51 protein-coding genes, 1 rRNA gene and 1 riboswitch (1 of these 53 running past the window's edge) are annotated in these 57,380 nt (G+C 62.7%); of the genes, 9 read left to right on the top strand and 43 right to left on the bottom strand.

Translation table 11 applies throughout. From position 1 onward, the window contains the following. The 4 genes from QZW03_RS07505 to QZW03_RS07490 form a co-directional block, all read right to left on the bottom strand. Positions 1-6,010, bottom strand: partial view of an excinuclease ABC subunit UvrA gene (locus tag QZW03_RS07505; RefSeq protein WP_296509361.1) — the 5' portion only. 527 nt of this gene lie to the left of the window's left edge; only the first 6,010 of its 6,537 coding nucleotides appear in the window; its start codon is at positions 6,008-6,010; its stop codon lies beyond the left edge, outside the window. A 68-nt stretch (positions 6,011-6,078) separates the two neighbouring features. Then, positions 6,079-6,579, bottom strand: coding sequence for a hypothetical protein (locus QZW03_RS07500; RefSeq protein WP_296509360.1), 501 nt, complete (start codon positions 6,577-6,579; stop codon positions 6,079-6,081). 82 nt (positions 6,580-6,661) lie between these two features. Beyond that, a complete protein-coding gene (locus QZW03_RS07495) occupies positions 6,662-6,850 on the bottom strand; it encodes a hypothetical protein (protein ID WP_296509359.1) in 189 nt (62 codons plus the stop codon). Positions 6,851-6,945: 95 nt separating this feature from the next. Continuing rightward, positions 6,946-8,682 (bottom strand): MFS transporter, encoded by a 1,737-nt coding sequence (locus QZW03_RS07490; RefSeq protein ID WP_296509574.1) that lies wholly within the window; start codon positions 8,680-8,682, stop codon positions 6,946-6,948. A gap of 367 nt (positions 8,683-9,049) precedes the next feature. On the opposite strand from QZW03_RS07490, the gene QZW03_RS07485 reads away from it, so the two are divergent. Beyond that, a complete protein-coding gene (locus tag QZW03_RS07485) occupies positions 9,050-10,312 on the top strand; it encodes a putative Na+/H+ antiporter (protein WP_296509358.1) in 1,263 nt (420 codons plus the stop codon). A gap of 16 nt (positions 10,313-10,328) precedes the next feature. Here the strand turns inward: QZW03_RS07485 and QZW03_RS07480 are convergent, their stop codons facing one another. From QZW03_RS07480 to QZW03_RS07470, 3 genes are read right to left on the bottom strand one after another with little or no spacing between them, the layout of a single operon-like run. Next, positions 10,329-10,970 carry a 2-hydroxychromene-2-carboxylate isomerase gene (locus QZW03_RS07480; RefSeq protein ID WP_296509357.1) on the bottom strand — a complete coding sequence of 214 codons (642 nt, stop codon included), beginning with the start codon at positions 10,968-10,970 and terminating at the stop codon, positions 10,329-10,331. Positions 10,971-10,976: 6 nt separating this feature from the next. Then, complete coding sequence (locus tag QZW03_RS07475) at positions 10,977-11,729, bottom strand: YbaK/EbsC family protein (protein WP_296509356.1); 753 nt, start codon at positions 11,727-11,729, stop codon at positions 10,977-10,979. A gap of 24 nt (positions 11,730-11,753) precedes the next feature. After that, positions 11,754-12,662 (bottom strand): hydroxymethylglutaryl-CoA lyase, encoded by a 909-nt coding sequence (locus tag QZW03_RS07470; RefSeq protein WP_296509355.1) that lies wholly within the window; start codon positions 12,660-12,662, stop codon positions 11,754-11,756. A 99-nt stretch (positions 12,663-12,761) separates the two neighbouring features. Here QZW03_RS07470 and QZW03_RS07465 point away from each other — a divergent pair, with 99 nt between their 5' ends. Genes QZW03_RS07465 through QZW03_RS07445 form a run of 5 tightly spaced genes read left to right on the top strand, consistent with a single transcriptional unit; the run spans position 12,762 to position 17,244 of the window. Further along, positions 12,762-13,469 carry an ABC transporter ATP-binding protein gene (locus QZW03_RS07465; RefSeq protein ID WP_296509354.1) on the top strand — a complete coding sequence of 236 codons (708 nt, stop codon included), beginning with the start codon at positions 12,762-12,764 and terminating at the stop codon, positions 13,467-13,469. A gap of 3 nt (positions 13,470-13,472) precedes the next feature. After that, entirely contained in the window at positions 13,473-14,066 is a 594-nt protein-coding gene (locus QZW03_RS07460; RefSeq protein WP_296509353.1) for an energy-coupling factor transporter transmembrane protein EcfT, read from the top strand. Between the two features lie 30 nt (positions 14,067-14,096). Further along, the gene (locus QZW03_RS07455) at positions 14,097-14,663 is read left to right on the top strand and encodes a biotin transporter BioY (protein WP_296509352.1); all 567 of its coding nucleotides are present in this window, start codon (positions 14,097-14,099) and stop codon (positions 14,661-14,663) included. Continuing rightward, the gene (locus QZW03_RS07450) at positions 14,663-16,093 is read left to right on the top strand and encodes an AMP-binding protein (protein ID WP_296509351.1); all 1,431 of its coding nucleotides are present in this window, start codon (positions 14,663-14,665) and stop codon (positions 16,091-16,093) included. Before QZW03_RS07455 ends, QZW03_RS07450 begins: the two co-directional genes overlap by 1 nt. Continuing rightward, complete coding sequence (locus QZW03_RS07445; protein ID WP_296509350.1) at positions 16,072-17,244, top strand: thiolase family protein; 1,173 nt, start codon at positions 16,072-16,074, stop codon at positions 17,242-17,244. The genes QZW03_RS07450 and QZW03_RS07445 overlap by 22 nt, the downstream gene beginning before the upstream one ends. Before the next feature lie 37 nt (positions 17,245-17,281). On the opposite strand, the gene QZW03_RS07440 is transcribed toward QZW03_RS07445, so the two are convergent. From QZW03_RS07440 to QZW03_RS07420, 5 genes are read right to left on the bottom strand one after another with little or no spacing between them, the layout of a single operon-like run. Then, the gene (locus QZW03_RS07440; protein WP_296509349.1) at positions 17,282-17,959 is read right to left on the bottom strand and encodes a nitroreductase; all 678 of its coding nucleotides are present in this window, start codon (positions 17,957-17,959) and stop codon (positions 17,282-17,284) included. A 5-nt stretch (positions 17,960-17,964) separates the two neighbouring features. Next, on the bottom strand, positions 17,965-18,897 hold the full coding sequence (locus tag QZW03_RS07435; RefSeq protein ID WP_296509348.1) for a glyoxylate/hydroxypyruvate reductase A: 933 nt from the start codon (positions 18,895-18,897) through the stop codon (positions 17,965-17,967). 44 nt (positions 18,898-18,941) lie between these two features. Then, the gene (locus QZW03_RS07430) at positions 18,942-20,981 is read right to left on the bottom strand and encodes an acetyl/propionyl/methylcrotonyl-CoA carboxylase subunit alpha (RefSeq protein ID WP_296509347.1); all 2,040 of its coding nucleotides are present in this window, start codon (positions 20,979-20,981) and stop codon (positions 18,942-18,944) included. A 36-nt stretch (positions 20,982-21,017) separates the two neighbouring features. Beyond that, on the bottom strand, positions 21,018-22,199 hold the full coding sequence (locus QZW03_RS07425) for a hypothetical protein (protein ID WP_296509346.1): 1,182 nt from the start codon (positions 22,197-22,199) through the stop codon (positions 21,018-21,020). Between the two features lie 18 nt (positions 22,200-22,217). Beyond that, entirely contained in the window at positions 22,218-23,840 is a 1,623-nt protein-coding gene (locus tag QZW03_RS07420) for a carboxyl transferase domain-containing protein (RefSeq protein ID WP_296509345.1), read from the bottom strand. 122 nt (positions 23,841-23,962) lie between these two features. Between QZW03_RS07420 and QZW03_RS07415 the strand changes: the two genes are divergently transcribed. Next, a complete protein-coding gene (locus tag QZW03_RS07415) occupies positions 23,963-25,126 on the top strand; it encodes an AraC family transcriptional regulator (protein WP_296509344.1) in 1,164 nt (387 codons plus the stop codon). On the opposite strand, the gene QZW03_RS07410 is transcribed toward QZW03_RS07415, so the two are convergent. The 8 genes from QZW03_RS07410 to QZW03_RS07375 all read right to left on the bottom strand — a co-directional run bounded on the left by QZW03_RS07410 (position 25,112) and on the right by QZW03_RS07375 (position 31,777). Beyond that, positions 25,112-25,765, bottom strand: a complete 654-nt coding sequence (locus tag QZW03_RS07410) for an HAD family phosphatase (RefSeq protein WP_296509343.1) — start codon at positions 25,763-25,765, stop codon at positions 25,112-25,114. The two genes, QZW03_RS07415 and QZW03_RS07410, sit on opposite strands and share 15 nt — an antisense overlap. After that, complete coding sequence (locus tag QZW03_RS07405; protein WP_296509342.1) at positions 25,762-26,169, bottom strand: YchJ family metal-binding protein; 408 nt, start codon at positions 26,167-26,169, stop codon at positions 25,762-25,764. Before QZW03_RS07405 ends, QZW03_RS07410 begins: the two co-directional genes overlap by 4 nt. Positions 26,170-26,217: 48 nt before the next feature. Further along, positions 26,218-26,640, bottom strand: coding sequence for a rhodanese-like domain-containing protein (locus QZW03_RS07400; RefSeq protein ID WP_296509341.1), 423 nt, complete (start codon positions 26,638-26,640; stop codon positions 26,218-26,220). 17 nt (positions 26,641-26,657) lie between these two features. Further along, positions 26,658-27,575, bottom strand: a complete 918-nt coding sequence (locus QZW03_RS07395) for an MBL fold metallo-hydrolase (RefSeq protein WP_296509340.1) — start codon at positions 27,573-27,575, stop codon at positions 26,658-26,660. 5 nt (positions 27,576-27,580) lie between these two features. Continuing rightward, complete coding sequence (locus tag QZW03_RS07390; protein ID WP_296509339.1) at positions 27,581-28,711, bottom strand: acyl-CoA dehydrogenase family protein; 1,131 nt, start codon at positions 28,709-28,711, stop codon at positions 27,581-27,583. A 32-nt stretch (positions 28,712-28,743) separates the two neighbouring features. Then, on the bottom strand, positions 28,744-29,430 hold the full coding sequence (locus QZW03_RS07385) for an SDR family oxidoreductase (protein WP_296509338.1): 687 nt from the start codon (positions 29,428-29,430) through the stop codon (positions 28,744-28,746). 21 nt (positions 29,431-29,451) lie between these two features. Continuing rightward, complete coding sequence (locus QZW03_RS07380) at positions 29,452-30,528, bottom strand: DUF695 domain-containing protein (RefSeq protein WP_296509337.1); 1,077 nt, start codon at positions 30,526-30,528, stop codon at positions 29,452-29,454. Positions 30,529-30,595: 67 nt separating this feature from the next. Continuing rightward, positions 30,596-31,777, bottom strand: coding sequence for an acetyl-CoA C-acyltransferase (locus QZW03_RS07375; protein ID WP_296509336.1), 1,182 nt, complete (start codon positions 31,775-31,777; stop codon positions 30,596-30,598). A gap of 140 nt (positions 31,778-31,917) precedes the next feature. Between QZW03_RS07375 and QZW03_RS07370 the strand changes: the two genes are divergently transcribed. After that, positions 31,918-33,402, top strand: a complete 1,485-nt coding sequence (locus tag QZW03_RS07370; RefSeq protein ID WP_296509335.1) for a Do family serine endopeptidase — start codon at positions 31,918-31,920, stop codon at positions 33,400-33,402. Here QZW03_RS07370 and thiD read toward each other — a convergent pair. The 22 genes from thiD to QZW03_RS07260 form a co-directional block, all read right to left on the bottom strand. Next, positions 33,386-34,867 (bottom strand): bifunctional hydroxymethylpyrimidine kinase/phosphomethylpyrimidine kinase, encoded by a 1,482-nt coding sequence (gene thiD, locus QZW03_RS07365; protein ID WP_296509334.1) that lies wholly within the window; start codon positions 34,865-34,867, stop codon positions 33,386-33,388. The two genes, QZW03_RS07370 and thiD, sit on opposite strands and share 17 nt — an antisense overlap. A gap of 76 nt (positions 34,868-34,943) precedes the next feature. After that, positions 34,944-35,708, bottom strand: a complete 765-nt coding sequence (locus tag QZW03_RS07360; protein ID WP_296509573.1) for a thiazole synthase — start codon at positions 35,706-35,708, stop codon at positions 34,944-34,946. Positions 35,709-35,936: 228 nt separating this feature from the next. Continuing rightward, complete coding sequence (gene thiS / locus QZW03_RS07355; RefSeq protein WP_296509333.1) at positions 35,937-36,176, bottom strand: sulfur carrier protein ThiS; 240 nt, start codon at positions 36,174-36,176, stop codon at positions 35,937-35,939. Next, entirely contained in the window at positions 36,173-37,219 is a 1,047-nt protein-coding gene (locus tag QZW03_RS07350) for an FAD-dependent oxidoreductase (RefSeq protein WP_296509332.1), read from the bottom strand. The genes thiS and QZW03_RS07350 overlap by 4 nt, the downstream gene beginning before the upstream one ends. 2 nt (positions 37,220-37,221) lie before the next feature. Beyond that, positions 37,222-39,135: a phosphomethylpyrimidine synthase ThiC gene (gene thiC / locus QZW03_RS07345; RefSeq protein ID WP_296509331.1), complete on the bottom strand. Its 1,914-nt coding sequence runs from the start codon at positions 39,133-39,135 to the stop codon at positions 37,222-37,224. Positions 39,136-39,228: 93 nt separating this feature from the next. Further along, positions 39,229-39,329, bottom strand: a riboswitch (TPP riboswitch). Between the two features lie 571 nt (positions 39,330-39,900). Continuing rightward, on the bottom strand, positions 39,901-40,245 hold the full coding sequence (locus tag QZW03_RS07340; protein WP_296509330.1) for a DUF86 domain-containing protein: 345 nt from the start codon (positions 40,243-40,245) through the stop codon (positions 39,901-39,903). Then, complete coding sequence (locus QZW03_RS07335) at positions 40,235-40,543, bottom strand: nucleotidyltransferase domain-containing protein (RefSeq protein WP_296509329.1); 309 nt, start codon at positions 40,541-40,543, stop codon at positions 40,235-40,237. Before QZW03_RS07335 ends, QZW03_RS07340 begins: the two co-directional genes overlap by 11 nt. 29 nt (positions 40,544-40,572) lie before the next feature. Beyond that, positions 40,573-40,887, bottom strand: coding sequence for a CcdB family protein (locus tag QZW03_RS07330; RefSeq protein ID WP_296509328.1), 315 nt, complete (start codon positions 40,885-40,887; stop codon positions 40,573-40,575). Next, a complete protein-coding gene (locus QZW03_RS07325; RefSeq protein ID WP_296509327.1) occupies positions 40,887-41,156 on the bottom strand; it encodes a type II toxin-antitoxin system Phd/YefM family antitoxin in 270 nt (89 codons plus the stop codon). The genes QZW03_RS07330 and QZW03_RS07325 overlap by 1 nt, the downstream gene beginning before the upstream one ends. A 55-nt stretch (positions 41,157-41,211) precedes the next feature. Then, a complete protein-coding gene (gene aceK / locus QZW03_RS07320; protein WP_296509326.1) occupies positions 41,212-43,038 on the bottom strand; it encodes a bifunctional isocitrate dehydrogenase kinase/phosphatase in 1,827 nt (608 codons plus the stop codon). Between the two features lie 70 nt (positions 43,039-43,108). Beyond that, positions 43,109-43,774, bottom strand: coding sequence for a carbonate dehydratase (can, locus tag QZW03_RS07315; protein WP_296509325.1), 666 nt, complete (start codon positions 43,772-43,774; stop codon positions 43,109-43,111). 8 nt (positions 43,775-43,782) lie between these two features. Beyond that, entirely contained in the window at positions 43,783-45,786 is a 2,004-nt protein-coding gene (locus QZW03_RS07310) for a sulfatase-like hydrolase/transferase (protein WP_296509324.1), read from the bottom strand. A gap of 5 nt (positions 45,787-45,791) precedes the next feature. Then, on the bottom strand, positions 45,792-46,973 hold the full coding sequence (locus QZW03_RS07305; protein WP_296509323.1) for an isovaleryl-CoA dehydrogenase: 1,182 nt from the start codon (positions 46,971-46,973) through the stop codon (positions 45,792-45,794). Between the two features lie 78 nt (positions 46,974-47,051). Further along, positions 47,052-47,516, bottom strand: a complete 465-nt coding sequence (locus QZW03_RS07300) for a MerR family DNA-binding transcriptional regulator (RefSeq protein WP_296509322.1) — start codon at positions 47,514-47,516, stop codon at positions 47,052-47,054. Between the two features lie 120 nt (positions 47,517-47,636). Next, a complete protein-coding gene (locus QZW03_RS07295; RefSeq protein ID WP_296509321.1) occupies positions 47,637-48,608 on the bottom strand; it encodes a SprT family zinc-dependent metalloprotease in 972 nt (323 codons plus the stop codon). Positions 48,609-48,622: 14 nt separating this feature from the next. After that, on the bottom strand, positions 48,623-49,366 hold the full coding sequence (locus tag QZW03_RS07290) for a lysophospholipid acyltransferase family protein (protein ID WP_296509572.1): 744 nt from the start codon (positions 49,364-49,366) through the stop codon (positions 48,623-48,625). A 53-nt stretch (positions 49,367-49,419) separates the two neighbouring features. Then, on the bottom strand, positions 49,420-49,968 hold the full coding sequence (gmhB, locus tag QZW03_RS07285) for a D-glycero-beta-D-manno-heptose 1,7-bisphosphate 7-phosphatase (RefSeq protein WP_296509320.1): 549 nt from the start codon (positions 49,966-49,968) through the stop codon (positions 49,420-49,422). A gap of 16 nt (positions 49,969-49,984) precedes the next feature. Beyond that, positions 49,985-52,105 carry a glycine--tRNA ligase subunit beta gene (gene glyS / locus QZW03_RS07280; protein ID WP_296509319.1) on the bottom strand — a complete coding sequence of 707 codons (2,121 nt, stop codon included), beginning with the start codon at positions 52,103-52,105 and terminating at the stop codon, positions 49,985-49,987. Positions 52,106-52,124: 19 nt separating this feature from the next. Then, positions 52,125-53,030, bottom strand: a complete 906-nt coding sequence (gene glyQ, locus QZW03_RS07275) for a glycine--tRNA ligase subunit alpha (RefSeq protein WP_296509318.1) — start codon at positions 53,028-53,030, stop codon at positions 52,125-52,127. A gap of 93 nt (positions 53,031-53,123) precedes the next feature. Next, positions 53,124-54,602, bottom strand: coding sequence for an apolipoprotein N-acyltransferase (gene lnt / locus QZW03_RS07270; RefSeq protein WP_296509317.1), 1,479 nt, complete (start codon positions 54,600-54,602; stop codon positions 53,124-53,126). An 89-nt stretch (positions 54,603-54,691) separates the two neighbouring features. Next, a complete protein-coding gene (locus tag QZW03_RS07265) occupies positions 54,692-55,567 on the bottom strand; it encodes a transporter associated domain-containing protein (protein ID WP_296509316.1) in 876 nt (291 codons plus the stop codon). Positions 55,568-55,652: 85 nt separating this feature from the next. Beyond that, entirely contained in the window at positions 55,653-56,357 is a 705-nt protein-coding gene (locus tag QZW03_RS07260) for a GNAT family N-acetyltransferase (RefSeq protein WP_296509315.1), read from the bottom strand. 99 nt (positions 56,358-56,456) lie between these two features. On the opposite strand from QZW03_RS07260, the gene QZW03_RS07255 reads away from it, so the two are divergent. Further along, entirely contained in the window at positions 56,457-57,167 is a 711-nt protein-coding gene (locus tag QZW03_RS07255) for a hypothetical protein (RefSeq protein WP_296509314.1), read from the top strand. A gap of 97 nt (positions 57,168-57,264) precedes the next feature. On the opposite strand, the gene rrf is transcribed toward QZW03_RS07255, so the two are convergent. After that, positions 57,265-57,377 (bottom strand): 5S ribosomal RNA (rrf, locus tag QZW03_RS07250). Between the last annotated feature and the right edge of the window lie 3 nt (positions 57,378-57,380).

Here is a 57,380-nt window from a genome sequence, read left to right as displayed (position 1 = left end):
CCAATGTTTCGGGGTTGAAGCGCGCACCCTTGCAGGTTTCGCACACCACTTTCACATCGGGCAAGAAGCTCATGCCGATGGTGCGCATGCCCTGCCCTTCACAGCTGGGGCAGCGGCCCTCGCCGGTGTTGAAGCTGAAGCGGTTGGACGCGTAGCCCCGCGCCTTGGCTTCCAGCGTGTCTGCAAAGAGTTTGCGGATGGTGTCCCAAAAGCCGATGTAGGTGGCCGGGCAGGAGCGCGGTGTTTTGCCGATGGGGGTTTGGTCCACTTCGAGCACGCGGTCTATGGACTCGTAGCCTGCTACGCCCTCGCAGCCCAGCCAGTCGATTTGCTCACCAGCCTCCAGCGCATCACGCCCGGCTTTGGTGCTGCGCTTTTGCACGGCGGTTTGCACGTTGGCCAGCAACACGTCGCGCGCCAGCGTACTTTTGCCGGAGCCGCTGACGCCGGTGATGGCGACCAAGCGCTTCAAAGGCACGTGGGCGGTCACGCCTTGCAGGTTGTGCATGGTGGCGTTGTTGACTGTGAGCCAGTCGATCTTGGGCTTGTATTCGATGGCTTCTGCTGAGCTCGCCACGGGTAGTCCGGCAACGGGCTCCTCATGCATTTGCTGCGCAACTGCCAAATCGTCACCCACTGCCGGGCTACCCGCGGCTGCGACGGACATTTTTGCGGTGCGGCGATCGGCTAACGCTGCGTATTCGGCGGCTACTTTGGCTCGTTCGGCGAGCTCAGTATTGGCGGCAGCGCTGTCCAGAATGCGCGCTGCCTCCACGGCTGCCTTTTGTGCCTTCGCACTCAGTTTCTTTGCTGGCTTACCCATCACCGCGGAGGAGGCTGGTGCGTCGGGTGCCGATTTGCCAGTCGCGGAGCGAATGGATGAGGCTCCCGGCGTACCAGCCTCCTCCGCGCCCAGCGCCAAAGACTCCGCAAGCGAAACCATTCCGCGTCGCAACGCCAGAGGATGTTTCATCGCATGCAACAAATAGCGCCCGGTCTGTGACTCAGGTGCCGACTGCACATCCGCAATCGAACCCTGCGCCACCAAGCGCCCACCGCGCTTGCCCGCACTCGGCCCGATGTCGATGATGTGATCCGCATGGCGAATGGTGTCTTCGTCATGCTCCACCACCACCAGCGTGTTGCCCTTGTCGCTCAGAGTCTGCAAAGCCCCCAGCAAAATTTTGTTGTCCCGCGCGTGCAGGCCGATGGTCGGCTCGTCCAGCACATAGCACACGCCCTGCAGATTGCTACCCAGCTGCGCTGCCAAACGGATGCGCTGCGCCTCGCCACCACTGAGCGTGGGCGCCCCACGGTCCAGCGTGAGATAGCCTAAGCCCACTTCTTCCAGAAACTCCAGGCGGCTGCGGATCTCGGGCACCAGGTCGCGGGCGATGTCGCCCTCGCGGGGCGTCATGCCACCGGCCACTTGCAAGGTCTGCACCCACTGGCGCACATCGGTCACGCTCAGGCGCGCAATGTCGGTGATGCCCACTCCCGCGAACTTGACGTTGCGCGCAGTCGCATTCAAACGGGTGCCGTTGCAGGTGGTGCAGGTCGCGTCGTGCAGGTCTTCAATGTCGGCTTCGGCAAAGGTCTGCTCACGGCCCTTGTTGTCGTCGTCCTTCACCGAGTCGTCAAACACCTTGCGCTGCTCTTTGGTGAGCGCCACACCGGTGCCCACGCAATCGGGGCACCAGCCGTGTTTGCTGTTGTACGAAAACAGGCGCGGGTCCAGCTCGGCATACGAGGTGGCGCACACCGGGCAGGCGCGCTTGGTAGAAAACACCTGCAGCTTGCCGATGCCAGCAGCCGAGTCGCCCGCCGCCATGACCTCGCGCAAACTGCCAATGTCGCTCAACACATAGACCAGCCCCTTGCCGTGCGTGAATGCGTCGGCCAGGGCGGTGCGCAGTGCGGACTCATTGGCAGGCGTGACATCGAGGCTGGCCACGGGCAGCTCAATGTTGTGTTCCTTGAAGCGGTCAATGCGCGGGAAACCACTGGTGGGCAAAAAGTTGCCATCCACCCGCAGATGGGTAAAGCCGCGTGGCCGGGCCCAGTCGGCCAGCTCGGTGTAAACGCCCTTGCGCCCCTGCACCAGCGGCGCCAGCAGGCCAATGTGTTGGCCCCGGTAACTTTTGAGCAACTGGGCGGCAATGCTGTCCGCCGACTGCGGCTCAACGGCCGCACCATCTTTGTAGCAATGCTGGGTGCCCAGCTTCACATACAGCAGCCGCAAGAAATGCCACACCTCAGTGGTCGTGCCCACCGTAGACTTGCGCCCCCCGCGCGAGAGGCGCTGCTCGATGGCCACCGTGGGCGGTATGCCATACACCGCATCCACCTCGGGCCGCCCTGCGGGTTGCACGATAGAGCGGGCATAAGCGTTCAAAGACTCCAGGTAACGCCGCTGGCCTTCGTTAAACAAAATATCAAAGGCCAAGGTCGATTTACCCGACCCCGACACGCCAGTCACCACACTGAACTTACCCCGGGGAATGTCCACCGACAGCGACTTGAGGTTGTGCTCCTTCGCATTCACGATGCGAATGGAGTTCGAGGTATCGACCAACCCAGCACCGGAGGTGGATGGGCTGGCGCCCAGGGCCGATTTGCTACTCGCAGAGCGAGTTGATGAGGCCATGGGCACCAGCCCATCCGCCGCAGCGCCCACCGAATACGCAACCGGAGCCTCCGCCACCTCATGAATCACCCCCATAGCCGCCGCGTAATCCCGCAAAGCCTTTCCGGTGTGCGACGAGGAGTGGAGCATCACGTCTTCAGGCGTGCCAAACGCCACCACCTGCCCGCCCGCCTCGCCCCCCTCGGGGCCCAGATCAATCAGCCAGTCGGAAGCCCGAATCACATCCAGGTTGTGCTCAATCACCACCAGGGAATGGCCCGCGTCCAGCAGCTTGCGCAAAGCGCGCATCAGCTTGGCGATGTCTTCAAAGTGCAAGCCGGTGGTGGGCTCGTCCAACATGAACAGCGAGCCCTTGCGCGCCAGCAACTGCCGGCTCGCACTGGCGCTCTTGGCGGCCTCGGCCAGAAAGCCCGCAAGCTTGAGGCGCTGCGCCTCACCACCCGACAGCGTGGGCACGGGCTGGCCCAGCTTCACATACTCCAGCCCCACATCCACAATGGGTTGCAGCACTCGGATCACATCGCGATCCGCGCTGAACAAATCAGCCGCTTCGCTGACGGTCAGGTCCAGCACATCGGCCACATTGACGTTACGGCCCTTGCGCTCAATCGTCACTTCCAGAATTTCGGGACGGTAACGCTTGCCATCGCAGTCTGGGCAGCGCAAATACACGTCGCTCAAAAACTGCATTTCCACATGCTCAAAGCCCGAGCCACCGCAGGTCGGGCAGCGCCCGTCACCGCTGTTGAAGCTGAACTTGCTGGCGGTGTAGCTGCGCTCCTTGGACAAGGCAGCGCCCGCGAACAACTCACGGATTGCATCCCATGCGCCCACATAGCTCACCGGGTTGGAGCGGGCGGTTTTGCCGATGGGCGACTGGTCCACAAACACCATGTCGCTAAGTTGCTCCGCACCCAGCAGGTGCGTGTGAGCGCCGGGGGTTTCGGTGGCTTTGCCAAAGTGGCGCAAGAGCGCAGGAGCCAGCACGTCCTGAATCAGCGTGGACTTGCCGGAGCCCGAGACACCGGTTACACACACCAGGCGCTGCAGCGGAATCTCGACCGACACGTTTTGCAGGTTGTGCTCGGTCACACCCTCCAGAACCAGGCGCGGGTGGTTGGCGGTGACCATGCGCTTAAAGCCCATGCCCACTTGCTTGCGGCCGCCCAGGTATGCGCCGGTCAAAGTATCGGCACTCTTGAGGGCATCGGTCGTGCCGTCAAACACAATGCTGCCGCCCTTCTCGCCCGGGCCGGGACCCATGTCGATCATGCGGTCGGCGGCCAGCATTACCGCGGGGTCGTGCTCCACCACCACCAGCGTGTTCCCTGCATCGCGCAGGCGCTGCATGGCCACGATGATGCGGTTCATGTCCCGCGGGTGCAGCCCGATGCTGGGCTCGTCCAGCACAAACAGGGTGTTCACCAGCGAGGTACCCAGCGCCGTGGTGAGGTTGATGCGCTGCACCTCGCCACCACTGAGCGTGCGGCTCTGGCGGTCTAGTGTGAGGTAGCCAATGCCCACGTCGCACAGGTACTTGAGGCGGGTGCCCACTTCTTCGAACAAGAGCTTGAGGGTCTTGAATTCGGCTTCAGACGCAGTGGGTGCGTTGGCAGTTTTCTCCGATGGGGCCGAAGGCAGGGGTACGCCGGGTGCCTCATGCATTTGCTGCGCAACTGCAAAATCGGCCCCCTGCACACCCCTGCCTGCGGCTGGGATGCTCGGCGCGATATCTTCCGGACGCGAAGCGGAGTCCGGGGTGCCGGAAGAGGCCGATTTGCTACTCGCGAAGCGAGTTGATGAGGCCTCTGCCGGCACCCCGGACTCCGCCCCCGCCAATATGCCCAAATCAGACTGCAAGGCATCAAAAAACCGCTTAAGCCGATCCAAAGGCATGAGCATAAAGTCGTGCAGCGACAGGCCCGGCAATGCCTCCAACTGCTCCCGCGACCACTTCACGCCGGTGGGCATGAAGCGCTTGGCCGGGTCCAGCGCCATGTCGGCCTGGGCTTTGGTGCCAATACGCCAGAGCAAACTCTCGGTCTTCAGGCGCGAGCCATTGCAACTCGGGCAGGTGGTGTAGCTGCGGTACTTGGACAAGAGCACGCGAATGTGCATCTTGTACGCCTTGGTCTCCAGGTACTCAAAGAAACGGTCCACGCCGAACCAATGCTGGTTCCACTTGCCATTCCAGTTGGGCGAACCCTTGAGCACCCAGTGCTTTTGCTCTTGCGTCAGCTTGTACCAGGGCGTGTCACGCGGAATGCCGCTGGCCTCGGCGTGGCGCATCAGGTCGTCCTGGCATTCCTGCCAGGCGGGTGTCTGCATGGGCTTGACCGCACCGGCGCGCAGCGTGAGCTTGTCGTTGGGAATCACCAGCCCGTAGTCCACGCCCACCACCCGACCGAAACCCCTGCAAGCGTCGCAGGCGCCCACGGCCGAGTTGAAGCTGAACATCGACGCGATCGGGTCGGTGTACCGAATGTCACTCTGCGGGCAATGCAGCCCGGTGGAAAAGCGCCAGATCTCCGGCGCAGCATTTGCTATCGTTTCAGGAGCTACTGGCGCAACATCTACCTGTGCCAGAGGCTCTTTTGACACATAAACATTCAAACGACCGCCCCCGCGCTTGAGGGCAGTCTCAATCGCTTCCAGCACCCGGGCTTTTTCAACCCCGTCGATGCGGAAGCGGTCCGCCACTACGTCCAGGACCTTCACCGTCTTCGATGCGGGGAGCGCCGCCTTTTTGCTGATTTTGGCAGCGCCAGTTTTGGTGGGCTCTGCGGCCACAGGCCGGGCCACCTCGCGCTCTGCCTGCACCCGGGTAAAGCCGCTGGCGCTCAGCCACTGGGTAACCTCGTCGGGTGTGGCGTTGCCGGGCAGCTCCACGGGAAAGGTAAGCACCAAGCGCGGGTTGCCCTCCAGCGCAGCGCGCTGCAGCAGACTGCTGTAGATCGTCTCGGGGGTGTCGTGCTGCACAGGCAGCGCGGTGTCGCGGTCAAACAAGCTGCCGGCGCGGGAGAACAAGAGCTTGAGGTGGTCGTTAAGCTCCGTCATCGTGCCCACGGTGGAGCGGCTGGAGCGCACCGGGTTGGTCTGGTCGATGGCGATGGCGGGCGGCACACCTTCCACCTTGTCGACCGCGGGCTTGTCCATACGGTCTAAAAACTGGCGCGCGTAGGCGCTGAAGGTTTCTACATAACGGCGCTGGCCTTCGGCATACAGCGTGTCAAACACCAGGCTGGACTTGCCCGAACCGCTGGGCCCGGTGACCACCGTTAACTCACCCGTGCGGATGTCCAGATCAAGGTTCTTGAGGTTGTGCTGTCGCGCTCCGCGGATGCGGATGGTGCCCTGGGTCATGGTGAATGCTCTCTAGGTGGGGAGAGACATTCTAGGGACCTTTCCCCGACCCGCGGGGGGCTGTGGCTTTAGCCTTTCAGGGCCCGTTCGAGGTCCCGACAAGCCTTGGCACCCGCAGCATCTTGGATTTTAGGCAGCAAGGCCAGAAGGTCGTCATAACCCGCTGCAGACTCTACCGAAAGATTCAACATAAAGCCTCGCAAACCCAAGCCTGCCGTGAGTTTGGTAGCTATTGGTTTGGCGTCGCTGTAGCGCTCTTGGGGGGAACGATCACTCACCGGAGGTTGCGGACTGACCGATTGCTCGGCAATCTCTATGGCATCCGCTGAAGCAACTGGCGCTGCAGGGGCCGGTGCCAAGTCGTCTCCTACAACAGGTGCCAGAAGACCCTGCTGCACCATGTAATCGACATCGGCCCGGGTCAAGCCCATGCCAGCCGTGGCGGTTAACACTTGATCGGCAGTTTTCTGACCATCAAACAGAATGAAGGCGGAGCGTTGGCGGGCCGAAAACACGGGTGCCCGCTCTTTGAACGCTTTTTGTCCAACGTCTGTCTTTATGAATTTCATGGGGGGATTTTAGGACTGCCTCCCCGCCAAAGCGTCACCATGGAGGCACGTCGACCCCCACGTTTTCCCTAGCCCGGGGAGATTATTTGGCTTCGCTGGCTGCAGGCGCAGCAGGTGCGGCGACCGGCGCAGAGGCTGCGGCAGCAGGAGTCTCCGAATGCATGGCATCCGCCCCGTGCTTTTCACCACTCATATCAATGTCGCCACCTTTGCTCAAAATGAACAAGGCCAAGCCGGCAAACAACGCAAATCCCACAGCCATTTTCCACATACCACTTCTTTCAAAAAAAAAGCCCTCCGGAGCGGAGAGCCTGTAAATTGCCCCGGCTTGTAGACCGGGGCGTTAACTCACTTCACTCGCAAAAATCAGTCGTTGGCGTAGATGTCAACGTCTTTGGTTTCCTTGATGAACAGGCCACCGATCACCACGGTTGCACCCGCGATGATGATGGGGTACCACAAGCCGTTGTACATGTTACCGGTCTGGGCCACGATCGCGAAAGCGGTCGTAGGCAACAAACCACCGAACCAACCGTTACCGATGTGATACGGCAAGCTCATCGAGGTGTAGCGGATACGGGTCGGGAACATTTCCACCAGCATGGCAGCAATAGGGCCGTACACCATAGTCACCAACAACACCAGGTAAGCCAGGATGATGATGACTTTGACCTTGTCGAACTTGGCCATGTCAGCCTTGGCAGGGTAGCCGGCAGCCTTCAAAGCTGCACCGAGGTTGGCACCCAACAGGGCTCCACCGGCGGTCTTTTCGTTGCTCAGGTCAGCCACCGACTTCTTGGCAGCGGCAACAGCTTTCTCATCCACGGGGTTCGCAGCAGACACATCAGCCAACTTGGCTTCAGCTTTTGCCTTGGCAGCAGCAATGTCTTCCGGGCTGTACTTGACGTTCACCACAGTCTCACCGACCTTGATGACCGCAGGCGTACCGGCGGGAGCCACCACGTTTTCATAGGACACCGAAGCGCCGGCCAGACGTTGCTTGGCAATGTCGCAGCTGGATGTGAACTTCTTGGTACCTGTGGGGTTGAACTGGAACGAGCACTCAGCGGGATCGGCAGTCACAGTCACCTTGGCGGTCTGTTGTGCGGCGTACAGGTCGGGGTTAGCGGCCTTGGTCAGGGCTTCGAACACGGGGAAGTAGGTCAAAGCACCCAACAAGCAGCCAGCCAAGATGATGGGCTTGCGGCCGATCTTGTCAGACAAAGCACCGAACACAATGAAGAACGGTGTGCCGATGATCAGGGAGATCGCCACCATGATGTTGGCGGTAGGACCGTCCACCTTCAGCGCTTGTGTCAAGAAGAACAAGGCGTAGAACTGGCCTGTGTACCAGATCACGGCTTGGCCGGCGGTCAAACCGATCAGGGCCAAGATCACGATCTTCAGGTTTTTCCACTGGCCGAACGACTCGGACAGAGGTGCCTTGGAGGTCTTGCCTTCTGCCTTCATTTTGGTGAAAGCAGGAGACTCGTTCATGCTCAAGCGGATGTAGACCGAGATGCCCAACATGATCACGGACACCAGGAACGGAACACGCCAGCCCCAGTCTGCAAACGCCTCTTCACCGATGATGGTGCGGGTGCCCAGAATCACCATCAGGGACAAGAACAGGCCCAAAGTCGCCGTGGTCTGAATCCAGGCGGTGTAGGCGCCACGCTTGCCGTGGGGTGCATGCTCAGCCACATAGGTTGCTGCGCCACCGTACTCACCACCCAGTGCCAAGCCTTGCAACAAACGCAAGATGATCAGAATGACCGGAGCGGCCACACCGATAGCAGCGTAGTTTGGCAACAGGCCCACGATGAAGGTGGACAAGCCCATGATCAGGATCGTCACCAGGAAGGTGTACTTGCGGCCGATCATGTCGCCCAAACGGCCAAACACCAGCGCGCCGAATGGACGCACGATGAAGCCCGCGGCAAACGCCAACAGCGCGAAGATGAAAGCAGAGCCTTCGTCCAGACCGCTGAAGAACTGTTTGGCAATGATGGCTGCCAAAGAACCGTACAGGTAGAAGTCGTACCACTCAAAAACGGTACCGAGCGACGAAGCGAAGATAACTTTCTTCTCTTCTGCCGACATCGGACGTGGGGCTGCGTTTGCCATTGTTTGTCTCCAATCGTTATTCCAGCCCTCGACATGAAGGCTTGTGCGTATTCTTGGAGCGCCCACTGACCCTGCTCTGACACCAAACCAACGCTGGCTTGCGCCAAACTGACGCAGCACTGACAGAATAGGGTTAAACCCTGCGGGGTCTTTCCACATTGTGGCAATTCTGGATGGCGAAAGGGTATACCCGCGAGGTGATGACCGACCTCTAAAGTGCGTCTGTCAGGAAAGGTGACAGATGTTCAGCGAGCCTTCAGCCTCTGCACGGGAGTCCGTGCCTACAATTCCGTCGCCTCAAAACATAAAGAGACCCGCGAGGGCTCGACAGGAGATACACACCATGAATCCGACAACCATGCAGGCGGTGGCCGCGGGCCTGTTCGCACTGGCATTGATCCACACCTTTTCCACCAAGTTTTTTGAACATTTGGCCCATACCCGCCCGGCCCACGCCGGGGTGTGGCATTTGTTGGCGGAGGTGGAAATTGTGTTCGGTGTCTGGGCCATGATTTTCATGAGCCTGATGGGCATCATGGAGGGCTTTGCGGCTGCCATGCAGTACCTGGACACCCGCAACTTCACCGAGCCTTTGTTTGTGTTTGCCATCATGGTGGTGGCCGCCAGCAAGCCGGTGTTGCAAGTGTCGTCTGCCGCAGTGCAAGTGATGGTGCGCATGCTGCCCATGCACCGCTCTATGGCGTTTTTCTTCACGGCGCTAGGCATCGTGCCCCTACTGGGGTCTTTCATTACCGAGCCTGCAGCCATGACCCTGGCAGCGCTCCTGATGAAAGACACGGTGTTTGCCAAAGCATCGCGTCGGCTGCAATACGCAGCGCTCGGTGCCCTGTTCGTCAACATTTCTATCGGTGGCACGCTGACCCACTTTGCCGCTCCGCCCGTGCTGATGGTGGCCGCAAAATGGAACCTGGACATTGTTTACATGCTGACGCATGTGGGCTGGAAAGCCGCCATTGCCGTATTCATCAACGCCGGGGTGCTCACCTTTTTGTTCGCCAAAGAGCTGAAAGCCATGCCGTACTCCACCCACTCCCCTTACAGCGGCGTTCCGGCTTGGATGGTGAGCCTGCACCTGGCGTTTCTGGTGGCGATTGTGATTTTTGCCCACCACCCTGCGGCCTTTATCGCTGTGTTTTTGCTGTTCATGGGCGTAGTGACTGCCTATCCGGCCTACCAGCAAGAACGACTGATCTTGCGCGAGGGCTTGTTGGTCGCCTTCTTCCTCGGCGGGCTGGTGGTGTTGGGCGGCATGCAGCAGTGGTGGTTGCAGCCTCTGCTGCTCAGCATGAACGAGACCACGGTGTACTTCGGGGCCACCGCGCTGACCGCTATCACCGACAACGCGGCGCTCACCTACCTGGGCTCGCTGGTGGAAGGGCTGACACCGGAATTCAAATACGCACTGCTCACCGGCGCAGTGACCGGCGGGGGCCTGACCATCATTGCCAATGCGCCCAACCCGGCCGGCGCTTCGATCTTGAAGTCCACCTTCCATGAGGGCGCCATTTCGCCGCTGGGCCTGTTGGTGGGCGCCCTGCCCCCGACCATCGTGGCGATTCTGTGTTTCCGCCTGTTCCCGTACTGAAACAGACCCTGCGGCCCTAGCTCCGCAGGGGAATGGCCGAGGGGATGGCGCGCACGCCATCCCACTCCGCCTCGCTGAAGCCTTCGCCCCCCTCCAGGTAGGCGCGCAGCATCGGCAAAGCATCCAGCCCCCAAAAGACCCGCCCGTCGACTTCAAAACTTGGCACCCCGAACACCCGGTGGGCCACGGCCTCCTCGCTGTGCTGTTTGAGCAGGGCTTTCACGCTGTCGCCCGCAGGGTCCAGTGCGGGCGCCAAGGTCTCGGACACCTGCTGCAGGCGCGCGGGGTCCGCAGCATCGCCCCCGCCCTGCCAGACGTGTTGGAACAAGGTTTCGCACACATACCGGTTGGGCAAGCCCTCGGCCTGGGTCGCAATCGCCAGGCGCAACAGGCCCAAGGGGTTGAAGGGGTGAGTAGCCGGAAAGCTCAGCGCCAAGCCCTGCCGGCGGGCCAGCCACTGCACATGGCGGTAAATCCACTCCCGCTTGGGCGGCACCTCTGCGGGCCCCAGCACGGCATTGTGTTTGAGCAGGCCGCCCAGAAAGACCGGCTTGTAGCGCACGCTGTAGCTGAGCCCCATGAGCGCGCGCGGCAGCTCGTCAAACGCCAGGTAGGCGTAAGGAGAGATGAAGTCCAGGTAAAAAGTGATTTGCTTCATAGCGACTCAGGCAAATGCGGTCGGGTGGGTTTGCTGCAGGCGCTCGGTGATGTGGGCCCACATGCGCTTTTTGGCCGCGTCATCGCTGCGGCCCCATTCGCGGATGTCTTCAATGGTGCGAAAGCAGCCTTCGCACAGGCCGCTGCCGGTATCCATGCGGCACACATTGACACACGGGCTAGGTATATTTTCGGCCATAGCCCTCACCGATATTGCGCGAGCAGCTAGCGTTTTGATAGCACTTTCGCGCGCTAAGGCGTCCAGCACATTTTCGTCTTCCGGCACTTCCACTACATCTGCCACCGGTGCGCCGGTGAGCGCTACCAGGTCTTGCGGCTGCAACTGAAACACCCCGTGCGGGTGGCCGGCTGCCGCCCAGACCTGCTCAAAACGGAACAGCTCGCGGTCGATCAGCGTGACACCCGGCATAGCGTGTGCCACCGGGCTCACCCCGCCAATAGAGAAGCCGGTGCGCTCTTTCACAAAGCCCGCATTGGCCCGGCCCAGCGGCCCCACCAGTGCGGCTACTTTGGCTTCGTCGACCCGGCGGTCGCCGGAGGTCACCACCAACACCGCCGCGTCGTCTTCAATCCGCTTGAAGATGATGCTTTTGGCAATCTGCCCCACAGCCACCCCCAAGGCATCGGCCGCCTGCTGAGCCGTGCGCGCAGCACCGTCGAGCATCACCGGGCTATGAGGGTGGTTTTTTTCTTGCAGTGCAGCCGCTACGCGCTGCACGCCTTCAGGTAATTCAGTCAATTCAGCTCCACACATGATTTCTAGTTAGCCCAAGCGCTTAGTCAGCATCGCATTGGCCGCGCGCGAATGCGGCTTGCGGTCCAGAAAGTCGCTGATGAACTTGCCCGCATCGATCAGCTTGTCGAGGTCGATGCCGGTGTCTATGCCCATGCCGTGCAGCATGTAGACCACGTCTTCAGTGGCCACATTGCCGTTCGCCCCCTTGGCGTAGGGGCAGCCACCCAAGCCGGCCACCGAGGTATCAAAGTGCCAGATGCCCAACTCCAGCGACGCCAGGGTGTTGGCCAGCGCCATGCCATAGGTGTCGTGAAAGTGGCCGGACACCTGATCTACGGTGTAGTACTGCAAAGTGGCCTCCAGGGCGCGCTGCACCTTGACCGGGGTGCCCACCCCAATGGTGTCGGCCACGCCCACATGCTCCACGCCGATATCGCGCATCAGCCGCGCCACCAGCGCCACGCGCTCGGGCGCAATGTCGCCCTCATACGGGCAACCCACCGCGCAAGAGATCGCTCCGCGCACCGCGATACCAGCGGCCTTGGCAGCCTGCGCCACCGGACGGAAGCGCTCGATGCTCTCCTCAATGGAGCAATTGATGTTCTTCTGGCTGAATGCCTCGCTGGCCGCGCCGAACACCACAATCTCGTCGGGCCGGGTGAGTGCAGCGGCCTCATAGCCCTTCATATTGGGCGTGAGCACTGAATAGCGCACGCCCGCCTGGCGCTGCACACCGGCCATGACCTCGGCGTTGTCCCCCATTTGCGGCACCCACTTCGGGGAAACAAAGCTCGTGACTTCAATTTCTTGGAGGCCGGCAGCCTGCAGATGGTGCACCAGCTCCACTTTGATGGCGGCGGGCACCGGTTGCTTTTCGTTTTGCAGGCCGTCACGCGGGCCTACATCAATGATCTTGACGCGGGAAGGTGTGTTCATGGGCCCTATTAAACCGCGAACCGTAAGGCCCGGCTCAGGTGCATTGGTATATTCAAAGGCTTTCTCGGACCTCCCCACCAGACTCTCAAGGCAGCCCTTTTGCTAAGCATCCTCCAAGCCGGCCTGAAACGGGGCAACACCCCGGTTTTTGATGACCTGACCCTGAACCTGCACGAGCCGCGCATCGGCCTCATCGGCGACAACGGCGCGGGCAAAAGCAGCCTGTTCAGGCTGGCCTGCGGCCTGGAAGCGCCGCACACCGGAAGCGTCACGGTGCAGGGTTTGCCGGCTTTCCGCATCAACGCTCAGCGCCCCAACCTGGTGGGCATGATGTTCCAGAACCCGGACGACCAGATTGTTTTCCCCACCGTACAAGAAGAGCTGGCCTTAGGGCTGACCGCTACCGGCATGCCACGGCGCGAGGCTATCGCGCAAGCGCGTGCTTTCCTCGCCACCCGGGGTCTGGAGGCATGGGCCGAGCGCGCCATCAGCAGCCTGAGCCAAGGCCAGCGCCAGCATGTGTGCTGGCTGGCTATTTTGCTGTGCCAACCCGCCCTCATCCTGCTGGACGAGCCCTTTGCCAGCCTGGACCTGCCCAGCCAGGCTTTGCTGCACCAGGATCTGGCGCGGGTGCCGCAACCCGTGATTGTGTCGACCCACGTGCTGGAGCACCTGCAGAGCTTTGACCGGGTGATCTGGCTGGAGCAGGGTCGCGTCCGCGCTGATGGGCACCCCGCATCGGTGTGTGCGGACTACCGGGCAGATGTGGCCGCACGCATGGCTGCCCGCACTGCGGTGGTCAACTGATCTATGGGCAGCCTCTACAGCGAACACCGCACCTGGCTGCACGCCGTGCCCGCCGGCTGGAAGCTGGGGCTGTTGGTGCTACTGAGCACAGGCATTTTTTGGCTCAGTACGCCATTGGCACTGGGTGTGGCGTGTGCCGCCTCGGCGCTCCTGTTCGTGTCGCTGGGGGCTGCCATGAGCCCAGCTATACGCCTCTTAAAAGCGCTGGGCATTGCCGCGGCGCTGGTGCTCGTGTTCCATGCTGTGCTGCAGCAGCCGGTGGTGGGCCTGGTCAGTGTGCTGCGCATGGTGGCGGCTTCGCTGCTCAGCATTGCACTCACCCTCACGACCCGCAGCGGGGATCTGCAAACCGTGCTGGAGCGCTTGCTCAAGCCCTTGGCCCCCCTTGGAGTGCGGGCGGACCGCTTTGCGCTGCAACTGGCGCTGATGCTGCGCTTTATTGAACACTTTTTTGTGGCTTGGAAGCGCCTGGACGATGCCTACCGCCTGCGCACCGGCAAGGGGGGTGGCCTCAAACTGCTGGCGCCGCTCACGATCCAGATGCTGCAAACCGCCCGCCGCGTGGCCGATACACTCGACGTCCGCTTGGGCGAGTAGCCCGACATTTTTCTTGAGAGACTGAATCCTATGCAACGCAACCAATCATTTGCCCTTGTCGCCCTGTTTGCCGCCCTGATGGCCGTGCTGGGCCTGATCCCGAAAATTGACCTGCCCTTGGGCGTGCCTATCACCTTGCAGACCTTGGGCGTGATGTTGGCCGGCTGCCTGCTCGGCCCGCGCCGTGCACTCCAGGCGCTGGTGTTGTTTTTGGTGGCGGTGGCCATTGGGCTGCCGCTGCTGTCCGGCGGGCGCGGTGGCTTTGGTGTGTTTTTCACGCCCTCTGCAGGCTACTTGCTGGCCTGGCCGGTGGGCGCATTCGTGACCGGTCTGATCATGCACACCCTGCCTGCCTCTACACCCAGCAAGGTTGCCCTGAGCGCCTTTGTGGCATCTGCACTGGGTGGCTTGTTGGTGATCCATGCCAGCGGCGTGGTCGGACTGATGGGCATTGCCGGCATGAGCCTGAAGCAGGCCCTGATCGGCACCAGTGCCTTTGTGCCGGGTGACTTGATCAAGTGCGTGCTGACCGCGCTGGTGTGCCACACCGTGGCCCGCGGCCTGCCCGACTGGAAGTTCGGCAAACAAGGCGTCTGATGCCTGCGGCCCCGGAGCTGGTCCACAGCCGGCTGGCCCGTTGGGCCACCGAACGGGGTGCGCACCCGGCCATCCGCAGCGAGGCGGGTGAGCTGAGTTTTGCCGAACTGGCGCAGCAGGTTGCCGCCCATGCCGCGACCCTGCAGGCCAGCGGCGCACCGGCCACCGTACTCCAAGACGCGGAGCTGCCCTTGGCGCAACGACTGGTGAGTTTCATGGCAACGATTGCCAGCGGGCGCTGCGCCGCCGTCAGCGACTCGGCTTGGCCCCCAACCGTGCAGCAAGCCGTGCGGGACCGCCTGCCGGACACGCCCCACGACGGCCGCGACCCCAGCCCCGAGAGCCCTTTCTACACCGGCTTCACCTCCGGTAGCACGGGCCTGCCCAAGGGTTTCCGGCGGCACCACCGGTCCTGGACCGAGAGTTTCGAGGTCTGCCTGCGCACCTTTGGCGCACCTGCGGCCGGCCGCATCCTCGCGCCGGGGCGGGACTCGCATTCGCTGTTTTTGTTCGGCATGTTGCTGGGTCTTTGGACCGGTGGCGGCGTGGTGGTGCAGGAACAGTTTTCGGCCTCTGCTGCCCTGGCCATCCTGCGCTCAGGTGAGACTCCCTGCCTCGTGGCAGTGCCCAGCCAGTTGCTCTTGATGTTGGAGTGGGCACAGCATCGGAACCTGGCACCTGTAGCCGGCGTGCAGCTCATTTTGATCAGCGGTGCGCGCTGGCCGCGCGGGCACACGCCTGCTCTGCAAGCCTTGTTTCCAGAGGCCAGCATCATTGAGTTTTACGGCGCCTCCGAGACCAGTTTTATCGCTTGGACGGAGTCGCATGCCGACCTCCCCGACAACCTGGTCGGCAAGCCTTTTGACACTGTGGAGCTCGACATTCGCGGCGCCACAGCCGACAGCCCGGATGGCCTGATTTACGTGCGCAGCCCCATGCTCTTCATGGACTACGTGGCTGCCGGCACCGACCACACCGCAGCCCTTCGCGATGGCGACTGGGTGTGTGTGCGGGACCTCGGCCACCTGGACCCGCAAGGCCGGCTCCGCGTGGTCGGGCGCGAGAGTCGCATGCTGGTCACCCTAGCCAAAAAACTATTCCCCGAAGAGCTCGAAACCGTGCTCGAAGCCCACCCGGCCATTGCCCGCGCATCGGTGCACGGCCTGGCGGACGCGCAACGCGGCGTGCAGGTGGTGGCCATCGTGCAATGGGCAGAGCCGCGGGGCGACGCCCAGCACCCTGACCTGCACGCATTGCAGGCTTGGTGCCGCGCGCGCCTGGAGCCCTTCAAAATCCCCCGCCGGCTCTGGACGCCCGCGCAGTGGGCGTTCACCGCCAGCGGCAAAACCGACCACATGGCTTTGGCGCGGCTGTTGCCCTCGGGCGCCCACACCCCGGACACCTCGCCGTGCCTGACCACCGTATCCTGATCAGCGCCTGGGCGCGCAGTGCGGTGGCGCCGCATGGTGGCGCGTTTCGCAAGCTTTTGCCCCATGAGATCGGGGCGCCGGTATTGCACGGCCTGCTGCAGCGGGCCGGCCTGGCGGCGCAGCACATCGACGCCGTGATTCTGGGCAACGCCCTGGGCGCAGGGGGCAACCCGGCCCGCATGGTGGCGCTGGCAGCCGGGCTGCCGGACCGCTGCGCCGCACTCACCGTCGACACCCAATGTTGCGCCGGGCTCGACGCCATTGCCCTGGCCGCCGGCATGCTGGCCAGCGGTCAAGCCGAGGTGGTGGTGGCCGGAGGGGTAGAAGCCTGGAGCCGGGCCCCCATTCGCCAGCACCGGCCATTGCTGCCCGACGAATTGCCGGTGGCATATGAGCGCCCCGCCTTTGCTCCCGACCCCGCTAGGGACCCCGACCTGCTACAGGCCGCTGCGGACTACGCCCGCACCCACGGCATCAGCCGCAGCACGCAGGATGACTACGCCCTGCAAAGCCATGCCCGCGCCGTGGACCAAGCGCCGGCCTTGCGCACAGAAATAGTGCCCGTGGCCGGGCTCACGCAAGATGCCTACCCCCGCTTGCTGACCGCGCGCGCGGCGGCCCGCCTGCCCGTGCAGGCACAAGCGCAGCCACACACACAGAGTCCGCCCGCTGACTGCGCGGTGAGCACCTTGGCAATTTCCAGCCGGGCAGACGGAGCCGCCATGGTGCTCATGATGACGCCTGCCGCCGCAGCCCGCTACGGCCTGTCCCCCGGTGCGCAATGGCTCGCCTCGGCCTCGAAGGGCCTGGACCCGGCCATGCCCTTGCTGGCGGCCGAGTCGGCCACGCGCACCGTGCTGCAGCGCGGCAACTTGCCCAACGCGCAGGCCTGCGCCGTGGTGGAACTGCACGATGCATTTGCGGTGCAGGGCCTGGCCTATTGCAGGGCCTTGGGCCTGGAGCCGCACGCCATCAATCGCTTGGGCGGTGGCATTGCAAGAGGCCACCCTATTGGCGCATCCGGCGCCATTGCCCTAGTGCGAGTGCTGGCCGATTTGGAGCGACTTGGGCAAGCAAGAGCCCACGGGCTTGCATCAGTCGCAGGTGCTGGCGGCATCGGGGCCGCCACGCTGGTGCAGTGGCGACGCTGAGCCAGGCCGCCTGAATCGGCTCCATCCGCCGCACGCGCTAGCCGACTACCTTGAAAAAACTATCCAGCTCCACACGGGCGGTGCGGGTTGCGTTCACCGCCTGGGTGGGGTCGGCATAGCCGAGCGCCACACCGCAGACGATCTGGCTATCGGCTCCCAGCCCCAAGTGGCTGCGCACCAGCCCGGGGTAAGAGGCCAGCGCACCGATGGCACAGCTGGCGAGCTCGCGCGACTGGGCCGCTAGCAGCAAGCCGTAGAGGGCCATGCCCAGGTCCATAAAGCAGCCACTGCCCATGCCCCGCTCGATGGTCACCACCAGCGCCACGGGCGCATCAAAAAAGCGGAAGTTGCGCTCAAACTGCTGATCGCGCCCGGCGCGGTCCTCGCGGGCAATGCCGATGCTGTCGTAGAGCGCACGGGCCGCGGCCACCTGCCGGCGGCGCAAATGGCCGGGCATGGGCTCGGGGAAGTAGCTGTAGTCCTCAGCCTCGGCTTGGCCTTCGCGGTAGGCACCAGACATAGCCTGCGACAAGGACTCGCGCACCGCGCCGCGCACCTGCACAAAGCTGCCAGGCTGCAGGTTGGCGCCGCTGGGAGCCAAGCGCGCACTCACCAACAGCTCGCGCAGCAAGTCATCGGGCACCGACTGATCGGTAAAACCGCGCACTGATGTGCGGGCGCGCGCGAGGGCAGAAAAAGAATCCAACGCCACCATAGAGATCAATAGCCCCGCGCAGCGTCCACCGTGCCGGCGACCGTTTGCCCGCCTTGCAGCGCGGCAATCTTGCGGGCGATCTGGGCAATGCTCTCGGAGCGCAGGGTGCGGGCCGAGGTGTGCGGCGTGATGGTGATGTGGGGGTGCGACCAGAAGGCGTGGCCCTTGGGCAGTGGCTCCACCCGGAACACATCGAGCGTGGCACCCGCGAGGTGGCCGCTGTCGATAGCGGCCAGCAGGTCCGCATCGACCACATGGGCGCCACGGGCCACGTTGATCACATAACCACCGGGGCGGAGTTGTGCGAGGGTGCGGGCATTCAAAATGCTGTCGGTCTCTGGCGTGAGGGGCAATAAACACACCACGATGCGGCTGGCGGCCAAAAAAGCATCCAGCTGCGCAGCCCCATGAAAGCACTGCACCCCCTCCACCGTCTTGGGTGAGCGGCTCCAGCCATTCACCGGGAAATCGAACTGCGCCACGGCCTTGGCCACCCGCTCGCCCAATACCCCCAGCCCCAGCACGCCCACGGGGTAGTCGATGCGGCTGCGCGGCTTGCGGAAGGACCACTTTCCGCTGGCCATGTCGGCCTCGTAGCCATCGAACTCACGGAAGTGGCGGATCACCGCGTGGCACACGTACTCCGCCATTTGCACGGACATGCCGGCGTCGTCCAAACGGATGACGGGCACTCCGGACGGCAGGCGCAGCTTCATCATCGCGTCCACCCCGGCGCCGGTGTTGAAGATGGCCTTCAGGCCGCGTTGCTCATCCAGCAATTGCTGCGGGGGCTTCCAGACCACCGCATAGTCGGCCTGGGGGACGCCGGGCTGCCACAGCGAAACCTCAGCGCCGGGTAGGGCCGCCTGCAGGCCGGGAATCCAGCTGGCTTCGTCTTGGTCTGCCGAGCTGTAGGTAATGCGTACAGAAGTTGTCATGCCCGCATTTTCACCGCAGTGGCGGCCCGCCGCCTGCGGACGCCTCAGGCCCCTGCGACCGCGAGTCGCAAGAGCTCGCTGCCTTCGGTGACTTGGTCGCCGGGGGCAAACAGCAGCTCGACCACCGTGCCATCGGCCGGGGCTGCAATGGTGTGCTCCATCTTCATGGCTTCCATGACCGCTAGCGCCTGGCCTTTGGTGACCGCATCGCCCGCCTTCACTGCAAACGACACCACCTTGCCGGGCATGGGTGCAGTCAGGCGACCGCCTTCAGCCTGGGTGTCTCCCGCATGGGCGAGCGGATCAATTGCTATGATTTGTGTAGCGCCTTGCGCAATAAATACATGGGCTAGAGCACCATTTTTATACAAATTGACGGCACTGCGCCGGGCGCCATAGCGCACATCCAACGCGCTGCCCTGCACCGCCCAGTGCAGGGCTTGCGTCTGCCCATCCACGGTGAGCTCTAAGGTGCCGCCACGCACCGAGCGCAGCAGAGCGGTGTACGCCTGGCCCGCATAGTCCAGCGCAAAGCTGCGCACCTGTGCGCCGTGGGACTTCCAGCCGTCGCGCTGCGACCACGGGTCTTTCCAGCCACGGGCGTCGGGGCGGGCCGCAGCGTTAGCTTCGGCCTGCAGGGTGTGCGCCACCAAGGCAGCGGCTGCCAGGGGCAAGCCGACCTTGTCCTGGTGGAACAAGGCATCGGCCTCGCGAGGAATCAGCGCGGTATCCAACTGGGCCGCCGCGAACGAGGCGCTGGTGGTCACATGGCGCAAAAACTGCACATTGGTCGCGAGGCCCACGATGTGGGTTTGCGCCAATGCGGTGTCCAAGCGGGCTAGTGCCTCGGCGCGGGTAGCGCCATGCACTATCAGCTTGGCCACCATAGAGTCGTAAAACGGGCTGATAGCGTCGCCCTCGCGCACGCCCGAATCCACCCGCACGCCGCGCTCTGCGCGGGCAAAGGCCGCATGGGGCGGCAAGCCGTACACCTGCAAGCTGCCGGTGGCAGGCAGGAAATTGTTGTCGGGGTTCTCGGCGCAAATGCGAGCTTCAATGGCATGACCGTGGATCTGCAATTGGTCCTGGCGCAATGGCAGTGGCTCACCCGCCGCCACACGCAGTTGCCACTCCACCAGGTCCAGTCCAGTGATGGCCTCGGTGACCGGGTGCTCCACCTGCAGGCGGGTGTTCATCTCCATGAAATAGAACTTCATCGCCTCGGGGTGCTCATAGCCGCCGGGCTGCTCCACGATGAATTCCACCGTGCCAGCGCCCACGTAGTTCACCGCGCGGGCCGCTTCCACCGCGGCCTGGCCCATCTGCGCACGCAGCTCGGGCGTCATACCGGGTGCGGGGGCTTCTTCCAGCACCTTCTGGTGGCGGCGCTGCACCGAGCAGTCGCGCTCAAACAGGTAGACATAGTTGCCATGCGTGTCGCCAAACACCTGAATCTCGATATGGCGCGGCCGCTGCACGTACTTTTCGATCAGTACCGCATCGTCGCCAAAGCTGTTGATCGCTTCGCGCTTGCACGATGCCAGCGCGTCCGCAAAGTCTTCTGCCTTGTCCACCGCGCGCATGCCCTTACCGCCACCGCCTGCGCTGGCCTTGATGAGCACGGGGTAGCCTATTGCGTCGGCTTCGCGCTGCAAAAGCGCAGGGTCCTGGTCTGCCGCGTGGTAGCCAGGCACCAGCGGCACACCGGCCTTTTCCATCAACTGTTTGGACTCGGCTTTCAGGCCCATCGCCAAGATGGCGCTGGCGGGCGGCCCGATGAACACCAGACCCGCCGCCGCACAGGCGTTAGCGAACTCTTCGTTTTCGCTCAAAAAACCGTAGCCGGGGTGAATGGCCTGCGCGCCTGTGGCCTTGGCGGCTTCGATGATGCGCTCCCAGCGCAAGTAGCTGTCTTTGGGCGCACTGCCGCCAATGTGCACCGCCTCGTCACACGCGGCCACATGCTTGGCGTTCGCATCCGCATCGGAGTACACCGCTACGGTTTTGATAGCTAGCCGCGCAGCCGTGGCGGCGACCCGGCAGGCGATTTCGCCACGGTTGGCGATAAGGATTTTGGTGAACATAGGATTTCTTTGAAAAATGGAGCGCGCCCGGCGCCTTTACTTGCCGATCCAGACTACGTCGTTGTCCACGGCGTAGAGCTTGCAGTTAGCACCAAACCGCTGACAGTTGCCGATGGCCCGCCCCACGGCGTAGTCGCCGGTCGATGAGCCCCACCCACCGCGGTCGCTGACTGCAAATGCGCGCGGCAAGGCCAAGCCCAGGAAGCGCTGGTAGTTCGCTTGACTGGCGGCACTCACCGGCACTTTGGCCACGTCATTGATATCTGTAAACCCGCTGGCGGGAGGGCGGCTCACGATGCCCGGCTTGGTGAACCCGAGGCAGGACAAGAATTCATCCGTAACGGGTAACCAATGGTCCATGTCGGCGTTCAGGCCGTTGTGGCCATCTTCCCCGGAGGGGCCAAAAGCCACAAAGTCCGCCTTGCCGCCGCCCGCCAACCAGGCCTTGTGCCACGTCTTGGGAACATCCGGGCCCCAGAACTTGTCGTTCTGCCAGTACATCCACAGCATGGGCACCTTGGCCTGCTTGGCAAGGCTGCCCCAGTAGCTTTCTATGGCTTGCGGACGGCACGGGTTACCCGGCTTGTTGTCCGGGTCACCGCCGGTTCCGCCGGCAAAGTTGATTCCCGCCACCAAACCGGCCGGAGCACGCCCGACGGTAGCCACCGTAGTCAGCCCGCCCACAGACTGGCCTGCAACCACCCAGCGACTGGCATCGACATAGGGCAAGGTTTTGGCGAACTCCACAGTAGCGAGTACTTGATCCGACGCAGCGATGGACATGCCTTCCACCTGCATGCCACTACAAGACCCACCCGATGTCTCAGGATCGAAATCACCATAGGTTTCCCAGTAACCGATGCGAGTGGGCGCCAGCACCACAAAGCCCTTGGCCGTGAAATAGCGGGCGGCTACTTCCGGCCGGTTGCGGCCTTGCTGAGCTCGCTTGGCAGCAACGGACCGCCCGTGGTTGAAAACCAGCAAAGGAAAAGGCCCCTCACCCGGCGGACGAAAAATGGTGATGGCCACATTGCGGGTTTCCTGCCGCCCGTACATGTCTTTGACTGTGACGGGGATGCGCACGATTTCCTCGCGCATATCCTTAGCCAGCACTTCGGCAGGCGCCGCTGCGGCCGCAGTCGCGGTTTGCGCTTGCGCACAGGGCATCCAGACAGATGCACTCAAACTTGCTATGGCAAACCAATGACGAATACGCATCGCTGTCCCCTTTCAACATTACATGCGGAATACGCCGAATTTAGTCTCGGGAATGGGCGCATTGAGCGACGCGCTGAGGCCCAGCGCCAGCACGCGGCGGGTATCGGCGGGGTCGATGATGCCGTCGTCCCACAAGCGGGCGGTGGCGAAATAGGGGTGGCCCTGTTCTTCGTATTGCTGGCGGATGGGGGCTTTGAAGGCTTCCTCCTCCTCCGCGCTCCAGTTGCCGCCCTTGCCCTCAATACCATCGCGCTTCACGGTGGCCAGCACGCTGGCTGCCTGCTCGCCACCCATGACCGAAATGCGCGCATTCGGCCACATCCACAAGAAACGGGGGCTGTAGGCGCGGCCGCACATGCCGTAGTTGCCGGCGCCGAAGCTGCCGCCGATGATGATGGTGAACTTGGGCACTTGTGCAGTGGCGACGGCGGTGACCATCTTGGCGCCGTTGCGGGCGATGCCTTCGTTCTCGTACTTGCGGCCGACCATAAAGCCGGTGATGTTCTGCAAGAACACCAGCGGAATCTTGCGCTGGCAGCACAGCTCAATAAAGTGCGCGCCCTTGAGCGCCGACTCGCTGAACAAAATGCCGTTGTTGGCGATGATGCCCACCGGCATTCCCTCCACATGGGCAAAGCCGCAGACCAGCGTGGCGCCATATCGAGGCTTGAACTCATGCAGCTCCGAACCATCAACGATGCGAGCAATGATTTCGCGCACATCGAAAGGCTTGCGGGTGTCGGTAGGGATGACTCCGTACAACTCTTCTGCTACATATTTAGGAGCTACCGCCGCCCGTAATTCTGGGGCTGGAGCCTTGTTTTTATTCAAATGCGCAATGGCTTCGCGCGCCAATGAGAGCGCATGCAGATCGTTCTGCGCCAAGTGGTCGGCCACGCCAGAGAGGCGTGTGTGCACATCGCCACCGCCCAGGTCTTCGGCGGTTACCACCTCGCCGGTCGCGGCTTTTACCAGCGGGGGGCCACCCAGAAAGATGGTGCCCTGGTTTTTGACGATGATGGTCTCGTCGCTCATCGCCGGCACATAGGCGCCGCCTGCCGTGCAACTGCCCATCACCACGGCAATTTGCGCAATGCCCTGCGCACTCATATTGGCTTGGTTGAAGAAGATGCGGCCGAAGTGGTCGCGGTCAGGAAACACCTCGTCCTGGTTGGGCAGGTTGGCACCACCCGAGTCCACCAGATAGATGCAAGGCAGGTTGTTTTGTGCGGCAACCTCTTGGGCGCGCAGGTGTTTTTTGACGGTGAGCGGGTAGTAGGTGCCGCCCTTCACCGTGGCGTCGTTGCAGACAATCATGCAGTCCACACCCGATACGCGGCCGATGCCGGCAATCACCCCGGCGCAGGGCGCGCTGTCGCTGCCGTCGCGGTCGGGGTACATGGCCAGCGCGGCCAAGGGCGAGAGTTCGAGGAAAGGTGTGCCGGGGTCCAGCAACATTCCCACGCGGTCACGGGGCAGCAGCTTGCCGCGGGCCGTGTGTTTGGCGCGGGCTGCGTCCCCACCGCCGAGCGACGCTTTGTCGATTTTGGCATTCAGGTCGGCGACCAGCGCGCGCATGGCGGCAGCATTGGCCGCAAAGTCGGCAGAACGCGGGTTGAGTTGGGATTCCAGCATCGTCATGGGGCGCATCCGGTCAGGGTTGAACAGTCAACTGGCATTGTGCGGTGGGCTGCCAACAATGCAGCCCCTTGTGAGGTTGCAAATTGCGCCATAAGCACCACATTTTTTGGCACACTGCAGACATGCCACCCACCACCGCTCCCGCCCTCACCCCCATGGCCTTTGCACGAGCGATGGTGCAGGCCTATGCGCACTACGGCAAAGACCCGTCTGGCGCTCTGGCACAGGCGCAGATTGCGCCAGAGCAGTTACAGCAGGCCAATGCCCGTATTACCGCCGGGCAGATGGAGCGCCTGTCAGGAGCCGCCATGCGCGAGCTGGACGACGAAGCCCTAGGCTGGTTCAGCCGCCGCCTGCCCTGGGGTAGCTACGGCATGCTGGCGCGCGCCTCGATTTCGGCGCCCACCCTCTATGTAGCCCTGAGCCGCTGGTGCCGCCACCACGGCCTGATTGCACCCGACATCACCCTCACGCTGAGCGTCGCTGGCGATGTAGCCGGCATCACGCTCACAGAGAACTCGGCCACAGCAGGACAAGGGCGTGGGGGCTTTGCGCAGGTCAAGGAGGAGCCCGCAAAGCGGGCGGGGGACACGGAGCAAAGGCCCCACGCCCTTGTCCTGCCCACAGACACGGGCATCCCCGAGCCGTTCCGCGAGTTATGCATGGTCTCCGTGCTACGCAATGTGCTGGGCGTGGCCTCGTGGCTCATTGACTCACGCATCACCCTGTTGCAAACCCACTTCCCGTTTGAGCCGCCACCTCACGCAGAGGCGTATGCAGTGCTTTTTCCCGGCCCAGCCCGCTTCCTGCAAGCGCAGGGCGCTATCTTTTTTGATGCAAAGTACCTACAACTCCCGCTGCGGCGCGATGAAAAGGCGCTGCAACACATGCTGCAAAACGCCCTGCCCCTGACCGTGTTGCACTACCGGCGCGACCGGTTGCTGGTGCAACAGGTGCGGCAGCTGCTCGTGCAGCAGCCCCGAGACACCCACAGCGCCGAGGCACTGGCCCGTCTGCTGAACGTGTCCCCCCGCACTCTGCACCGCCAGCTCCACGAAGAAGGCACCACCCTGCAAGCCCTCAAAGACGAGGTGCGCCACCACCGCGCCACCGAGCTGCTCTTACGCAGCCGCAAACCGGTCAAGCAAGTCGCAGAGGCCGCGGGTTTTCAGAATGAGAAAAGTTTTATCCGCGCCTTCAAGGGCTGGACCGGGCAAACGCCAGCCGAGTTCCGGCGCAAGGCCTCGCCCGCCCCGATCGGCCCGGTGCGATCAGCCGATGAGTAGGCCGGGCAGCGCGCCCATGGTGTGAAACACCTGCACCGCCCCGGTATCCAGCAAGGCGCGCCCATCGCCTTGCGGCGCATAGCCAAACACGGTGGCACCGGCCGCCACGCCGGCGGTGACGCCGGTTACCGTGTCTTCGACCACTGCGCAGCGCTTGGGGTCCGCGCCCAAGGCGGCCGCAGCAGCCAGGTACACGTCGGGGTGGGGTTTGGAGCGGGGGAAATCGTGGCCGCTGAACACCCGGCCTTCAAAGTACGGCAGCAGGCCGGTTTTGCCCATTTGCATCAGCACCTTGGGCAGGTCGGCGCCCGAGGCGCAGGCGATCCGGCCGCCGAAACCGGCATGGATGGCGGCTACCGCCTCCAGCGCTTGCGGTATGGCCTGCACCTGCGCCATGAGCGCGGCATTGCGGCGGGTGCGAAAATCGGCCATCCACTCCGGTGTGAGTGGTTTGCCGGTTTCGGCCTCGATGCGGGCGCGCTCGTCGATCACAGCCTTGCCCACAAAAAAATCCATACACGCCTGCACACTCATGTGCCAGCCCTGCTCGGCCAGCATGTCGCGCAGCACGCCATTGGTAATCGGCTCGCTGTCCACCAGCACGCCGTCGCAGTCAAACAATATGGCTTCAAATTTCACAGGGCATCTCCATCCACATACAGCCAGTGGCCGCTCTCCAGCACAAAGCGGCTGCGCTCATGCAGGCGCACAGCCGGACCACTTACCGGCTTCTGGCGGGCGACGAACTCTACTTCTGCGTGGGTAGCATCTAGCACCGTGTGGCTGCGCACTTCCAAGCCCAGCCATTTGACGCCGGGGTCGAATTCAATGCTGGCGGGGCGGTGGCTGGCGTGCCAAGTTTTGAGCAGGTAGGGCGCACGCTCCAGCACAAAGGCGCAGTAGCGGCTGCGCATCAGGCAATCGGCGTCAAGCGCGGGGAACACGGTCTCCAGCCAGCGGCCGCAGCATTGACTGAAGGGAATGGGTTTTTTCTGTTGTTGCCGGCCGCAAGGGCAGGCGTCGGTCATCACAAAGGGCGTCATGCCCTCGATCATGCCTCGACTTTGGCAGGCCGCCGGCTTCGGGCGGCTTCAGCCCTTGGCTTGGCGGCGGGCCTTTTGTTGCTCCAGGGTTTCCGTGGGCGCACCGGCCTTAACCCATTCGCCCCAGCCCCCGTCGATGTGGGCCACGTTGGTCATGCCCATATCTTGCAAGGCCTTGGCGGCCAGCGCACTGCGCCAACCCGCACCGCAAAACAAGATGAACTCTTTGGACTCATCGGCAAACAAGGGCTTGTGGTACGGCGACTCGGGGTCTACCCAAAACTCCAGCATGCCGCGCGGCGCATGGAAGGCGCCCACCACGGTGCCGTCGTTCAGCTCGCGGATATCGCGAATGTCCACGATCTGCACCTGCGGGTCGTGCAAGCGGGCCTGCACTTCGGCCACGCTGTAGCTGGTGACTTGCGCCATGGCTTCGTCCACCAGGGCGCGGGAACTTTTGGTAATCGGCATGTGAGTCTCCTTGAGTGTCAGGCGTCAAACACCACGCCGTCTTGCAACCTTGCAGCACCGGAGCGCACCAGGTCCTGCACCAGTTGCTGCGTAGCCTCTTCCAAGGTGGCGCCGGCAACGTGTTGTTCGAAAGTGTGGCTGAAGTAGCTGGTATTGCGCGCCCAGGCGATGAGCGCGGGCAGAGGCAGGTGGCGGGCTTCGAGCAGCTTGAACTTGAGCAGCACCTTGGCCGCGTACTGCAAATGCTTGGTGGGGTTTTGCACAAAGCCGTTCAGTCGCTGGCGGGCATAGGCAATAGCCTGCGCAGCCTCCGTGAAGGGCGCTCCATGCCCCGGGATGACGGTGGCGGGGTTCAGCCGCTCGATCACGTCCAGCGTGGCGGCCACTTCGTCGAACGCATCGTCGCCATCGAGCTCGGGGAAGACCACACCAAAACCTTTTTCCCACAACGCGTCGGCCGACACCATCGTGCGGCTCGCCGGTTCAAACAAGATGACCGAGTGCGGGTCGTGGCCGGGAGCTGCGTGCACTTGCCACTGCAGGTCGCCTAAGCGCATGTCGGCGCCCGGCTGCAGTGTGGCACTCAACTGAAAGCGCGGACACTGTTGACCCGTGGGTGTGTAGCTCAGGGCATGGGCGTCCCACACGCGCACAAAGTCAGCGTGCCCCGGTGGAATATGCGTTTCCATCTCGGGGTAGCGCACTTGGAGCGCGGCATTGCCTCCGCAATGGTCGCTGTGCAAATGGGTGTTGAGCAGCAAGTCCAAGGACCTGCCTTGCAGCGCCGAGTCCACCAGCGCCAGCGTCTGCTCGGCATGGGTGCAGTAACCGCTGTCGATAAGCGCGGTGCCGCCCTCGCCCTGGATCAGGATGTTGTTGCTGGACAGCCAGCCCCGCTCGAAGACGGTGACGCCGGGAGGCAGTGCGTGCGCCATGGAGCTCAAGCCAGCGCGCGCTGGATGATGATTTTTTGCACGTCGCTGGTGCCTTCGTAAATCTGGCACACACGCACGTCGCGGTAGATGCGCTCGACAGGGAAGTCGCTCACATAACCGTAGCCGCCCAGGGTCTGGATGGCGGCGCTGCACACCCGCTCGGCCATCTCGCTGGCAAACAGTTTGGCCATGGCGGCTTCTTTCAGGCAGGGGCGACCGGCATCGCGCAGCGCCGCAGCGTGCCAGATGAGCTGGCGCGCGGCCTCAAGTTGCGTGGCGCACTCGGCCAAGCGAAAACCCACGGCCTGGTGGTTGAAGATGGGCTGGCCGAAGCTCTGGCGGTCTTTGGCGTAGGCGACCGCCACGTCGAACGCGCTGCGGGCCATGCCCACGCTTTGCGCGGCAATGCCAATGCGCCCGCCTTCCAGGCCACCGAGTGCGATGCCGTAGCCCTCGCCTTCTTTGCCGATCAAGTTTTCGGCAGGAATACGGCAGTTATCGAAGTTGATTTGCGCGGTGTCGCTGCTGTGCTGGCCCAGCTTGTCTTCCAAGCGCGCGACCACGTAGCCCGGCGCGTTGGTGGGCACCAGAAAGGCGCTCATGCCCTTCTTGCCCGCGCCTTTGTCAGTCACCGCGATGACGATGGCCACGTCACCATGTTTACCACTGGTGATGAACTGCTTGACGCCATTGATGACGTACTCATCGCACTCTTTCACCGCCGTAGTACGCAGGCTGGAGGCATCGCTGCCCACATGCGGCTCGGTCAGGCAAAAAGCGCCCAGCATCCGGCCCTGGGCCAGCGGCTCCAGCCACTGCTTTTTTTGCTGCGCGTTGCCGAACTTCATCAGGATGGCGTTGACCGGGCAGTTGGTCACGCTGATCACGGTGCTGGTGCCACCGTCGCCGGCCGCAATTTCTTCCAGCACCAGCGCCAGGGTCACGTAGTCCAGCCCCGCGCCGCCAAGTTCTTCGGGCACGCAAATGCCGTAGGCGCCCAGGGCGGCCAAGCCTTGGTGCGCGGCTTTGGGGAAGGTGTGCTCTTTGTCCCACTTCGCGGCATTCGGCCACAGCTCGGCTTGGGCGAAATCGCGCACCGCGTCGCGGATCATTTCCTGGTCTTGGGTCAGCAGCATAGGTGTCTCTCTCGGGTCGTTGTGGTGTCAGTTCACCAGCCGGCAAAGGGAGTGCCGTCCCAGCGCAGGTAGGGCACATCGCTGCAGGCAAAGGCCGCCTGCGTAGTTTTGCGGGCGGCAACCGTGGCGCGAATGGCGGCCACGCTGTCTTCGGGGAGCAAAGGCGCATCAGGGGTGCCCATGTCAGTGCGCACCCAGCCGGGGTGAATCAACAGAAACTGGGCTCGCGGGTAGTCGGGCTGCGCCGCCACTACGGCCATGTTGAGGGCGGCCTTGCTCACGTGGTACACCCAAGCGCGGCTGCTCTCTACCCCGCCGATCTGCGCAAAGTCGCTGGTGATAAACACAAACTGACCGCCAGCCTCTTCCACCCACGGCGCTACTTGGGGCAGGGCCTGCATGGCGCCCAGCACGTTGGCATGCATCATCGCGTCAAAAGCCTGCCGGGTGGGTGGGGACTTGGCATCGTCGGCGCTGAACACCCCCGCCACGTAGTAGGCGAGGTCGATTTTTTCGCCATCGAGCTGCCAGCTCAGACCGCTCACGCTGGCGGGGTTAGTGACATCCAGCTTCATGGCCTGGGCCCCCAGGTCGCGCAAGCGCTGCAGGCCCGCCTCGTCCCGGGCGGTGGCAATCACCCGATCACCGGCATCTAGGTGCTGCTGCACCATTTCGAGCCCGATACCTCGGGAGGCACCTATTACCAATGTGGTTTGCATGCTGATCAGCCCTTGGTGCGCTTAGGCGAGATAGCTCGCGTATTCAAAATAGCCCGCCCACGCGGGGTCGAAGCTCACCTTGACCTCGACAGCCGGCAACCCAGCGCGCGCGAGCAAGGGCGCCAAGGCCCCACGGGCCAGCGCCTCGTCGGTCACATAAAACAGTGCCTGGTAGCGGCCTTCGCCCACCAGCGTCCAAGCGCCAATACCCAGTTGGGGCCCTTGCAACAGGGTGGCGGCCTGCACTTGCAGGTCGTGCAGGGCAGCGCCCGCGGCCTCGTCGGGCACATCGGCCGCCAAGGTCAAGGCCCACACCAGGTCGGCGCGCATGGCCACCGCGTTGGCACTGGTGTTGACCGTGACGGTGCCCTCGCCCGCGTTGGCATCTTCGCCATCGGGCAGGTCGTCTTCGTCGACATCGTTGCCTTCGTCATCCACGGCGCAGTCGAATTCCAGGTCCAGCGCTGTCCACGCGTGGGAACCCGCCGGAAAGAGGCCGGTGTGCCCCATCTCATCGGCCCAATAGGCGTCAAACACGGCCGGCAAGCGGTGCAGCGGGGTCCACGTTTGCTCCTCGTCGTCGCCATCCACAAAGTCCACCGCGCCGACCTTGACTGCAAAGTCGTATTCACCCAGCACATGGTCCAGCATGATGAAACTCATCTGCTGCGCGTGCTCCACAAACTCAGGGGCCATCTCGCGGGTAAAGCGCAGTTCTAGGGCGATCTGGCCGTTGTCCGGCTGCAGGGCCACCAGCACCTCGGAGCTTGCCAGCTCAAAGCCGTCCATGCCCATGGGAAAGTCGGGCTCGTCGCTGCGAGTGCGGAACGCGCTGACCCTGAAGTGCGCCAAAGCGGGCGCTGCGGCAGCAAGCTGGGTGAGTTGCGGAAACAGCTCCACGCTACCGTGCGCAGTGGCGATCAAATCGAGCACCGCATCGCCCTCCGCGCCCATAACCTCCAGGGCCAGGCCATCGATGTGCTCCGCCAGCAGCGCGTTGGCACGCTCCACCTGCTCGCCCAAGGGCAAGGCGTAGAGGGCGGCTTCCGCGGCCGCAAACTCGCGCCAGAAGGTAGAAATCTCGGGGGTAGGTGACATGATGGTCCTGCAACAAGCAAAGGCCGTAGTATTTCAGACGCTGCGGGCTAGGCCTTGCGGTGCGGGGTCAGAGCAGCTCCAGGGCCACCGCTGTGGCTTCGCCACCCCCGATACACAGGGTAGCCACGCCTTTTTTAAGGCCACGCGCCTTCAGTGCGTGAATGAGCGTGACCATGATGCGCGCACCCGACGCGCCAATGGGATGGCCCAGTGCGCAGGCGCCGCCGTTCACGTTCACCTTGTCGTGCGGAATATTCAGCTCGGCCATCAACGCCATGGGCACCACGGCAAAGGCTTCGTTAATTTCCCACAGGTCCACGTCTTCCACTTTCCAACCGGCTTTGGCCAACACCTTCTGGGTGGCACCCACGGGGGCGGTGGCAAACCAGTTGGGCTCCTGGGCATGGGTGGCGTGGGCCACGATTTTGGCCAAAGGCTTGCAACCCAGGTCTTTGGCGGTGCCTTCACGCATGAGCACCATAGCGGCTGCGCCGTCATTGATGGAGCTGCTGCTGGCGGCGGTGATGGTGCCGTCTTTCTTAAAGGCGGCCTTGAGGGTGGGAATCTTGTCCAGCTTGATCTTGCCGGGACCTTCGTCGATGCTGACCTGCACGTCGCCCGCGCGGGTCTTGACGGTGACCGGCGTAATTTCGGCCTCAAATGCTCCTGATTTGATAGCTGCCTGCGCACGCTGCACGCTGGCTGTGGCGAAATTGTCTTGTTGTTCGCGGGTGAAGCTGTATTTGGCAGCGCAGTCTTCGCCAAAGGTGCCCATGGAGCGGCCGGCCTCGTAGGCGTCTTCCAGGCCGTCGAGCATCATGTGGTCCATCACCCGATCGTGCCCGATACGGATGCCGCTGCGGCCCTTGAGCAAGAGGTGGGGTGCATTGGTCATGCTCTCCATGCCACCGGCTACGAGCACATCGTGGCTGCCGGCGCGCAACATGTCGTGCGCGAACATGGCCGCGCGCATGCCGGAGCCGCACATTTTGGAGAGCGTGACGGCGCCCGCGCTCTTGGGCAGGCCGCCCTTGAAGGCTGCCTGGCGCGCAGGCGCCTGGCCCTGGCCCGCCATCAGGCAGTTGCCGAAGATGACCTCGGTCACCAGCTCCGGGCTGATGCCAGCGCGCTCCACCGCAGCTTGAATGGCGGCCCCACCCAGGTCGTGGGCGGCGAGCGAGGCGAAGTCGCCCTGAAAGCCCCCCATGGGAGTGCGGGCGGCGCTGACGATCACGATGGCTTCTGACATGGTCTTCCTCGTTGTGCTGGTGGTGGTACGCGATTGACGTTTACGTAAACGTCAATTCTGCCAGAAGATGCGCGCCCCGGCTTTACCCGGCCTTCACCAAAGAGCGCCAAGGCTTCACGCCCTAGTGGCACCATGGGTCCATGCTGAACCCCCTTGCCCCTGTTTATCTGCGCCGCCATGCGGCACCCTTGGCCCTGCTTGCGCTGGTGAGCCTGCTGGGCTTTGCCCCCGCCCATGCCACGCCGGAGGCTGCGGCAAACCCGCCCACCGCCATCCGCCAGATCGGCACGCCCGACTTTGCGCAGATCGTGCAGCGCTTCGGCCCGGCGGTCGTCAACATCAGCGTCACCGGCACCCGGCTCGTCACCGCCGATGGCAAAGACACATCGGGCAATGCCAAGGGCGCGGATAGCGAAGACCCGACCCAGCTGTTTTTGCGCAAGTTCCAGGAGCAATTCGGCGCCACCGGCGCGAGCATACAGATTCCGGTCAACGGCAGAGGCTCCGGCTTTGTGGTGAGTGCCGATGGTCTGGTGCTGACCAACGCCCACGTGGTGGCGCACGCGAGCGACATCACCGTCAAACTCACCGACCGCCGCGAGTTCAAGGCCAAACTGCTGGGCAGCGACGCCAAGACCGACATTGCCGTGCTCAAAATCGATGCGACTGCACTGCCCTTTGTTACCGCAGGCAGCCCCACGGAGCTCAACGTCGGCGAGTGGGTGCTGGCCATCGGCTCCCCCTTCGGGCTGGACAACACCGTGACCACCGGCGTAGTGAGCGCCAAGAGCCGCACCCTGCCGGACGACTACACCGTGCCCTTTATTCAGACCGATGCCGCCATCAACCCCGGCAACTCGGGTGGCCCGCTGTTCAATGCGCGGGGTGAGGTCATTGGTATCAACTCGCAAATCTACACCCGCAGCGGCGGCTACCAGGGCCTGAGCTTCGCCATCCCGATTGATCTGGCGCTCTCGGTCGCGCGACAAATTGTGGCGACCGGCCGTGCCACCCACGGGGTGCTGGGCGTCTCGGCCCAAGAGGTCACCCAAGCGCTGGCCGATGCCTTCAAGCTGCCCAAGCCCATGGGCGCATTGCTGGCCGATGTGCAGCCAGGCAGTGCCGCTGCCAAGAGCGGCCTGCAACCGGGCGATGTGATCGTGGCCGTGGACGGCCACACCATCGAGTCCGCCAGCGACCTGCCCCTGTGGGTGGCCATGGCCGTGCCCGGCCAGCAGGTCTCGGTAGATGTGCTGCGCAATGGCCAGCGCCTGCAAGTTCGCGCCACCATGGACGACCCCGAGCAACGCAAGCCCGCCGCTGACACCGCCTTGAACGCCCTCCCCAAGCTAACTGCCATCGGACTGGCCGTGCGCCCCCTGCTGCCCGTGGAGCAGCGCGCAGCGGGCGTGCTCCAAGGCTTGATGATTGAAGGTATTCAGCCCGAGGCCGGCCAAGCCGGCATTGCCACCGGCGACATCCTGCTGGCCATTAACCAGACCCCCATCACCTCGGTGGAGCAGGCCCGCGCAGTGCTGGCGCAAGCCAAGGGCAGCGTGGCGCTCTTGGTGCTGCATGAGGGTACCAAGAACTATCTGGCGATGGCGCTTAAGTCGGGGGCCTGAACCCGCTCAACAGCGCGCGGCACGCCGCCTCCGGGTCTGCAGCTTTGGTGATCGCCGAAATCACCGCCGCACTGGCTGCACCTGTAGCGGCCACCTCGGCCACATTGCTCGCATCTATGCCGGCAATGCCCACCACGGGCAGCGGCAGCACGCCGGCCCAGTAACGCAGGTTGTCCAGGCCCTGCGGAATCCAGGGCATGTCTTTGCTCTGGGTGGCGAAGGTAGGGCCGCAGGCGATGTAGCTGGGGCGCAGGGCCCAGGCGCGGGCGACTTCCCAGTAGCTGTGGGTGCTGAGGCCTAAGCGCACACCGGCGCTTTGCAGGGCCTGCAGGTCGACCTGCTCCAAATCCTCTTGCCCCAGGTGCACGCCGTAGGCGCCGAGTTGCAGGGCAAGTTGCCAGTGGTCATTGATGAAAAGTTGCGCGCCGGGCGTGGCTTGCGCGGCCGCAATGCTCTCTTGCACCTGCGCTGCCAACGTGGGCTCAGCGGGGTCTTTGATGCGCAGTTGCACGGTGCGGATACCACTCTCCAGCACGCGGCGGACCCAGACTGCGCTGTCCACCACCGCGTACACGCCCAGCGCCGGGTTGCTCAGCGGGGCGAAGGGCAGCACCTGCTGCGCGTGCAGCGGCACTCTTCCGCCCGGCAGGGTGAAGGCGGGCAGGTTACCAATGTGCTGTGCAAAGTCAGCCTGCGGGTTCACCGGCCCCGCGCCCTGCCCCGCCGCGTAAGCGTGGCGCAGTGCGTGGGCGGTGGCCATCTTGGCCAGCACCACGGCGTCGGCCACGCAGTAGCCGCTGGCCAGCGCGGCAGCGGCCGTGGAGGCAAAGGTGCAACCCGTGCCGTGGTGGTGGGCAGTGTCCACACGGGGCAAGCTCAGCCAGCCGGTAGCTTGCGGGCTTTGCAGCCAGTCATGGGCTTGCGCGTCCGCGGCGTCTCCACCGGTGATGACGATGGACACACCCCGCGCCAGCAACGCCTGCTGGGCATCAGGCGTTGCCAGCCCCAAGCGCTGCGCCTCCACGCGGTTGGGGGTGATGAGGGTAGCGCGCGGCAGCAGCTCGGCGATGGTGGCCTGCAACACGGCATCGTCGGCAAAGGCGGCACCCGTGGTGGAGCCCAACACCGGGTCCACTACCAGCGCCACCGGGTGGCCCTGTGCACGCAAGGCATCTACCCACCGGCAGACCACGCGCAGGTTGTCCACACTGCCGAGCAAGCCGGTCTTGATGGCCTGGGGCGGCATGTCCTGAGCCAACGCGCCCAGCTGCGCGTCCAGCAACTCGGCGCTGACAGGCTCCACCTGGGTCACGGCGACCGAGTTTTGCGCAGTGATGGCGGCCACGGCCGTGCAGCCGTGCACGCCAAAGGCCTGCAGCGCTTTCAGGTCGGCCTGCAGGCCGGCACCGCCGCCGGAGTCGGAGCCGGCAATGCTCCAGACCACGGGGCGTTTGCTCGTGGGCACGGAGGGAAATTCAGTGCCTAAAGTGCTTCTAGCCCTTGTAGATATTGCGCAAGTAGCTTCTTTTTTCATAGCAGACTCACAGCAAAATGGGGTGACCGGTCACCGGGGTAGATGCCACCGCCATGTCCTGGCGGGGCATGACGCCGGCTTCATAAGCCAAGCGGCCCGACTCGATGCCGAGCTTGAAGGCGCGCGACATGCGCACCGGGTCAATGGCGTGGGCGACTGCGCTGTTGAGCAGCACGGCGTCCAGCCCCAGCTCCATGGCCTGCACGGCGTCGGCCGGCGAGCCGATGCCCGCGTCCACGATGAGCGGCACGCCCGGCAGTCGCGCGCGCAAGGTGCGCAGCGCGCCGGGGTTCACCAGCCCCTGGCCGGAGCCGATGGGTGCGCCCCAGGGCATAAGGATGTTGCAGCCCGCGTCCAGCAGGCGTTGGCAGCTCACCAGGTCGTCCATGCAGTAAGGGAACACGTCAAACCCGTCCTTGGCCAGTTGCCGCGCGGCGACCAGCAGCTCGAAGGGGTCGGGCTGCAGGGTGTGGGCATCGCCCACGACTTCGAGCTTGATCCACGTCGTGTCAAACAGCTCGCGGGCCATGTGGGCCAGGGTGATGGCTTCGCGGGCGGTATGGCAGCCGGCGGTGTTGGGCAGCAGGTGGGCACCGGTGGCTTTAATGAGTGCAAAGAAGTCGCTGGCTCCGCTGCCGTGAGCCAACTGGCGGCGCAGGCCCATGGTGACGACTTGGGCGCCGGAGGCTTGGATTGCGTGTTGCAGGATTTGCGGCGAGGGGTAGGCGGCGGTGCCCAGGAAGAAACGGCTGGTGAGGGTGCGGCCACCGATGTGCCATTCGGCTGGGTCCTCTCTTTGGCCTTGGCTTTGGCGGGCGCGGCTGGGAGGCTGGCCGCTCTGCTCCGTGTCCCCCGCCCGCTTTGCGGGCTCCTCCTTGACCTGCGCAGAACGGCCAGCCTCCCTACCTTTTTGCGCTGGAGACAGCGGCTCTGGCGTCGCTCCTTGGGTCTTTGTTTCTCGTTGCTCAGCGGCTTTGTCGCTAGTGGGTGCGGACATGGTTCAACCTCCTTCAATCGGTTGAAAGGTGAGGATGGTGTCGCCCTCGGCCAGCGGCTGTTGGGCGCGCAAGTTGCGGGGCACGAAGTTGCCGTTGACGGCGGTGGCCAGTGCGGCGGGCAGCACGCCGCGGGCGTCTACCCACGCTTGCAGGGTTCGGGCGCCCGTGGTCTCGGGGCTGCCGTTCACCGTGATGGTGATGGCCGTGGGCTCTGTGGTCGTCGGGGTGTCGGTGAGGTTCATAGCGCTAGCTCGTGCAGGGCCTGCTCCACCAGCGCCGGGGCGATGAGCCAGCCGTGGCGGAAGAGGCCGTTAATTTCAGTCGTGCCTGCGCGGTGGCGAATGACCGGCCGGTTGTCGGGCAGCGCGGGGCGCAGGTTGGTCTCAAGGTGCACCACGCGGGCTTCGGCGAGTGCGGGCATCACGCTGTGGGCGGCACTCAGCAGCTCTAGCGTGCTGCGCAGGGACACGGGCGAGCGGTCTTCGCTTTCGATCTCGCTGGCCCCCACCACAATCACGTCGCCGGGGCGCGGAACCATGTAGATCGAGTGGCGCGGGTGCAGCAGGCGGACCGGGCGGTGCAAAGGCACGCCGGGCGCATGCAGCCAGAACACCTCGCCGCGCACACCGCGCACGGGCAGCGCAGACTTTGCGCCCACGCCGCGCACGTCGAACACATGGTCGAACGTGTGCCGCGCGTCAACCACATGCAACACCCCCGCCTCCACCTGCGTCACCTGGCAATTCCAATGCCACTGCACACCCTGCGCGCTGGCTTGCACTGCCAGCGCCTGTAGCGCTTCAATCGGGTGAATTTGCCCCTCGCAGGGCAGCAGCCAGGCCAGCGCCGTGCCTTGGATGCTGGGCTCCAGCGCACGGAGTGCCTCTGCGGTGAGCAGCTGCGGTTGGTACCTTGAGTCGGCCTTGGCTTGCAGCAGGCCCACCACGCGCTGGGCGGCGCCAGCGTCGCTGCGGTGCGCCAGCAGCAGGCTGCCTTGCATGTGCAAAGTCACTGGGTCTGCAAGACCTTGCACGATCTGCGGCCAGAGCTGGCAGGAGCGCACGCCAAGTGCAAACACCTCGTCGCCCGCGCGCTCCAGTTCGGCCACGGGGCTGAGCATGCCGGCCGCCGTCCACCCCGCCGCCAGCGAGCCCGAGTCCGCACGCGGACTGGGGCCGCTGGCGGGGTCGAACACCTGCACCACGTGACCGGCCCGGCTGAGCCCGACGGCCAGCAGCCGCCCCAGCACACCCGCACCGGCAATACCTATGCGTTTGCCCGCCATGCTCAGGCCTTGGCGTCGTCGGCTTGGGCCGGCACGGGCTGGATGGGAATGTAGATTTCCCCGCCCACCTTTTTGAACTCGCCCGACATCACGTCCATGCCGCTCTGCAGCGCCTGCTCCTCGCTCACGCCCAGGTTCTTCGCGTAGTCGCGCACCTCTTGAGTGATCTTCATGGAGCAGAACTTGGGGCCGCACATGGAGCAGAAATGCGCCACTTTGGCGCCTTCGGCCGGCAAGGTTTCATCGTGAAATTGCTTGGCGGTGTCGGGGTCCAGCGAGAGGTTGAACTGGTCCATCCAGCGGAACTCAAAGCGTGCTTTGCTCAACGCATCGTCCCGCGCCCGAACACCCGGGTGGCCCTTGGCCACGTCGGCCACGTGGGCGGCAATCTTGTAGGTAATGATGCCGGTCTTCACGTCTTCGCGGTCAGGCAGTCCCAAGTGTTCCTTGGGTGTCACGTAGCACAGCATGGCGGTGCCGAACCAGCCGATCATGGCGGCGCCAATGCCGCTGGTGATGTGGTCGTAGCCGGGCGCAATGTCGGTGGTCAGCGGACCCAGGGTGTAGAACGGGGCTTCGCCGCAGTGCTTGAGCTGCTCGGTCATGTTGGCCTGCACCATGTGCATGGGCACGTGGCCGGGGCCTTCAATCATCACCTGCACGTCCTGCTGCCAGGCCTTGTGGGTGAGCTCGCCCAGCGTGCGCAGTTCGGCGAACTGGGCTTCGTCATTCGCATCGGCACCGCTGCCGGGGCGCAGGCCATCGCCCAGCGAGTAGCTCACGTCGTAGGCGCGCATGATCTCCGTCATCTCGTCGAAGTGCGTGTACAAAAAGTTCTCTTTGTGGTGGGCAATGCACCACTTGGCCATGATGGAGCCACCGCGCGACACGATGCCTGTCACTCGGTTTGCCGTCAGATGGATGAACGGCAAGCGCACCCCGGCATGCACGGTGAAGTAGTCCACGCCCTGCTCGGCCTGCTCGATGAGCGTGTCGCGGAAGATGGCCCACGTCAGGTCTTCGGCAATGCCGCCCACCTTTTCCAGCGCCTGGTAAATCGGCACGGTGCCGATGGGCACCGGGCTGTTGCGCACGATCCAGTCGCGCGTGGTGTGGATGTTCTTGCCGGTGGACAAATCCATCACCGTGTCTGCACCCCAGCGGATGGACCAGACCAGCTTTTCCACTTCTTCTTCAATGCTGGAGGTGACCGCCGAGTTGCCAATGTTGGCGTTGATCTTCACCAGGAAGTTACGGCCGATGGCCATGGGCTCCAGCTCGGTGTGGTTGATGTTGGCGGGGATGATGGCGCGGCCGCGGGCCACTTCATCGCGCACAAACTCGGGCGTCACGATCTTGGGAATGCTGGCACCAAAGCTGTTGCCGGCCAGGCGCGCTTCGCGCTCGGCGTTGCCCATGTACTGCGCTTGCCATTCGAGGTTCTGGTTCTCGCGCAGGGCGACGTATTCCATCTCGGGGGTGACGATGCCTTTGCGGGCGTAGTGCATCTGCGTGACATTGGCACCACTGCGCGCGCGGCGTGGCTGGCGCTGCAGGCCCGCGGCCTGGGCGCGCAGGGCGGCCAGTGCATCGCCACCTTGACCGTCTGGGCCGTTTTTCAGGCCGTCATCCAGCGCGAAGGGCTTGCGGCCTTCGTAGGCCTCGGTGTCGCCCCGACTCTCCACCCAGCCCGCGCGCACCAGCGGCAGGCCCTCGCGCACGTCGATGTCAGCGCGCGGGTCGGTGTAGGGGCCGGAGGTGTCGTAGACGGTGATGGCTTCGCCGTTGCTCTGCATGATTTCGCGCAGCGGCACCTGAATGTCGGAGCGGCTGCCTTGCAGATAACGTTTGGTGGAGGCGGGAAGCGGTTCGCGCGTGAGGCGAATGAACTGGGCGAGTTTGTCAGGTGCGTTCACTGGGAAATCTCCGGGTTAACGCCCGAAGACAGAGAAAGACACACTCCCGCAAACTTAAAAAGACGCCGCCCGGACGGCTTTCGGCCGTGACTGTGGTGGGCTGCGCTGCACTTCTTACGCTGGTATGAACCAGATCAAGTTCGCGGGTTTGGAATCCATCTCAGCGCAACCACTGCGCACCCCGGGCAGCGCGGAGTGTACGCGATTGAGGATGGGGCGGCTTTAGGCTGAAAGCAGACTTTCGCAGCGCTCCAAAGCAGTCGCTATCGTTCGCGCTGCCCAGCGCGCCGACCAAATGTCGGGGTTTATACAAAGCACAAACCTATTTACCGCTTTCCTTACTGAACAGTCTGTAGACGCCCCTAACGATAAGACCTATCACCAGAAGCGGAATTCCAAACCAAAAGATGAGAACAAGCCCCATAGCCCCAAAAATGAGGCAAGTGCCCACAAAGTTACCGAGGGCATTCCCAATAGGTCCCCCACACCCTTGGCATGGAGAAGCAGGCCACCCGCATGTGCACCCGGGAATAATGGCTGGTAATGCAAAACCCAAAATTATGATTCCTAGTAAGCCCGCCCCAATTGACAGCAATATCTTCATGACTCCCCTAACGTGTTACACAAAAGGAATTTTTCCAAGTCCGCTTCCGCTGCAAAGCTGACCACTCCAAACTAGTTGGCTTATGAAATTAACTCACTGGCATGGCCATTAATCAACAACTTACCGAAGGCCACCCTGCGCACAGTAGCGCGCCTCCAAGCCTATTGCGCCGCTTCCAAAAGCAGCGATAGTGTCTCCAGCAAGGGCTCCAAACTGCTTTCCACAACGCCCCACACCACGCGATCATCCACACTGGCGTAACCGTGAATGAGCACATTGCGAAAGGCCACGATGCGCGGCAAATCGGAAATAGCGCGGGCCGTTACAGCATCCAAACGAGAGAGTTGGTTGAGTGCTTCCCCGGCAATTTCAAACTGCCGCTCCACGCCTGCGCGCAGCAGCTCATCGGCCTCGTAGTGGGCAAAGGTTTTGCCCACCGTAAAACGCGCTATTTTTTGGGCGGCTAGTTGCGCATCCCACAGCAGCTTGGCGCTGTCAGGATGCATACAGGGTTTCACTTTCAGCGGCTATGCGGCGGCGAAAGAAAGGATTGGCTAAATTGCTGGGTGTGACCAAGTCCACCGGGCGATGGAAGAGGGCCTCTAACCCGGTCTTCAAGCCGAAGAACGCTTGGGCATAGGCGGCGGGGGCTACGTCGTCAAACTCCACCAAGAAATCAAAGTCGCTGCATTCATGGTCAAAGTCGTCGCGCACCGCCGAGCCAAAAACTGTCAAACGACGCGCCCCCGTTGCGCGGCACAGGTCGGCAACTGCAGCTTGGTTTTGACTTAAGAGGAAGTGCATAGGTGAATTATGCAGCGCGTGGAGCAGCACTACACACCACTCAACACCGCATCCATCGCCGCGACGATGTCATCCGCGCGTTCGCGCAGTGACGCTACTTTGGCCTTCAAATGTCGCTTGTCCAATGGTGCCGCTTCAAACGGAACCAACATCAGGCTTTGGCCTTTGACCAGCACCAAAGGGCACAAGCGCTTGGGCAGGCTGGAAGCGGGTAACGATGTCAACGCGAGCGGCACCACCATGCGCGTAGCCAGCGCCTTGAGCAGGTCGCTCTGGATGTCCAGCACATAGGGATACACGTCCCGCATGCGCGGGCTCGGGTTCGGGTACACGTCGTACTGCATTACCAGACCCGCAGATCATCACACCACAAGCCGCTCTTTTCAAACCGCGCGTTTTGCTCACTGATCCACGCTTTGTGGGCTTGATTGAACGTTTTTTGACGCTCCGCCAGGTTGGTGCTTTGGCTGGCCGCCTTCAGCGCTTCAAAGTCTTGAACGGACAGAATGACGCTGTCAATGCGGCCATCTTTCTCCACAAAAACGGGCTCCGTCTTGGCTTGTGCACAAACGTAACCGAACCGGTTTTTAGCTTCTGTGGCTGTGACTTGCATGGTGGGTGCCTCTTAGGGAGTTGCTGGCTATTTTAGCTAAAGCCCCAAGCGACCTTTAAGCGCGTGCAAACCGCTTGTCCTTCTCATACGGAAACACATCGTGCACATACCCCGCCGCAATCCGCTCTTTCTGCGTCTGCCAAAACACGGGGTCCAGCAGGTTGGCGTGGTAGCGCATGAAGACGTCGCGCACCAGCGGGTTGCCTAGTAAAAACGGCGCAAAGGTTTCGGGAAACACGTCGTGCGGGCCGACGCGGTACCAGATTTCGCCGGACATTTCTTCTTCCTCATTGCGCGGCTCGGGCACCTTGCGGAAGTGGCAGTCGGTGAGGTATTCGATCTCGTCGTAGTCGTAAAACACGACCTTGCTGTTGCGGGTGATGCCGAAGTTTTTCCACAGCATGTCGCCGGGAAAGATGTTGGCCGCCACCATGTCTTTGATGGCGTAGCCGTAGTCGATCACGGCGCGTTCAATCTGCTCGCGGGCGCGCACTGCAGCCGGGCTGGTGTTGGCGGGGTCGGCGCCGCCGGCGTCAAACGCCTCTTGCAGGTACATATTGAGCGGGATCATGCGGCGCTCGATGTAGACGTGCTTCAAGATCACCTCGATGCGGCCATCGCCATCGCGGTCGCTGATCTCCAGTTGGCTGGGCGCAAACTGCTGCAGCTCGGCAATGAGCGCGTCGCTGAAGCGGTCGTGCGGAAAGGCCACATCGCCATAGTCCAGCGTGTCGGCCATGCGGCCCACGCGGTCGTGTTGTTTGACCAGCTGGTACTTGGCCATGACTTGCTCGCGGGTGGTTTCTTTCTGGTGCGGAAAGTAGTCTTTGATGACCTTGAACACATAGGGGTAGCTGGGCAGGTCAAACACCAGCATCACCATGCCCTTGATGCCGGCGGCGATGCGGAACTTGTCGGAGCTGTGCTGCAGATGGTGCAAAAAGTCGCGGTAAAACAGGGTCTTGCCCTGCTTGGCCAGCCCCAGTGCGTTGTAGAGCTCGTTGCGGGGTTTGCGCGGCATCATGCTGCGCAAAAACTGCACATAGGCGCTGGGGATTTCCATGTCCACCATGAAGTAAGCCCGCGCAAAGCTGAAGAGGCGCAACAGGTCGTTCTCACCGAACAGCGCAGCGTCAATACGCAGCTTGCCTTCGGCGCTGTGCAGCACCGGCAGGGCAAACCCGGCTTCGGTGTAGCCGTTGATCAGCTTGCCGATGATGTAGGCGCCCTTGTTCCGGAAGAACAGGCTGGAGAGCACCTGCACCTGAAAGTTGGCGAGCAGCTTGGCCTCGCCCAACTGCCGGTTCATGACTGCCAGCACGTTGCGGGCATCGCGCTCCAGGTCTTCGAACGGCACCCGCAGGTCGAAGTCCTGCACCATGCGCACCAGCTGCGCCTGCACGTCGTCCAGCGTGGGGTAGTAGCAGCGGTAGGTGGGCCGGTAGCTCGCACCCGGCGCATCGAGGTTTTCGATGTACTCGGTGCTGACGGCGGGCCGCACAAAAATGAAATCGTTCTGGAAGTAGCTGCGGTGCAGGATTTGGGTGGTCACCGAGTTAAAGAAGGTCTCGGCCAACTCGGGTTGGTGGTGATTGACCAGCAGGCCAATGAAGTGCAGCTTGATCTGCTGCCACACCTCGGCGCCCTGCTCCGCGGCCTTGAACTCGCGCTCCAGCCGGCGCGAACACTCCTGCACGCGCAAGCCATAAAACTCGATGCGCTCGCGCTGGGCCCGTTGCTGGCCATGCCAGTCGCGGGTTTCAAACCGGTGCTTGGCGCGCGCGCTCTCAGCACGGAAAAGCTGGTAGTGCCGGTTGAAGCCATCGAGCAGCGCGCGGGCAATGTCGTAGGCAACCGAAGAGTCAAGCCGGGTGGGGAACATGCGCAACGCTCACTATGTTTTTGATAGCTGCCCGCGCATATTCCACGAGGGCTAGAGGCCTATTTGGTGCTTAACGGGCGTGGCGCGGCATCAGACGCACGCCCGAGATGGCTTCGCGGTACAGCGCATCGAGGTTGTCCTCGCGGCCCACTGTCATGTGCAGGTCCTGCACCAGGCCGTCGTGCACGCCGTACACCCAGCCGTGCAGCGTCACGTCCTGCCCTGCCGCCCAGGCGTCTTGCAGCACGGTGCTCTGGGCCACGTTGATCACTTGCTCGACCACATTGAGTTCGCACAGGGCCGCAGCTTTGCCATGTTCGGGGATCAGGTCGAGCACATCGCGGTGGCGGTCCCGCACGTCTTGAATATGGCGCAGCCAGTTGTCGGCCAGGCCGATGCGCGCGCCTTCGAGCGCCGCCTGCACGCCCGAGCAGCCGTAGTGGCCCACGACCATCACATGCCGGACCTTGAGCCGCTCCACCGCAAACTGGATGGTGGACAGCGCATTCAGGTCGGAGTGCACCACCACGTTGGCCACGTTGCGGTGGACAAAAATCTCACCCGGCGCGAGGCCGATGATCTCGTTGGCGGGGACGCGGCTGTCGGAGCAGCCGATCCACATGTACTTGGGCTTTTGCTGGTTGGCCAGCCCGGTGAAAAAGCCCGGGCGGGTGCGCTCCATTTCGGCGGCCCACTCACGGTTGCGGGAAAAAAGATCGTTGAGTTTGTCGGTCATGTTCGCGATTATTTCTGAAGAGAGATGCGCACATTCCAGTCGAGGAGTCCGTACCGGGCACGTTCCTGCTGATCGTCGAGCGCGTTAAATTCACATTGCGCCGGCGGCTTGGCCGCGGTGCACACAAAAGACTTGGGGTTGCCCAACTGCCACATGCCTTGGGCGTTGCGCGCCTCGCCGGTAAAGAACAGGCCGCGCGGCGCATTCATGGGGTCGGGTTGCGCCGGCAGCGGTTTGAGCAGATTGCGGCCCGCGTTCACATAGCCGCCCTCAATACCGGCCAGCGGAAACAGGGTGTTGAACATGTCCCGGTGGCTGGCGGGCTGGGTCAGCTGGTTGCCGCACTGGAGCTTGTCGCCCCAGATGACAAAGGGCACTTGCCGCATGAGGTAGCGGCGGCTAGCGTCTGCATAGACACCGAAGGAGCGGACGTTGTGGTCGCCCGTGGCCGCCACGATGGTGGTGTCTTTGAGCGGGCCTTGTTGCACGGTCTGCACAAAGGCGCCCAACAGGTCGTGGGCGTAGCGGTAGGTGTCGAGGTTGGGCACCAGGGTGGCCTCGCTGGTTTCGCCCTTCCATTGCGCCATGTCCAAGGGCACGCGTTGGTAGTCGGCGGGCAAGTCATAGGGCGGGTGGTTGGTTGCCGTGAGCACGAACACGAACAAGGGCTTGTTCTTGGGTTGGGCGGCCATGCGCTTTTCAAGGTAGCGGTAGACAAAGCTGTCCCACACGCCCCACAGGCCTACCGTGGCTTCGGGGTAGTCGGCCTTGAGGTTGTTGGCGTCAATGACCTCGTCAAAGCCCTGAACTTTGAGCACCCGGTTCAGGTCGCGCCAGCCGGAGCGGGCCGAGGTCACAAACAAAGTGTCATATCCCGCCTGCTTGGCCACCTGCGCCACGCCCCAGGGTAAGGGCTTGCGACCGGCGTCGCCCATGGTGAGCGGGGTGATGGGCGAGGAAAACAAAATAGCTTCCAGCGACGGATGGGTGCCGGGCTGCGCAGACTCGAAGTTGCTGAAATGGCAGGCTTTGTTAAGCGTGGGGGCCATGCGGCCCAGCACATCGAAAGTGGGGCTCTGGTAGAGCATGGGCTCGGCGCTCCAGGACTCCATCAAGAAGAACACCAGATTTTTCTTCGGGGTGGCGGCGGGCAACGGGTCGTGGCGGTACAGCGCATCACGCACCTCGGCCTCGGTAGCGCTTGGAAGGCCCAGCACCTGCGCCGCCGCTTGCGGCGACTCAAAGCCCAGCGCCTTGAGGCCCACCAGTGGGTCCGACAGGTTTTGCGATTGGCGCCGGTTGTCCCACGCGTATTTGAGGGCAATGACACCATTGGGCACCATGTCGTTCAAGAACTGCGAGGTGGTCACCGTGAGGTGCTGGCGCTGCAGTGCCATTTGCCGGATGGTGCCTTTGCCTGCAAACAGCAGGGCAATGAAAGCCACCGTGACCACTGCCAGGCGCAGCACCACGGCACGCTGGTTCCAGCGCGTATCTGGCTGCACCCAACGCAGGATGAGCCGGTGAACCGCAATGCCGAGCGCGGTGGTTAGCGCCACCGCCAGCAGGGTGCCCAGCACCGGGAAGTCGTGCCACACGGTTTGCAAGACCGCCGCAGTGTCGTCTTCAAACAAACCGAAAATGACCGAGTCGATCGGGGTTTTGTAAAACCCGAAGTAGTGCAGGTTGATAAACCCGAGAAACACATACACCAGCACCAGCCCCGACACCAGCCGCCGCTGCGCCGAGAAAGACACCCAGGGCAACACCAGCAACAGCAGAAAACCGGCGATCGCGCTGACCTTGAGGTCGAAACGGAAACCCTGCACCGCCACCGCCAGCAGGTCGCTGCCGCTGGCCTTGTAGCCCTGTGGCCAGAAATACGCCAGTTGCCCCCACCGGATCACGCTCAAAGCCACCACCAGTGGCACGATCAGCACCCAGGCGCGCAACAGGCCGCGCAGGGTGCCGTGGAGTATGGAAGTCAGGGTGCGGGCAATGGCATGTTTCATAAGCCCTACATTGTCTCAGCGAACAGCTCCCGCCCTATGAGCATGCGGCGGATCTCGCTGGTGCCGGCCCCGATTTCATACAACTTGGCATCACGCCAGAGGCGGCCCAGCGGGTATTCGTTGATATAGCCATTGCCGCCGAAGATCTGCACGCCTTCGCCGGCCATCCAGGTGGCTTTTTCGGCAGTCCACAAAATCACCGATGCACAGTCTTTGCGGACCTGGCGCACATGCTCGGTGCCCAGCAGGTCGAGGTTTTTGGCCACGGTGTAGGCAAAGCTGCGCCCCGCCTGCAGCACGGTGTACATGTCAGCCACCTTGCCCTGAATCAGCTGAAACTCGCCAATGCTCTGGCCGAACTGCTTGCGGTCGTGGATGTAGGGCACCACGTTGTCCATCACCGCCTGCATGATGCCCAGAGGCCCGCCCGAGAGCACCGCGCGCTCGTAGTCCAGCCCGCTCATCAGCACCTTGGCGCCGCCATTGACCTGGCCGAGCACGTTGGCCAGCGGCACTTCTACGTTGTTGAACACCAGCTCGCCGGTGTGGCTGCCGCGCATGCCGAGCTTGTCGAGCTTTTGCGCGATGCTGAAGCCGGGCATGGATTTCTCAATCAGGAAGGCGGTCACACCACGCGCGCCCAGTTCAGGCTCGCTCTTGGCGTAGACGACCAGGGTTTCGGCATCGGGGCCGTTGGTGATCCACATCTTGTTGCCGTTGAGCAGGTAGTAGCCGCCTTTGTCTTCGGCCTTGAGCTTCATGCTCAGCACATCGGAGCCAGCCCCGGGCTCGCTCATGGCCAAGGCGCCCACGTGCTCGCCGGTAATGAGTTTGGGCAGGTACTTGGCGCGCTGCTCGGGTGTGCCGTTGCGCTTGATCTGGTTCACGCACAGGTTGCTGTGTGCGCCGTAGCTCAGGCCCACCGAGGCGCTGGCGCGGCTGATTTCTTCCATGGCCACCATGTGCGCCAGGTAGCCCATGTTGGCGCCACCATATTCCTCGCCCACCGTGATGCCAAGCACACCCAGGTCACCCATCTTGCGCCACAGGTCCATGGGGAACTGGTCGCTGCGGTCGATCTCGGCGGCGCGAGGCGCGATTTCGGCTTGGGCAAAGTCGCGCACGGCATCGCGCAGGGCGTCAATATCTTCGCCGAGTTGAAAGTTCAGTCCAGGCAGGTTGTTCATGCGGTGTCTCCTCGTTGTTGTGTGGGGTGTGAACGTGCAGTGGCGCGCGGTATGCGTTACGCGATACCCGGCGCGGGCTCAGGCGGCCTTTTTGCCGGCGACTTTGGGTGCCGCTTTAGCTACCGTCTTGGGCGCAGGCTTGTCCGTGGCAACCCGGGCCTCGCTCTTGGCCAGCAAAGCCTTGGCTTCGCGCTGGTGCACTCTGATTTCGTCCAAGTTGGCTTGCAGGTCGGCCATCTGCTCCTCGACCTGCTTGCGGTGGGCCGCCAACACGTCCAAAAACTTTTGCAGCTGCGCTCCGGTATCGCGGGGGCTGTCGTACATCTCAATGATGTCTTTCGCCTCAGTCAGGCTCAGGCCCAGGCGCTTGGCACGCAGCGTGAGCTTCAGTCGGGTGCGGTCCCGCCCGCTGTAGACCCGGTTGCGGCCACCGGGGCCGGTCCGCTCCGGCTGCAAAAGCCCTAAGTCTTCATAAAAACGAATGGCGCGGGTGGTCAGGTCGAACTCTTTGGCCAGGTCGCTGATGCTGTAGGTGGTGCTCATGGTGCAGGGCTGTGACGGCCGGGCCGTGGAAAGTTGACGTTTACGTAAACGTCAATTATGAATCAAAAGAATCCCCAACACGCTTTCACCCGGCCGCAGGCTAGTTGCCTGCCCTGTGCGCTACCACTTCGGAATGGCCGGGTCCTTGAGGCTGTGGCGCAACTCGGCGTAGTCGGGCACGACGGTGCGCACCGTGTCCCAGAAGCGGGGGCTGTGGTCCATGACCCGCAAGTGGCTCAGCTCGTGGGCGACCACGTAGTCCACCACCGCGGGGCGGAAATGAATGAGCCGCCAATTGAGGCGAATGGACCCGTCGCTCTTGGCGCTGCCCCAGCGGGTGCCGGCGTTGCTCAGGCTCATTTTTTTCCACTGCACTTGCAACTGTGGCGCGAAGTGGTCAAGCCGCTGCACGAACAGCGCTTTGGCCTCGCGCATCAGCCAGGCCTGCACGGCGTCGCGGATTTGTGCGGGGGTCGCGGTTTGCGGCAGTGCGACCCGCAAAATGCGCACCCCACTCGCCTCCGGCAGCGGATCGAGGGCTGCCCCCTTGGAGGTGAATGCGTGGGCGGAGTCCAGCGCGATGCGCACAGTGGCACCGAGGTACGGAAACTCAGCGCCCGGCGCCCAGGTAATTTGGGCTTCTTGCTGCAGAGTGCTGCGCTCCCGGATTTCGCGCAATTTGCGCACGATCCAGTCTGCTTTTTCGCGCAGCGCGGCATCCACCTCATAGAGCGGCGTCCAACGGGGCGCACGCACGGCCAAGCCATCCGGCCCGACGGAAAAACCGATGGTGCGGCGCTTGCCGCGGGCGAATGCGTAGCGCACCACAACGCCATCCAAGCGCACTTCGCGGGTGGCTTGCGGATGGTGGTAGTGGATCGAGGTGAGCGCCTGGGGAATGGGCTCACCGGGCTCAAAGGGGCCGCTTGGAGCGGTGGGCGCCTGAGCACGGGTGGCCTCGGACGCGGGTGCTGAGGGTCGGGGCGCTTGGCGTTTTGCTACTTTTTTAGGAGCTGGTTGCGCAGTATCTACGGGGGCTAGAGCCTCAAAAGGCTCAAAAAGATCGAGGGTAAAGCGCAGCAGCGGATGCATGGCGCAGGCCGGCCTCAGGCCTTGGCGGCGTAGGCTTCGGGGTCCAAGCGGCGCATCTCGGCCTCGATCCAAGCTTGCACCTCCGCCATCAGCTCCTTGGGATCCCGGCCTTCGCTGGGGATGGGCTTGCCTATCGACACTTCCACCACGCCGGGCGTCTTGATGAAGGCTTTGCGCGGCCAGCATTTGGCGCTGGTCACGGCCACCGGAATAACCGGCGCACCGGTAGCAACGGCCAGACGGGTGCCGCCCAATTTGTAGTTGCCCACCTGTCCGCGCGGAATGCGTGTGCCCTCGGGAAACATGATCACCCAAATGCCTTGCGCCAACAGGCGCTTGCCTTGCTCAACCACTTTGCTGAAAGACTCTGCGCGCTGGCTGCGGTCAATATGAATCATGTCGAGACGCCCCATGGCCCAGCCGAAAAACGGCACATACAGCAGCTCTTTTTTGAACACATAGGCCAGCGGGTGCGGCATCAGCGTGGGCATCAAAAAAGTCTCGAAGGTGGACTGGTGCTTGACCAGCAAAATAGCGGGCGCGGTATCGCCAGTAGGCAGGTTTTCCCAGCCAATGACGCGGGTGCGGATGCCCAGCAGCACGCGGGCGCCCCCGATAGCCCAGCTCAGCCAGCGCACCGCCATCCACCACAGCGGCTTGCCCCGCACGCGGATGGAGGCGACCAGCATGATGATGCCCCAAGGAATCACGGTGACCAGCATCCACAGCATGTGCAGGCAGGAGCGCAGCACGGCCATGAACCAGTTAGGTTTTTTTTGTATGGGTATGGCTGTGTAAGGGGGCATGCCGCTCATGTTCGGGTTACCAGGTAGTCGGCAAAAGCCATCAGGTCGTCGTGGACGCGGGTGCCGGCCGGGTAGTTGTCGGGCAGGGGGCGGTCGCGCAAGGCGGCTGCTTTGCCAGTGAGCACCAGGTGAGGCTCGCAGCCGAGCGCCGCACCGGCAATCAGGTCGCGGGCCGAGTCGCCCACGCCCGGCACGCCTTGGAGGTCAACACCGAAGCGCTCGCCGATCTGCTCAAACAGGCCGGGCTCGGGTTTGCGGCAGCGGCAGTTGTCGTCGGGCGCGTGGGGGCAGTAAAAAATGGCATCCACTTTGCCCCCCACGGCCGCCAGCATGGTGTGCATTTTGGCGTGCATGGCATTAAGCGAGACCACATCAAACAAGCCCCGCCCCAGACCACTCTGGTTGGTGGCGACCACCACGCGCCAACCGGCGTGGTTGAGCTTGGCAATGGCTTCGAGCGCACCCGGCAAAGGGCGCCACTCGTTGGGGCTCTTGACGAACTCCGCACTGTCTTCGTTGATGGTGCCGTCGCGGTCGAGAATGCAGAGTTTCATGGGGTGCGCTTTCCGCTCAGGCCGCCAGTTTGGACAAGTCAGCCACGCGGTTCATGGCCACATGCAGACTCTTGAGCAGGCCCAGGCGGTTCAGGCGCAGGTCCATCTGTTCAGCATTCACCATCACGTCGTTAAAGAAGGCATCCACCGGCGCGCGCAGAGCGGCCAGCGATTGCAAGGACGCGGTGTAGTCGCCTGCCTGCCATTGACCTTGGGCCTGCGGAAGCACGGTTTGCATGGCCGCGTACAGCGCCTTTTCGGCGGCCTCTTGCAACAGCAATTCGCTCACATGGGCGTCCACATCGTCCGTCTTTTTCAAGATGTTGCCGATGCGCTTGTTGGCAGCGGCCAAGGCCGGGCTCTCCGGCAATGCGGCAAACGCGCGCACAGCCGTGAGGCGCTTGGCCACATCGCCCAGACGCTGCGGCTTGAGCGACAGCACGGCGTCTACTTCTTGCGCGCTGTAGCCCTGCTCACGCAGGGAACCGGCAAACCGGTCGAATATGAAGTCGACCAGGGCGCCGGAGGCATCGGTGATCAAGGGACCAAAGGCAGGCACAGCACTTTGCACCAGGGTTGTCACGTCCAGTGGGAGGTCTTTCTCCACCAGCATGCGGATCACGCCCAAGGCATGACGGCGCAGGGCAAACGGGTCCTTGTCGCCAGTGGGCAGGTTGCCGATGCCGAACATGCCCACCAGGGTTTCGAGCTTGTCGGCCAGCGCAACCACCACGCCCGCCATGTTGCGGGGCAAAGTATCGCCCGCGAAGCGGGGTTTGTAGTGGTCTTCAATGGCGTGGGCCACGGTCTCGCCCAGGCCATCGTTCAAGGCGTAGTAGCCGCCCATGATGCCTTGCAGCTCCGGGAACTCGCCCACCATGTCGGTGACTAGGTCGGTCTTGGCCAGTTGTGCTGCCTGGTCGGCTTGCGCTACCAGCGTGGCGTCGCCGAGCTGGGCGGCAATGGCCTTGGCAATAGCGCGCACGCGCTCCACGCGCTCGCCCTGGGTGCCGAGTTTGTTGTGGTACACGACCTTGCCCAAGCCTTCCACGCGGGAAGCGAGGGTCTTTTTGCGGTCCTGGTCAAAGAAGAACTTGGCATCGGCCAAGCGGGGGCGCACCACCCGCTCGTTACCGCCGATCACCAGGCTCGCGTCTTCGGGGTTAATGTTGCTCACCACCAAGAACTTGTTGGTGAGCTTGTCCGCTGCGTCCAGCAAGGGGAAGTACTTCTGGTTGGCCTTCATGGTGAGAATCAGGCACTCTTGTGGCACGCCGAGGAATTGCGCTTCAAACTCGCAGATCAGCACATGCGGGCGCTCCACCAGCGCAGTCACCTCGTCGAGCAAAGCGTCGTCATCAATCGGGGTGCAACCGCCACCGACCCGCTCAGCTGCGGCTTGCAGCTGGCGCACGATGTCTGCGCGACGCTCCGCAAAGCTCGCAATCACCGCGCCATCTGCCGCTAGGGTGGCCGCGTAGACGTCTGCATTCGCAACTACGACGGGGGAAACCTTGGCTTCGAAGCGGTGGCCCTCGGTTTGGTTGCCGGCGTGCAAGCCGAGTGCTTGCACCGGCACTACATCGCTGCCGTGCAATGCCACCAGTCCGTGTGCGGGGCGCACAAAGCTCACGCTGGTCCACCCGGGCAACTCGCACCCGCTTTGCAGCTGGTAGCTCATAACCTTGGGGATGGGCAGTTTGGCAATCGCGTCCAGCAGTGCTTTTTGGAGGCCGTCCAGCAAGATGGCGCCTTGGACCATGCTGTCATAGAACAAGGCCTCGGCCTTGCCGTCCGGCGCGCGCTTCAGGCCGCCGACTGCAGAGGCGTCCGCGCCGAGGGCTTGGAGTTTTTTCAGCAAGGCGGGCGTTGCGTTGCCCGCGGCATCCAGGCCCACGGCCACCGGCATGAGTTTTTGAGAGACTGCTTTGTTCGCGGCTTGCGCGGCCACTGACGCCACGTGCACCGCTAAGCGACGAGGTGACGCAAAGTGGCTCACCGACGCGTCCGCCGGTGCCAGGCCTTGGGCCTTGAGCGAATCTGCCAACACGGTGGCAAAGGCTTCGCCCAATTTCTTCAGTGCCTTGGGTGGCAACTCTTCTACAAACAGTTCGACCAGAAGGTTTTTGGTTGTCATTCTTGTGTTCTCCGTACGCTTACGCGGCCTTCTTGGGCATCTGTTCAATCCATTCGCGCGGCGCCATGGGGAAGCCCAGTCGCTCACGGCTTTCGTAATAGCTTTGCGCCACACTGCGGGCCAGGTTGCGAATGCGGCCGATGTACGCTGCGCGCTCGGTCACGCTGATGGCGCCACGGGCATCCAGCAGGTTGAAGCTGTGCGCCGCCTTGAGCACCTGCTCATAGGCGGGCAATGCAAGTTGTTGCTCGATCAGGTACTTGGCCTGCTTTTCGTGCGCGTTGAAGGCAGTGAACAAAAAGTCAGCGTCGCTGTGCTCGAAGTTGTAAGTGGATTGCTCCACTTCGTTCTGGTGGTACACATCGCCGTACTTCAGCGTATCGGTCCATTGCAGGTTGTAGACGTTGTCCACGCCCTGCAGGTACATGGCCAAGCGTTCCAAGCCGTAGGTGATTTCGCCGGTGGCGGGCTTGCAGTCGATGCCGCCCACTTGTTGGAAGTAAGTGAACTGCGTGACTTCCATGCCGTTGAGCCAGACCTCCCAGCCCAAACCCCACGCGCCCAGGGTGGGGTTCTCCCAGTCGTCTTCCACAAAACGGATGTCGTTCTTCTTCAGGTCAAAGCCCAGGGCTTCGAGTGAGCCGAGGTAGAGCTCCAAAATATTGGCCGGCGCGGGCTTGAGCACCACTTGGTACTGGTAGTAGTGCTGCAGGCGGTTGGGGTTTTCGCCGTAGCGGCCGTCTTTGGGGCGGCGGCTCGGCTGCACATAGGCGGCTTTCCATGGCTCCGGCCCGATAGCGCGCAAAAAGGTGGCGGTGTGCGATGTGCCGGCACCGACTTCCATGTCATACGGCTGCAGGAGCGCGCAGCCCTGGCGGTCCCAGTAGTCCTGGAGGCGAAGAATGATTTGCTGAAAAGTAAGCATGGTGTGAGAGCAATCTCCGGCAGAGGCCGGTGCAGGGCAGGCGATCAAGTAAACCGTGCATTTTACGGGGTGACCGCAGGGGCGCAGCCCGTGTTAGCAGTGGTCTGACAAACGCCTGGGGCGCCAAACAACAGCCAACACCAGAAGCGCAGCAATCCACAAGGGCCAAAGGCCGAAGTGGGAGGCCCACCATGCGTAGGGTGTGAGCCCGGTGCGCCCCTGAACCTCGCCAGTCAGCACCGCTCGGGTCTGCGGCTGCAGCTTTTGGAGCACCGTGCCTTCGTGACTCAATATGGCTGTAGCACCGGTGTTGGTCGCCCGCACGAAAGGCCGTTGGAATTCGAGGGCACGGGCTCGTGAAATATGGAGGTGCTGGTTCAGCGCCACCGTGCGGTTGAACCAACCGAGGTTGCTGACGTTGGCAAACACCGTTGGCGCGGCTGCCGGGTTCGAGAATCGAGTGGCAAGCTCCTCACCATACAAGTCTTCGTAGCAAATGTTGGCGGCCACCCGCTCTCCCCGCACATCCAGCGATGGCTGCCCAAGGGGGCCCCGGTTGAAGTCCCCCAGCGGGATATTCATCAGCTGGGTGAACCACTTAAAGAGTGGCGGTATGAACTCGCCAAAGGGCACCAGGTGGTGCTTGTCGTATTGCCATCCGGTTTGGCTTGCTGAAAGCCCGACCACCGAGTTGGTGTAGCCCGTTTGAAAGCTGCCCAGTGGAATTCCAATGATTGCGGCTTGGCTTGATTGCGTGAACTTCTCGCTGAGGCTGGCCCAATAGCCTTCTGGCAATTGTTGCGGCAGCAGCGGTACCGCGGTCTCGGGGGCGACCACCAAGTCTCCGTCGGCCTGCAGCAACGCGTCGCGGTACCACTGCAGCGCGAGTGGTACGCCACTCCCGGTTTCAAACTTCTCGTCTTGGGGAATGTTGCCCTGCAAAAGACTGACCTGCAAGGTTCCTGTGGGCGTGGTCCAAGTGTTGATCTCTGATGGCAAAGCGGCAGGTAACAGAAGCGCAAAACTCACCCAGCAAGCTGGCCAGGGACTCCGGCGAACCACGGCAATACCCATGGCGGCAGCCCAAGCTGCGGCTAAGGCACTGACTCCATAGGTCCCGAGCCATGGCAGATAAAAGGCCAGGGGTCCATCGATGTGGGCATAGGCAATGGCTCCCCAGCCAAAGCCAGTGAGCCAGGTGCCACGCGCCATTTCGGCCATGAGCCAGAGCGCTGCGAAACTCACCGTGGCGACCGCAGGGCCCCGCTGTGCCCCGCGTTTCCACACCCACACAGCAATAGCGTAATACCCACCTAACGCTGCCGCCAGCCCGATCACAGCGCCGCCCGCTAGCAGCGATGGCAATCCACCATAGGTGTACATCGCGACATACAGCCACCAGAAGGTGGTGCTGAGCCACACCGTAGCAAACCCCCATGCACTCCAGGCCGCTGCTTTGGCGTTCGGCGCTGCCGCTACGATATAGACAAATACAGCCAGTGCAACTGGCTGCAGCCACCAACTCAGCAGGCCTTTTTCAAAAAATGCATCAAAAGGCCAGCTGGCGCTCACGGATTGTGCGCAAGCCGCTATAAAAATAATAGCGGCGACGAGGAAGCTTTTTTCCGGGAACGGGGCTTGAACCCGGGCCGCCCCAGCCATCAGTCCGTGATACCAGGTGCGGGCGTGTGCGAGACTTTGAACCACTTCACAGCGCCACCCTTGGTGTGTAATACCACAAAATCCAGACCGCACAAGCTATAGCGCTCCCCGCGCTTGGGTACGTGGCCCATTTCATGGGCGATCAAACCGCCAATGGTGTCGAAGTCATCTTCGGGGTCGGCTCCTCGCATCGTGAGCGAGAACGCTTCGTTGATGCGGTCAAGCGGTGTGTCTCCGCTCACCCGGTAAGTTTGGTCTGCCAGTGCAAAGATGTCGCCCTCGTCTTCGGCAATATCGAATTCATCTTCGATTTCACCCACGATTTGCTCGAGCACATCCTCGATAGTGATCAGCCCTGCCACCCGCCCGAACTCATCGATAACGATCGCAAGGTGATTGCGGTTCCCACGGAAGTCGCGCAGCAGATCATTCAAACCCTTGGACTCGGGGACAAACACCGCCGGGCGCAGCAAGGCGCGGATGTTCAATTCGGGGGCACGCTGCAGTTTCAGCAGATCCTTTGCCATCAGGATGCCGATAATGTTTTCCCGCTCGCTGTCGTAGACCGGAAATCGGGAGTGCGCTGTGTCGATCACCTTGTGCATCAGCTCGTCAGCGGAGGACTGAATGTCCAGCAAGTCCATGCGGGTGGCTGGCACCATCACGTCGCCAGCAGTCATGTCGGCCATGCGAATGACACCTTCCAACATCACCCTCGACTCTGCACCAATGATGTTGTTGTCTTCGGCCTCTGCCAACGTCTCAATCAGTTCCGCCGTGGAGTCGGGCCCGGGATGAATGAACTCGGCTAGCTTCTGGAGAAAGGTACGCTTATCTTCTCGTTCGAGATGGCGCGAAGGATGCGGATCAGACACTAGGAATTGCCCGTGACGGGCTGTGGTTTCGAAGTCCTAAGGATAGCGGATTTGAGCCCCCCTCCCAATTCGTGACATAGCTTGCCTAGGGGGAGCAAATTTTCCCGGCTTTAATAGCCCGGCTACGCACCACCTGAAAGCCCTGCAGCAAGCCCAGCCAAATGCGGCTCTGGGCCGCCAGGCTGTAGTGGAGGTCAGCCCAATAGGTTTCGATAATCTCTTGAAGGCGGGATTCGAGGTCCGGACGAGGTAACTTCAAATAGGCTTCAGACTCTGCGCCGTGCCGGTGCACGGTCGCCCCACGTTTACGTGCGATCGCTAACATCGGTGCGTTGCCAGCCAGTGCCTGGATTTGCAGTACCTCGACACCCTCATTCCGAGCATGGAGCGCGGCACGTTCATACAATCGCCCACCAATACCTTGGCCTCGCAAAGATGGGGCGACTGATACCCCAAACTCCCCGACTGGTGCTCCACCAGGCGCCTTGTAGATGGCGAGGTGCGCCATTGCCACAATGTGCAAGCGGTGGTTGAAAACACCAAAGACAGCGTCGTTGACGAAGTCAAGGCGCTCAACATAGCTCCTGATCTGGCCATCGTTTGCAACGTAACCAAACCTGAGAAAACGATCTTCTGCCTCCAGCGAAAGCAGATGTTTGAGCAAGCGAGTTCTGTGATTGGGCCCTAATGCCCGGATACTGATTGAAGTGTTTCCCACAACTCGCGCACGCACAGGACCACGCGATTGGCTGATGATTCCTTGTGCAGTGGGGTCGTCGAACTCAGACATGGCTGGACTATAAGGGTTTTCCCTTGGTTTTCGTAGAGTGTGGGCTTTAATCGTTTCAATAGTGCCAACTAATTGGCAGCAGGTTCGTAACATGGACAGATGGATACCCGATCTGGCGCACAACGAATTCAAGCTGCTATGGATGAGGTCAGTGTCATCATGGCCAAACAGCACAAAGATCCCGCTCTACGGAGCGCTTGTCGCGCCATCAAGCGTTACCAAAGCGCACGCTTTGAGAACACTTACCATGACCTTCTAAGCACATCGAACTTTGGTCCCGCGTGCGGGTTTTTTTTGAGCGAAATCTACGGCGACCGCGACTTTAGCCAGCGGGACAATGAGTTCTCTCGAATCGCCGGGGCAATTGAAAGAATCTTCCCGCAGTCTATCGTCGAGATCGCTGTAGATCTGGCCGAACTGCACGCAGAGACTGAACGCTTTGACGCCGAGATGGCGACATTCGTACTCAGAACAACGCCTGTAAAAGCCACACCAGAAGTCTCATTGGCGACCTACACAGATGCATGGAACGGCACCGCCGCTTGTGGCGACAGACTGAAGCAGCTAAACATGGTGTTGCACCTCGGAAGACGACTTAACCGGGTAACGCGCATCCCCGGTGTGCGCTTATCACTGAAGGCGATGCGCATCCCAGCTAGAGCCGCAAAACTCACCGCACTCCAAGACTTTCTGGAACGCGGGTTGGATACTTTCTGCAATTTAAGCCGCATTCCGAGAGGCGTTGACTTATTTCTTCAAGCGATTGAAGCACGCGAGCATCGTTGGATGGCTAGCCTGATTAGAGAATAGAAACACCGCATAAGCGCAACCCAAAATCACGCATAGTGCGCAGACGCGGGCAAAAAAAAACCCCACCGGAATCGGTGGGGTTTTTTCGGCTGTAATAGCCTGACGATGACCTACTTTCACACGGGGATCCGCACTATCATCGGCGCTGACTCGTTTCACTGTCCTGTTCGGGATGGGAAGGAGTGGTACCAAGTCGCTATGGTCGTCAGGCAT

The sequence above is a fragment of the Rhodoferax sp. genome (assembly GCF_013297935.1).
Taxonomy (GTDB): domain Bacteria; phylum Pseudomonadota; class Gammaproteobacteria; order Burkholderiales; family Burkholderiaceae_C; genus Allorhodoferax.
This window is presented reverse-complemented; position numbering and strand designations above follow the sequence as displayed.

Bases quoted from the DNA above. Each gene is read 5' to 3' on its own strand.
- QZW03_RS07500 (WP_296509360.1), bottom strand. From the start codon at position 6,579: ATGAAATTCATAAAGACAGACGTTGGACAAAAAGCGTTCAAAGAGCGG.
- QZW03_RS07495 (WP_296509359.1), bottom strand. From the start codon at position 6,850: ATGTGGAAAATGGCTGTGGGATTTGCGTTGTTTGCCGGCTTGGCCTTG.
- QZW03_RS07490 (WP_296509574.1), bottom strand. From the start codon at position 8,682: ATGTCGGCAGAAGAGAAGAAAGTTATCTTCGCTTCGTCGCTCGGTACC.
- QZW03_RS07485 (WP_296509358.1), top strand. From the start codon at position 9,050: ATGAATCCGACAACCATGCAGGCGGTGGCCGCGGGCCTGTTCGCACTG.
- QZW03_RS07480 (WP_296509357.1), bottom strand. From the start codon at position 10,970: ATGAAGCAAATCACTTTTTACCTGGACTTCATCTCTCCTTACGCCTAC.
- QZW03_RS07470 (WP_296509355.1), bottom strand. From the start codon at position 12,662: ATGAACACACCTTCCCGCGTCAAGATCATTGATGTAGGCCCGCGTGAC.
- QZW03_RS07460 (WP_296509353.1), top strand. From the start codon at position 13,473: ATGGGCAGCCTCTACAGCGAACACCGCACCTGGCTGCACGCCGTGCCC.
- QZW03_RS07455 (WP_296509352.1), top strand. From the start codon at position 14,097: ATGCAACGCAACCAATCATTTGCCCTTGTCGCCCTGTTTGCCGCCCTG.
- QZW03_RS07450 (WP_296509351.1), top strand. From the start codon at position 14,663: ATGCCTGCGGCCCCGGAGCTGGTCCACAGCCGGCTGGCCCGTTGGGCC.
- QZW03_RS07440 (WP_296509349.1), bottom strand. From the start codon at position 17,959: ATGGTGGCGTTGGATTCTTTTTCTGCCCTCGCGCGCGCCCGCACATCA.
- QZW03_RS07435 (WP_296509348.1), bottom strand. From the start codon at position 18,897: ATGACAACTTCTGTACGCATTACCTACAGCTCGGCAGACCAAGACGAA.
- QZW03_RS07430 (WP_296509347.1), bottom strand. From the start codon at position 20,981: ATGTTCACCAAAATCCTTATCGCCAACCGTGGCGAAATCGCCTGCCGG.
- QZW03_RS07425 (WP_296509346.1), bottom strand. From the start codon at position 22,199: ATGCGTATTCGTCATTGGTTTGCCATAGCAAGTTTGAGTGCATCTGTC.
- QZW03_RS07420 (WP_296509345.1), bottom strand. From the start codon at position 23,840: ATGACGATGCTGGAATCCCAACTCAACCCGCGTTCTGCCGACTTTGCG.
- QZW03_RS07415 (WP_296509344.1), top strand. From the start codon at position 23,963: ATGCCACCCACCACCGCTCCCGCCCTCACCCCCATGGCCTTTGCACGA.
- QZW03_RS07405 (WP_296509342.1), bottom strand. From the start codon at position 26,169: ATGACGCCCTTTGTGATGACCGACGCCTGCCCTTGCGGCCGGCAACAA.
- QZW03_RS07400 (WP_296509341.1), bottom strand. From the start codon at position 26,640: ATGCCGATTACCAAAAGTTCCCGCGCCCTGGTGGACGAAGCCATGGCG.
- QZW03_RS07395 (WP_296509340.1), bottom strand. From the start codon at position 27,575: ATGGCGCACGCACTGCCTCCCGGCGTCACCGTCTTCGAGCGGGGCTGG.
- QZW03_RS07390 (WP_296509339.1), bottom strand. From the start codon at position 28,711: ATGCTGCTGACCCAAGACCAGGAAATGATCCGCGACGCGGTGCGCGAT.
- QZW03_RS07385 (WP_296509338.1), bottom strand. From the start codon at position 29,430: ATGCAAACCACATTGGTAATAGGTGCCTCCCGAGGTATCGGGCTCGAA.
- QZW03_RS07380 (WP_296509337.1), bottom strand. From the start codon at position 30,528: ATGTCACCTACCCCCGAGATTTCTACCTTCTGGCGCGAGTTTGCGGCC.
- QZW03_RS07375 (WP_296509336.1), bottom strand. From the start codon at position 31,777: ATGTCAGAAGCCATCGTGATCGTCAGCGCCGCCCGCACTCCCATGGGG.
- QZW03_RS07370 (WP_296509335.1), top strand. From the start codon at position 31,918: ATGCTGAACCCCCTTGCCCCTGTTTATCTGCGCCGCCATGCGGCACCC.
- thiS (WP_296509333.1), bottom strand. From the start codon at position 36,176: ATGAACCTCACCGACACCCCGACGACCACAGAGCCCACGGCCATCACC.
- QZW03_RS07350 (WP_296509332.1), bottom strand. From the start codon at position 37,219: ATGGCGGGCAAACGCATAGGTATTGCCGGTGCGGGTGTGCTGGGGCGG.
- QZW03_RS07340 (WP_296509330.1), bottom strand. From the start codon at position 40,245: ATGCATCCTGACAGCGCCAAGCTGCTGTGGGATGCGCAACTAGCCGCC.
- QZW03_RS07335 (WP_296509329.1), bottom strand. From the start codon at position 40,543: ATGCACTTCCTCTTAAGTCAAAACCAAGCTGCAGTTGCCGACCTGTGC.
- QZW03_RS07330 (WP_296509328.1), bottom strand. From the start codon at position 40,887: ATGCAGTACGACGTGTACCCGAACCCGAGCCCGCGCATGCGGGACGTG.
- QZW03_RS07325 (WP_296509327.1), bottom strand. From the start codon at position 41,156: ATGCAAGTCACAGCCACAGAAGCTAAAAACCGGTTCGGTTACGTTTGT.
- aceK (WP_296509326.1), bottom strand. From the start codon at position 43,038: ATGTTCCCCACCCGGCTTGACTCTTCGGTTGCCTACGACATTGCCCGC.
- can (WP_296509325.1), bottom strand. From the start codon at position 43,774: ATGACCGACAAACTCAACGATCTTTTTTCCCGCAACCGTGAGTGGGCC.
- QZW03_RS07310 (WP_296509324.1), bottom strand. From the start codon at position 45,786: ATGAAACATGCCATTGCCCGCACCCTGACTTCCATACTCCACGGCACC.
- QZW03_RS07305 (WP_296509323.1), bottom strand. From the start codon at position 46,973: ATGAACAACCTGCCTGGACTGAACTTTCAACTCGGCGAAGATATTGAC.
- QZW03_RS07300 (WP_296509322.1), bottom strand. From the start codon at position 47,516: ATGAGCACCACCTACAGCATCAGCGACCTGGCCAAAGAGTTCGACCTG.
- QZW03_RS07295 (WP_296509321.1), bottom strand. From the start codon at position 48,608: ATGCATCCGCTGCTGCGCTTTACCCTCGATCTTTTTGAGCCTTTTGAG.
- QZW03_RS07290 (WP_296509572.1), bottom strand. From the start codon at position 49,366: ATGGCCGTGCTGCGCTCCTGCCTGCACATGCTGTGGATGCTGGTCACC.
- gmhB (WP_296509320.1), bottom strand. From the start codon at position 49,968: ATGAAACTCTGCATTCTCGACCGCGACGGCACCATCAACGAAGACAGT.
- glyS (WP_296509319.1), bottom strand. From the start codon at position 52,105: ATGACAACCAAAAACCTTCTGGTCGAACTGTTTGTAGAAGAGTTGCCA.
- glyQ (WP_296509318.1), bottom strand. From the start codon at position 53,030: ATGCTTACTTTTCAGCAAATCATTCTTCGCCTCCAGGACTACTGGGAC.
- QZW03_RS07260 (WP_296509315.1), bottom strand. From the start codon at position 56,357: ATGTCTGAGTTCGACGACCCCACTGCACAAGGAATCATCAGCCAATCG.
- QZW03_RS07255 (WP_296509314.1), top strand. From the start codon at position 56,457: ATGGATACCCGATCTGGCGCACAACGAATTCAAGCTGCTATGGATGAG.